General features: G+C 72.4%; 59 protein-coding genes (1 of these 59 running past the window's edge). 25 read left to right on the top strand and 34 right to left on the bottom strand.

What is annotated here, in order from left to right; translation table 11 throughout:
- Both Cco03nite_RS22300 and Cco03nite_RS22295 read left to right on the top strand, forming a co-directional pair.
- Positions 1–607, top strand: partial view of a DUF72 domain-containing protein gene (locus Cco03nite_RS22300; RefSeq protein ID WP_203694118.1) — the 3' portion only. 266 nt of this gene lie to the left of the window's left edge; the window shows 607 of its 873 coding nt (coding positions 267–873); its start codon lies off the left edge, out of view; the stop codon is at positions 605–607.
- Positions 608–699: 92 nt separating this feature from the next.
- On the top strand, positions 700–1515 hold the full coding sequence (locus Cco03nite_RS22295) for a glycosyltransferase family 8 protein (RefSeq protein ID WP_203694117.1): 816 nt from the start codon (positions 700–702) through the stop codon (positions 1513–1515).
- Between the two features lie 5 nt (positions 1516–1520).
- Here Cco03nite_RS22295 and Cco03nite_RS22290 read toward each other — a convergent pair whose 3' ends face one another.
- From Cco03nite_RS22290 to Cco03nite_RS22235, 12 genes are all read right to left on the bottom strand, one after another.
- Positions 1521–2195, bottom strand: a complete 675-nt coding sequence (locus tag Cco03nite_RS22290; RefSeq protein WP_203694116.1) for a GAP family protein — start codon at positions 2193–2195, stop codon at positions 1521–1523.
- 61 nt (positions 2196–2256) lie between these two features.
- Entirely contained in the window at positions 2257–2814 is a 558-nt protein-coding gene (locus tag Cco03nite_RS22285) for a hypothetical protein (protein WP_203694115.1), read from the bottom strand.
- Positions 2815–2824: 10 nt separating this feature from the next.
- Positions 2825–3307 (bottom strand): Rv1363c family protein, encoded by a 483-nt coding sequence (locus Cco03nite_RS22280; RefSeq protein WP_203694114.1) that lies wholly within the window; start codon positions 3305–3307, stop codon positions 2825–2827.
- A 22-nt stretch (positions 3308–3329) separates the two neighbouring features.
- Complete coding sequence (locus Cco03nite_RS22275) at positions 3330–4625, bottom strand: MCE family protein (protein ID WP_203694113.1); 1296 nt, start codon at positions 4623–4625, stop codon at positions 3330–3332.
- On the bottom strand, positions 4622–5980 hold the full coding sequence (locus tag Cco03nite_RS22270; protein WP_203694112.1) for an MCE family protein: 1359 nt from the start codon (positions 5978–5980) through the stop codon (positions 4622–4624). The genes Cco03nite_RS22275 and Cco03nite_RS22270 overlap by 4 nt, the downstream gene beginning before the upstream one ends.
- Complete coding sequence (locus tag Cco03nite_RS22265) at positions 5977–7083, bottom strand: MCE family protein (protein ID WP_203694111.1); 1107 nt, start codon at positions 7081–7083, stop codon at positions 5977–5979. The genes Cco03nite_RS22270 and Cco03nite_RS22265 overlap by 4 nt, the downstream gene beginning before the upstream one ends.
- Entirely contained in the window at positions 7083–8174 is a 1092-nt protein-coding gene (locus Cco03nite_RS22260; protein ID WP_239167567.1) for an MCE family protein, read from the bottom strand. The genes Cco03nite_RS22265 and Cco03nite_RS22260 overlap by 1 nt, the downstream gene beginning before the upstream one ends.
- Positions 8171–9199, bottom strand: a complete 1029-nt coding sequence (locus Cco03nite_RS22255) for an MCE family protein (protein WP_203694110.1) — start codon at positions 9197–9199, stop codon at positions 8171–8173. The genes Cco03nite_RS22260 and Cco03nite_RS22255 overlap by 4 nt, the downstream gene beginning before the upstream one ends.
- Positions 9196–10437, bottom strand: coding sequence for an MCE family protein (locus tag Cco03nite_RS22250; protein WP_203694109.1), 1242 nt, complete (start codon positions 10435–10437; stop codon positions 9196–9198). The genes Cco03nite_RS22255 and Cco03nite_RS22250 overlap by 4 nt, the downstream gene beginning before the upstream one ends.
- 108 nt (positions 10438–10545) lie before the next feature.
- The gene (locus Cco03nite_RS22245) at positions 10546–11343 is read right to left on the bottom strand and encodes an MlaE family ABC transporter permease (RefSeq protein WP_203694108.1); all 798 of its coding nucleotides are present in this window, start codon (positions 11341–11343) and stop codon (positions 10546–10548) included.
- Between the two features lies 1 nt (position 11344).
- Positions 11345–12103, bottom strand: coding sequence for an MlaE family ABC transporter permease (locus tag Cco03nite_RS22240; protein ID WP_203694107.1), 759 nt, complete (start codon positions 12101–12103; stop codon positions 11345–11347).
- A 58-nt stretch (positions 12104–12161) separates the two neighbouring features.
- Entirely contained in the window at positions 12162–13118 is a 957-nt protein-coding gene (locus tag Cco03nite_RS22235; RefSeq protein WP_203694106.1) for an ABC transporter ATP-binding protein, read from the bottom strand.
- A 175-nt stretch (positions 13119–13293) separates the two neighbouring features.
- On the opposite strand from Cco03nite_RS22235, the gene shbA reads away from it, so the two are divergent.
- Both shbA and Cco03nite_RS22225 read left to right on the top strand, forming a co-directional pair.
- Positions 13294–13911: an RNA polymerase sigma factor ShbA gene (gene shbA / locus Cco03nite_RS22230; protein ID WP_203694105.1), complete on the top strand. Its 618-nt coding sequence runs from the start codon at positions 13294–13296 to the stop codon at positions 13909–13911.
- Between the two features lie 123 nt (positions 13912–14034).
- The gene (locus tag Cco03nite_RS22225) at positions 14035–14871 is read left to right on the top strand and encodes a hypothetical protein (RefSeq protein WP_203694104.1); all 837 of its coding nucleotides are present in this window, start codon (positions 14035–14037) and stop codon (positions 14869–14871) included.
- A gap of 58 nt (positions 14872–14929) precedes the next feature.
- Here the strand turns inward: Cco03nite_RS22225 and Cco03nite_RS22220 are convergent, their stop codons facing one another.
- The 3 genes from Cco03nite_RS22220 to Cco03nite_RS22210 all read right to left on the bottom strand — a co-directional run bounded on the left by Cco03nite_RS22220 (position 14930) and on the right by Cco03nite_RS22210 (position 17299).
- Positions 14930–16264 (bottom strand): lamin tail domain-containing protein, encoded by a 1335-nt coding sequence (locus tag Cco03nite_RS22220; protein ID WP_203694103.1) that lies wholly within the window; start codon positions 16262–16264, stop codon positions 14930–14932.
- Positions 16265–16366: 102 nt separating this feature from the next.
- Positions 16367–16705, bottom strand: a complete 339-nt coding sequence (locus Cco03nite_RS22215; RefSeq protein ID WP_239167566.1) for a HEAT repeat domain-containing protein — start codon at positions 16703–16705, stop codon at positions 16367–16369.
- Between the two features lie 9 nt (positions 16706–16714).
- On the bottom strand, positions 16715–17299 hold the full coding sequence (locus Cco03nite_RS22210) for a DUF6939 family protein (RefSeq protein ID WP_203694102.1): 585 nt from the start codon (positions 17297–17299) through the stop codon (positions 16715–16717).
- Between the two features lie 353 nt (positions 17300–17652).
- On the opposite strand from Cco03nite_RS22210, the gene Cco03nite_RS22205 reads away from it, so the two are divergent.
- On the top strand, positions 17653–18894 hold the full coding sequence (locus tag Cco03nite_RS22205; protein ID WP_203694101.1) for a helix-turn-helix domain-containing protein: 1242 nt from the start codon (positions 17653–17655) through the stop codon (positions 18892–18894).
- 614 nt (positions 18895–19508) lie between these two features.
- Here the strand turns inward: Cco03nite_RS22205 and Cco03nite_RS22200 are convergent.
- The 3 genes from Cco03nite_RS22200 to Cco03nite_RS22190 all read right to left on the bottom strand — a co-directional run bounded on the left by Cco03nite_RS22200 (position 19509) and on the right by Cco03nite_RS22190 (position 23282).
- Positions 19509–20399: a carotenoid biosynthesis protein gene (locus tag Cco03nite_RS22200; protein WP_203694100.1), complete on the bottom strand. Its 891-nt coding sequence runs from the start codon at positions 20397–20399 to the stop codon at positions 19509–19511.
- A gap of 190 nt (positions 20400–20589) precedes the next feature.
- On the bottom strand, positions 20590–21309 hold the full coding sequence (locus Cco03nite_RS22195) for a GNAT family N-acetyltransferase (protein ID WP_239167564.1): 720 nt from the start codon (positions 21307–21309) through the stop codon (positions 20590–20592).
- Positions 21310–21353: 44 nt separating this feature from the next.
- Positions 21354–23282: a serine/threonine-protein kinase gene (locus tag Cco03nite_RS22190; protein ID WP_203694099.1), complete on the bottom strand. Its 1929-nt coding sequence runs from the start codon at positions 23280–23282 to the stop codon at positions 21354–21356.
- A gap of 220 nt (positions 23283–23502) precedes the next feature.
- Between Cco03nite_RS22190 and Cco03nite_RS22185 the strand changes: the two genes are divergently transcribed.
- On the top strand, positions 23503–23745 hold the full coding sequence (locus Cco03nite_RS22185; protein ID WP_203694098.1) for a DUF3311 domain-containing protein: 243 nt from the start codon (positions 23503–23505) through the stop codon (positions 23743–23745).
- 3 nt (positions 23746–23748) lie between these two features.
- Positions 23749–25392, top strand: a complete 1644-nt coding sequence (gene mctP, locus Cco03nite_RS22180; RefSeq protein ID WP_203694097.1) for a monocarboxylate uptake permease MctP — start codon at positions 23749–23751, stop codon at positions 25390–25392.
- 90 nt (positions 25393–25482) lie between these two features.
- Here the strand turns inward: mctP and Cco03nite_RS22175 are convergent, their stop codons facing one another.
- The 3 genes from Cco03nite_RS22175 to Cco03nite_RS22165 all read right to left on the bottom strand — a co-directional run bounded on the left by Cco03nite_RS22175 (position 25483) and on the right by Cco03nite_RS22165 (position 27026).
- Positions 25483–25728 carry a DUF2630 family protein gene (locus Cco03nite_RS22175; protein ID WP_203694096.1) on the bottom strand — a complete coding sequence of 82 codons (246 nt, stop codon included), beginning with the start codon at positions 25726–25728 and terminating at the stop codon, positions 25483–25485.
- 202 nt (positions 25729–25930) lie between these two features.
- Positions 25931–26350, bottom strand: coding sequence for a PPOX class F420-dependent oxidoreductase (locus Cco03nite_RS22170; RefSeq protein ID WP_203694095.1), 420 nt, complete (start codon positions 26348–26350; stop codon positions 25931–25933).
- 94 nt (positions 26351–26444) lie between these two features.
- Positions 26445–27026, bottom strand: a complete 582-nt coding sequence (locus tag Cco03nite_RS22165; RefSeq protein WP_203694094.1) for an NADPH-dependent FMN reductase — start codon at positions 27024–27026, stop codon at positions 26445–26447.
- A 56-nt stretch (positions 27027–27082) separates the two neighbouring features.
- Here Cco03nite_RS22165 and Cco03nite_RS22160 point away from each other — a divergent pair, with 56 nt between their 5' ends.
- Together Cco03nite_RS22160 and Cco03nite_RS22155 are read left to right on the top strand one after the other, a co-directional pair.
- Complete coding sequence (locus Cco03nite_RS22160) at positions 27083–27544, top strand: MarR family winged helix-turn-helix transcriptional regulator (RefSeq protein ID WP_203694093.1); 462 nt, start codon at positions 27083–27085, stop codon at positions 27542–27544.
- Positions 27545–27694: 150 nt separating this feature from the next.
- Positions 27695–28378 (top strand): SDR family NAD(P)-dependent oxidoreductase, encoded by a 684-nt coding sequence (locus tag Cco03nite_RS22155; RefSeq protein WP_203694092.1) that lies wholly within the window; start codon positions 27695–27697, stop codon positions 28376–28378.
- Between the two features lie 6 nt (positions 28379–28384).
- Here Cco03nite_RS22155 and Cco03nite_RS22150 read toward each other — a convergent pair whose 3' ends face one another.
- Together Cco03nite_RS22150 and Cco03nite_RS22145 are read right to left on the bottom strand one after the other, a co-directional pair.
- The gene (locus Cco03nite_RS22150; RefSeq protein ID WP_203694091.1) at positions 28385–28846 is read right to left on the bottom strand and encodes a tetratricopeptide repeat protein; all 462 of its coding nucleotides are present in this window, start codon (positions 28844–28846) and stop codon (positions 28385–28387) included.
- Positions 28847–29018: 172 nt separating this feature from the next.
- Positions 29019–29825 (bottom strand): GNAT family N-acetyltransferase, encoded by an 807-nt coding sequence (locus Cco03nite_RS22145; protein ID WP_203694090.1) that lies wholly within the window; start codon positions 29823–29825, stop codon positions 29019–29021.
- An 84-nt stretch (positions 29826–29909) separates the two neighbouring features.
- On the opposite strand from Cco03nite_RS22145, the gene Cco03nite_RS22140 reads away from it, so the two are divergent.
- The 3 genes from Cco03nite_RS22140 to Cco03nite_RS22130 are packed head-to-tail and all read left to right on the top strand — an operon-like array spanning position 29910 to position 32604.
- On the top strand, positions 29910–30446 hold the full coding sequence (locus tag Cco03nite_RS22140) for a PadR family transcriptional regulator (RefSeq protein ID WP_203694089.1): 537 nt from the start codon (positions 29910–29912) through the stop codon (positions 30444–30446).
- Positions 30443–31138, top strand: coding sequence for an ABC transporter ATP-binding protein (locus Cco03nite_RS22135; protein ID WP_203694088.1), 696 nt, complete (start codon positions 30443–30445; stop codon positions 31136–31138). Before Cco03nite_RS22140 ends, Cco03nite_RS22135 begins: the two co-directional genes overlap by 4 nt.
- Positions 31135–32604, top strand: a complete 1470-nt coding sequence (locus tag Cco03nite_RS22130) for an FtsX-like permease family protein (RefSeq protein WP_203694087.1) — start codon at positions 31135–31137, stop codon at positions 32602–32604. Before Cco03nite_RS22135 ends, Cco03nite_RS22130 begins: the two co-directional genes overlap by 4 nt.
- A 27-nt stretch (positions 32605–32631) precedes the next feature.
- Here the strand turns inward: Cco03nite_RS22130 and Cco03nite_RS22125 are convergent, their stop codons facing one another.
- Together Cco03nite_RS22125 and Cco03nite_RS22120 are read right to left on the bottom strand one after the other, a co-directional pair.
- On the bottom strand, positions 32632–33213 hold the full coding sequence (locus tag Cco03nite_RS22125) for a TetR/AcrR family transcriptional regulator (protein WP_203694144.1): 582 nt from the start codon (positions 33211–33213) through the stop codon (positions 32632–32634).
- A 32-nt stretch (positions 33214–33245) separates the two neighbouring features.
- A complete protein-coding gene (locus Cco03nite_RS22120) occupies positions 33246–34043 on the bottom strand; it encodes an alpha/beta hydrolase (RefSeq protein WP_203694086.1) in 798 nt (265 codons plus the stop codon).
- Between the two features lie 144 nt (positions 34044–34187).
- On the opposite strand from Cco03nite_RS22120, the gene Cco03nite_RS22115 reads away from it, so the two are divergent.
- Positions 34188–34658 (top strand): aminoacyl-tRNA deacylase, encoded by a 471-nt coding sequence (locus Cco03nite_RS22115; protein WP_203694085.1) that lies wholly within the window; start codon positions 34188–34190, stop codon positions 34656–34658.
- A 189-nt stretch (positions 34659–34847) separates the two neighbouring features.
- Here the strand turns inward: Cco03nite_RS22115 and Cco03nite_RS22110 are convergent, their stop codons facing one another.
- A complete protein-coding gene (locus Cco03nite_RS22110; protein WP_203694084.1) occupies positions 34848–36266 on the bottom strand; it encodes an aminotransferase-like domain-containing protein in 1419 nt (472 codons plus the stop codon).
- Here Cco03nite_RS22110 and Cco03nite_RS22105 point away from each other — a divergent pair.
- The 4 genes from Cco03nite_RS22105 to Cco03nite_RS22090 are packed head-to-tail and all read left to right on the top strand — an operon-like array spanning position 36265 to position 39543.
- Entirely contained in the window at positions 36265–37203 is a 939-nt protein-coding gene (locus Cco03nite_RS22105) for a DMT family transporter (RefSeq protein WP_203694083.1), read from the top strand. The two genes, Cco03nite_RS22110 and Cco03nite_RS22105, sit on opposite strands and share 2 nt — an antisense overlap.
- Positions 37204–37205: 2 nt before the next feature.
- On the top strand, positions 37206–37832 hold the full coding sequence (locus Cco03nite_RS22100; RefSeq protein WP_203694082.1) for an FMN-binding negative transcriptional regulator: 627 nt from the start codon (positions 37206–37208) through the stop codon (positions 37830–37832).
- A 43-nt stretch (positions 37833–37875) separates the two neighbouring features.
- Positions 37876–38994, top strand: coding sequence for an LCP family protein (locus tag Cco03nite_RS22095; RefSeq protein WP_203694081.1), 1119 nt, complete (start codon positions 37876–37878; stop codon positions 38992–38994).
- An 18-nt stretch (positions 38995–39012) separates the two neighbouring features.
- Positions 39013–39543, top strand: coding sequence for a GNAT family N-acetyltransferase (locus tag Cco03nite_RS22090; RefSeq protein WP_203694080.1), 531 nt, complete (start codon positions 39013–39015; stop codon positions 39541–39543).
- Here Cco03nite_RS22090 and Cco03nite_RS22085 read toward each other — a convergent pair.
- The 3 genes from Cco03nite_RS22085 to Cco03nite_RS22075 are packed head-to-tail and all read right to left on the bottom strand — an operon-like array spanning position 39540 to position 41674.
- Complete coding sequence (locus tag Cco03nite_RS22085) at positions 39540–40331, bottom strand: alpha/beta fold hydrolase (protein WP_203694079.1); 792 nt, start codon at positions 40329–40331, stop codon at positions 39540–39542. The two genes, Cco03nite_RS22090 and Cco03nite_RS22085, sit on opposite strands and share 4 nt — an antisense overlap.
- Positions 40332–40344: 13 nt before the next feature.
- Positions 40345–41076: an SRPBCC family protein gene (locus Cco03nite_RS22080; protein ID WP_203694078.1), complete on the bottom strand. Its 732-nt coding sequence runs from the start codon at positions 41074–41076 to the stop codon at positions 40345–40347.
- A 1-nt stretch (position 41077) separates the two neighbouring features.
- Positions 41078–41674: a winged helix-turn-helix domain-containing protein gene (locus Cco03nite_RS22075; RefSeq protein ID WP_203694077.1), complete on the bottom strand. Its 597-nt coding sequence runs from the start codon at positions 41672–41674 to the stop codon at positions 41078–41080.
- A 254-nt stretch (positions 41675–41928) separates the two neighbouring features.
- Here Cco03nite_RS22075 and Cco03nite_RS22070 point away from each other — a divergent pair, with 254 nt between their 5' ends.
- Positions 41929–42750, top strand: a complete 822-nt coding sequence (locus Cco03nite_RS22070) for a hypothetical protein (RefSeq protein ID WP_203694076.1) — start codon at positions 41929–41931, stop codon at positions 42748–42750.
- A 73-nt stretch (positions 42751–42823) separates the two neighbouring features.
- Here Cco03nite_RS22070 and Cco03nite_RS22065 read toward each other — a convergent pair whose 3' ends face one another.
- Both Cco03nite_RS22065 and Cco03nite_RS22060 read right to left on the bottom strand, forming a co-directional pair.
- Positions 42824–43291 (bottom strand): GNAT family N-acetyltransferase, encoded by a 468-nt coding sequence (locus Cco03nite_RS22065; RefSeq protein WP_203694075.1) that lies wholly within the window; start codon positions 43289–43291, stop codon positions 42824–42826.
- 2 nt (positions 43292–43293) lie between these two features.
- On the bottom strand, positions 43294–43875 hold the full coding sequence (locus Cco03nite_RS22060) for a TetR/AcrR family transcriptional regulator (RefSeq protein WP_203694074.1): 582 nt from the start codon (positions 43873–43875) through the stop codon (positions 43294–43296).
- 261 nt (positions 43876–44136) lie between these two features.
- Between Cco03nite_RS22060 and Cco03nite_RS22055 the strand changes: the two genes are divergently transcribed.
- From Cco03nite_RS22055 to Cco03nite_RS22045, 3 genes are all read left to right on the top strand, one after another.
- Complete coding sequence (locus tag Cco03nite_RS22055) at positions 44137–45264, top strand: BtrH N-terminal domain-containing protein (protein ID WP_203694073.1); 1128 nt, start codon at positions 44137–44139, stop codon at positions 45262–45264.
- A 78-nt stretch (positions 45265–45342) separates the two neighbouring features.
- Positions 45343–45861: a SigE family RNA polymerase sigma factor gene (locus Cco03nite_RS22050; protein WP_203694072.1), complete on the top strand. Its 519-nt coding sequence runs from the start codon at positions 45343–45345 to the stop codon at positions 45859–45861.
- 5 nt (positions 45862–45866) lie between these two features.
- Entirely contained in the window at positions 45867–46727 is an 861-nt protein-coding gene (locus tag Cco03nite_RS22045; protein ID WP_203694071.1) for a hypothetical protein, read from the top strand.
- Between the two features lie 113 nt (positions 46728–46840).
- Here Cco03nite_RS22045 and pip read toward each other — a convergent pair whose 3' ends face one another.
- Positions 46841–47791: a prolyl aminopeptidase gene (gene pip / locus Cco03nite_RS22040; protein ID WP_203694070.1), complete on the bottom strand. Its 951-nt coding sequence runs from the start codon at positions 47789–47791 to the stop codon at positions 46841–46843.
- Positions 47792–47833: 42 nt separating this feature from the next.
- Here pip and Cco03nite_RS22035 point away from each other — a divergent pair, with 42 nt between their 5' ends.
- Complete coding sequence (locus Cco03nite_RS22035; RefSeq protein WP_203694069.1) at positions 47834–48355, top strand: MarR family winged helix-turn-helix transcriptional regulator; 522 nt, start codon at positions 47834–47836, stop codon at positions 48353–48355.
- Between the two features lie 112 nt (positions 48356–48467).
- On the top strand, positions 48468–49106 hold the full coding sequence (locus Cco03nite_RS22030; RefSeq protein ID WP_239167569.1) for a DJ-1/PfpI family protein: 639 nt from the start codon (positions 48468–48470) through the stop codon (positions 49104–49106).
- Between the two features lie 48 nt (positions 49107–49154).
- Here the strand turns inward: Cco03nite_RS22030 and Cco03nite_RS22025 are convergent, their stop codons facing one another.
- On the bottom strand, positions 49155–50066 hold the full coding sequence (locus Cco03nite_RS22025; protein WP_275412069.1) for a bile acid:sodium symporter family protein: 912 nt from the start codon (positions 50064–50066) through the stop codon (positions 49155–49157).
- A 60-nt stretch (positions 50067–50126) separates the two neighbouring features.
- Positions 50127–50798 carry a FadR/GntR family transcriptional regulator gene (locus Cco03nite_RS22020; protein WP_203694066.1) on the bottom strand — a complete coding sequence of 224 codons (672 nt, stop codon included), beginning with the start codon at positions 50796–50798 and terminating at the stop codon, positions 50127–50129.
- Between the two features lie 431 nt (positions 50799–51229).
- Between Cco03nite_RS22020 and Cco03nite_RS22015 the strand changes: the two genes are divergently transcribed.
- Both Cco03nite_RS22015 and Cco03nite_RS22010 read left to right on the top strand, forming a co-directional pair.
- Positions 51230–52387, top strand: a complete 1158-nt coding sequence (locus Cco03nite_RS22015) for a phosphotransferase family protein (RefSeq protein ID WP_203694065.1) — start codon at positions 51230–51232, stop codon at positions 52385–52387.
- A gap of 187 nt (positions 52388–52574) precedes the next feature.
- Positions 52575–53855 carry an Ig-like domain-containing protein gene (locus Cco03nite_RS22010; protein WP_203694064.1) on the top strand — a complete coding sequence of 427 codons (1281 nt, stop codon included), beginning with the start codon at positions 52575–52577 and terminating at the stop codon, positions 53853–53855.
- The last annotated feature ends 30 nt before the right edge of the window (positions 53856–53885 follow it).

Here is a 53885-nt window from a genome sequence, read left to right as displayed (position 1 = left end):
ACCGAAGGACCTTCGGCCGGAGACCGACAAGCGCAACGTGTACCCGGACGGGCTGCAGCCACAGGCTTACGAGGAGGTGTGGACCCGGTTCCTGGCCGCGCTGGACCCGCTGGTCGAGGCCGGTAAGCTCGGCATGCTGCTGTTCCAGTTCCCGCCGTGGTTCACCATCCGCCGGGACAACAAGCAGTACCTGCTGGAGGTCGCCAAGCGCTGCGCGCCGCTGCGGGTGGGCATCGAGCTGCGCCACGAGTCCTGGTTCAAGGGCGACAACGCCGCCGAGACGCTGGACTTCCTGCGCGAGCACAAGCTGCCCTATGTCTGCGTCGACATGCCGCAAGGACACAAGAACTCGGTGCCGCCGGTGCTCGCCGCCACGGCCGACCTGGCCGCGGTGCGCTTCCACGGCCACAGCGACAAGTGGACCAGCAAGGACATCCACGAGAAGTTCGGCTACCTGTACTCCCCGCGCGAGCTGAAAGACTGGGCGCCGAAGCTGCGCGAGCTGGCCGGCGAGGCGGAGCAGACGCATGTGCTCATGAACAACTGCTACTCCGACTACGCCCAGCGCAACGCGTCCCAGCTCATCGACCTGCTCGGGGCGAAGTGAGCCGTTGCGGCAATGCAAGGAGTTGACGAATGTCGGTTAAGAACAGAATGTGCACGCTGTAAAATCCTTAGATCTATGATAGACAATGTCCCATGGACATTGCCTTCGCCTTCGACGAGGCATACGCCGGCCACGCCCAGGTCGCCGTCGAATCCGTGCTCGACTGCCACACCGGGCGCGACGACCTCACCTTCTGGCTGCTCACCACGGCCGACGTGGCCAAGGAGCGGGAGCCCGCGCTGCGCCGCCAGCTCGCCGGGCGCGGCAGGCTGCGGCTGCTCACCACCGGCGACGGCTTCCGCGACCTGCCCGTGGTCGACGAGGACTGGCTCGCCTACGTCAGCACCGGCATGTACCTGCGCCTGCTGCTGCCCGACCTGATCGGCGACCAGGCGCGGCGGCTGCTCTACCTCGACGCCGACGTGCACGTCTGCGGCGACCTGTCCCCGCTGTGGGAGATCGACCTCGGCGACGCCCCGCTGGCCGCCGTACGCGACGCGTTCACCGCCACGTTCGCCACGCACGGCGGGGTGCCCGGGTCGGGCCCGGAGCACGACCCGGACGCGCCCTACTTCAACTCCGGGGTGCTGCTGATGAACCTGCCCGTGTGGCGGCGCGAGCAGGTGTCCACGCGCTGCATGGACTACCTGGCCGCGCACGCCGGCCGGTTGCGCTTCCCGGACCAGGACGCGCTCAACCTCGTGGCGTACGGCCGCTGGCTGCGCCTGCCGCACCGCTGGAACAACATGCGCAGCTTCCTGCTGGAGCAGACGCCGCAGCCCGCCGAGCCGGACGTGCGCGTCATGCACTTCGCGGGCCCCCGCAAGCCGTGGACCGAGGGCTTCCGCCCCGGCTTCCGGCAGGAACGCCACCACGCGCTGGCCGCCCGGGTGGCCGGCTTCGCGTAGCGGGTTCAGTGGCCGAGGATGCCGCGTACGCCGTGGCTGATCAGCAGGACGCCGAAGACCACCAGCAGCCCGGCCATGACCAGCAGGTGGTGCTTGGACAGCCAGGTCTTGAGCCGTTCGAGCTGCCGTGCCGCCCGGTCGCCGCCCGCCAGGTAGAGAATCACCGGCACCGCCACCGGCAGGCAGGCGATCAGCGCGAAGACGCTCAGCGCCACCATCGCGACGACCGTCGACGACGCGGCCAGGCTCTTGGCGGCGGCCACGCACAGGGCGAAGTTCTTCGGGTCGACGCCGTACATCAGCAGCGCCAGGATCGCCGCTTTCACCGGTGACCAGCGGTCGGCGCTCGCCATCCACTTCGGCATGGCGTGCGTGCCGTTGGCCCGGCGATGCCGCACGACGTGCAGGTATGCGGCGAACAGCAGGACCAGTCCCAGCCCGATGCGCACGACCTGCGAGACGGTGCCGCCCTGGTGCTCGCCCTCCAGGTAGCCGTAGCCGGTGAGGATGTAGACGGCCGCACCCACCGCGATCACCCCGGCCAGGGCCCCGGCCAGGAAAGCGGGCCCGGCGATCCGGGCCCGGTCGGAGAACAGCACGAGGATCACCGCGATGATCGGCAGCGGGCTCGCCGCCACCCCCAGCGCGTACGGCACCACCCCCGCGACCGCCCCGCCCACACCACCATCCTGGAGGGACTCCGCCCTGGCCGCAGGCGGTTCCCCCGGACGATCTTGCAGGTCAGAGCGCCGAGACGGCGGTGACCTTCCAGGCGCCGCCGGTGCGGACGAGGGTCAGCACGACACGGTTCTGATCGACCTTCTCGCCGGTGATGTTCACGTTGCGGCGGTACTGGTTGACGAACAGCAGCAGTTCCACCCGGTCGGGTGCGGCGGTCACCACGCTGACTCCGGTGACCTGCGCGGTCACCACGGCCTGCTCCTTGACCGCGGCCTCCTTGAGCGAGGCGGTGGTGCGGGCGTACTCGTCGGCGAACGCGCCGGCCGCGAACGAGCGCCCGCTCGCCGCGCTCGCATCGAAGGTGCGGTAGTCGTAGGAGAACAGCGCCGTCGCGGCTGCCGGGGCCACGGCCGTGCACTCCCGCGCGGCCGCCTCGGCCTCACCCGCCCGCGCCCGGTCGAACCAGAGAAACCACCCGACCCCCACGACGACCGCGATCGCCAGGGACAGCGCGAGCACCGCCCGCCGCGGGCGGCGAGCCGGCCCGTCGCCGTCGCGCGGCTCGTCTTCCTGCACGTCGTCGACGTGCACGTCCGTCACGGCCATGTCCATGGTCACCGTCTCTCCCCTATCCCACGAACTGCAGCTTGGCGACCAGCCACGTGCCGCTGCCGGCGTCGCGGGCCAGCTCGAGCTGGATGCGGTAGTGGGCCACCCGGCCCTCGGGCGCCTTCACGTTCTTGACCGTCGCGTCGGCGGCGACCAGCACCACGGCCGAATCGGCGTCCGCGGACACCAGCCCCGCCCGCAGCGCCGAGCCGGTGGACTCGACCTTGTTCTCCAGCACCGCCGCGCGTACCGCGGGCATGCCCTGCTGGAACTGCTCACCGAACTCGCCGGTCGCGGCAACCGCCACCCGGGCCAGGTCCTGGTCGATGCTGGCGGCGCTGACCGACACGAAGTCCACGACGAACTGCCGGGCCGCGGCCACCGCCTGCTCGCGCGCCCGCTCCTGCTGCTGCGCCTCGTACCGGCGCCAGCCCAGCCAGCCGGCTGCGCCGAGCACCACCACCAGCACCGCCGCCAGCACGGTGGTCGACCTGTGTCTCATCGTCGTCTCCTCCATCGGCCCGTCAGGGCGCGAGCCCGTTGAGCAACAGCAACTTCCAGGACTGCCCGCCGGCCGTCGCGGCCTGCCCGCCGGTGCCGCCGAACTGCAACGGCAGCCCGTCCGGCCCGATCACCAACCCGGTCACCGGGTCGTACCCGGCGACGGTGGTGCCGGGCGCCGGCGCGACGGGGCTCGCGCCGGCGCCCGGGCCCGCGGGTGCCGCACCCGCGCCCAGGGGCGCGGGGGACGGAGGGGCACCACCCCGCGGGGCTCGAGTGGAGCTGCGTACGCCCGAACCGCGGCCCAGCTCGGCGTCGGTGCACCGCAGGGACTGCCCGGACTTCGTGTAGTTGCACGCCGGCGGGTCGCTGACGTTGAGCACCAGGCCCAGGTGCGCCGTGCCGTCGCCGGGCGCGACGGTGAACCCGCCCGCCACCACCAGCGGATACGTCACCAGGATCTGCTCGATGCCGTTCAGCCGCCGCACCGCGACGCCGTTGACCGTGATCAGGTTGCCCAGCAGCGGCCCCAGTGCCGGGTCCAGGTCGCGCAGCAGCGCCAGCAGCTCCGCCGAGGCGGGCGGGCCGTTGGCCAGCAATCGGCGCAGGTCGGGGTCGGCGGCCCGCACCGTCGCCGAGAGCTGCGCGAGCGCCTTGGCGAACCGTCTGATCTCGTCGGCGGACCGCGCCTGGGTCTCCAGCACGGTGGCCGAGTCGCGGATCAGCGCGATGGTCTGCGGCAGGTACGTGTTCGCCTCGGTGAGCAGGGCGTCGCCGGAGTCGAGCAGGGTACGCAGCGCGCGCTCGTTGCCCGCGAACGCCGTGCCCAGCTCGTCGACCAGCACCCCGAGCTGCTCGGGGTCGACCGAGGCGACCAGCGCGTCCAGGTTCGACAGCAGCGTCTCCACGGGCAGCGGCACCCCGGTCCGGTCGGCCGGGATGACGTCCCCGTCGGCCAGGTACGGCCCGGCGTCGGTGTTCGGGCGCAGGTCGACGTACTGCTCGCCGACGGCGGAGCGGTGCGCGACCACCGCGCGCAGGTCGGTAGGCACCCGCGTGCCGCCGTCCAGGCGCAGGTCGACCCGCACCCCGTCGCCGTGCAGCTGCACCGCGTCGACCCGGCCCACCGGCACCCCGCGGTAGGTGACCGAGGCGTTGGCGAAGATGCCACCGGCCACCGCGAAGTCGGCGTGCACGGTGTACTTGCCGGTCAGCCCGTCGCCGACGCCCACGTAGCGGACCGCGACGTAGCCGACGCCGAGCACCGCCACCAGCGCGAACACCAGCAGCTGCAGCCGTGCGAGCCGAGTAAGGATCATGCCTGGCCTCCACGGGTGGACGGCCGCGCCGGGCCGTCGGCCGTCGGGAACTCCCCGGCGGCGGTCAGCAGTTCGGTGAGGCCACCGCTCACCCGGACCACCTCGCCGGTCGCCGGGTCCCAGCGGCCGTCGCGGCTCGCGGCCAGGCCGCCCGGCAGCCCCGGCAGGCCCGGCAGGATGCCGCTGGGCAGGATCCCGCTGGGCAGCGGGAGCGGCAGCGACGGCAGCGGCAGTGCGGGCAGGCTGGGCAGCGGCAGGGGCAGCTCCGGCAGCGGCAGGCCGGGCGTCGTCGGCGTGCCCGGCGTGGACGAGCCCGCGGCCAGGGCGTTGGCCAGGATCGAGGCGGCGTCGAGGTCGAGCGTGGCGTGCAGGCGTACGAAGTCGCCCGCGATCGCCTTGCCGACATTCGGCGGGAACGGGTAGGACAGCGCGAAGTCCAGCCCGCGCGGCAGCGCGTCACCGGCCTTGACCAGCTGTTCCAGCAGCGGCTGCAGGGCACGCAGCGAGCGCAGCGTGTCGTCGCGGCTCTCCGCGATGACACGTTCCCCGACCGCGCCGAGGTCGCGCAGCGCGGTCAGCATCGCGGTGAGCTGCGGGCGCTGCTCGGCCAGCACGGTCAGGCCCGGCTCCAGCGCGTCCACGGCGTCGGCCAGCGTCCCGGTCTGCTCGGCCAGCCGCGCCGAGAAACGGTCGAGCGCCTCGATGGCCCGGACGATGTCGTCCTTCTGCGCGTCCAGCCCGGCGACGAACCGGTCCAGCTCCCGCAGCGCGCCCTTGGCGTCGCCCTCCCGGCCGGACAGCGCCTTGACGACCTCCGCGTTGATCGTCTTGAGCTGCCCGAGGCCGCCGCCGTTGAGCAGCAGGCCCAGCGCGCCGAGCACCTCCTCGACCTCGGCGCCGCGGCGGGTGCGGGCCAGCGGGATGGTGTCCCCGTCGGACAGCGTGCCCTGCGCCGCCTCGCCCTGCGGTGCGGCCAGCGCCACGAACTTCTCGCCGAGCAGGCTCGACTGCCGGATCGCCGCCGTCGCGTTGTCGGGCAGCACGACCGTGTCGGCCACGTCCAGCCGCACCACCGCCGTCCAGCCGCGCAGCTCGATGCCGCTGACGCTGCCGACCGTCACGTCGTTGACCTTCACCGCGGCCTGCGGCACCAGGTCGAGCACGTCCGCGAACTCGACGGTCACCCGGTAGGACGGCCCGTCCGGCCCGCCGCCCGGCAGGCCCACGTCGCAGCCCGCGAGCAGTGCCGACGCCAGGACCAGCGCGGGCAGGGCCCGGCGCGCTCCGCGCCGCGACACCGTGCCGACATCGGCGCCAGGCCTGCGCCGGGTGGACGCCGCCTCAGCCTGCCTCATTTCTTCACCACCGCCTTGAGCAGCTGCTGCAGCTCGGCGGTGAGCGGCAGCTTCGCCGTCTGCAGCGCCTTGGCCAGCTCCGTGCAGGCGGCGGGCACCTGCGCCACCGGGACGCTGCTGACCAGCAGCGAGCACACGAAGCTGGCCGGCTCGTACGGGCCGAGCGCGTTGTCGCGGGTGTCGATGGTGCCCGAGCGCGGGTTGTAGGCCAGGTTCAGGTTCGACAGAGCCAGCGGGGCGACGTCGAGCACCTGGGCCAGCGCCCGCTGCTGGCGGGCCAGCACCCCGGTCAGGTCGGCCAGCGCGGCGACGTTGGCCTTGAGCTCGGCGCGGTTGGCCTTCACGAACGCGGACACGTCGGCCAGCGCCAGCGACAGTGCCCGCACCGCCGCGGCGAGGTCCTCGCGCTCGGCGGCCAGCTGCTCGGACACGTCGGCCAGCCGGTCGTTGAACTGGCGCACCGTGGCGTCGCTCGCGGCCAGCATCGTGGTGAACCGCTGCAGGTCGGCGACGGAACCGAACAGGTCGTCGCGCCCGGCCGACAGCGTCGACATCGCCTGCGACAGCCCGGACAGCGTCTGGTGCAGCTCGTCGCCGTTGCCGCGCAGGTTGGCGGCACCGGTGCGGACCAGGTCGCGCAGCGCGCCGTCGGCGTTGGCGCCCTGCGGTCCGAGCGCGGTGCTCAGCTCGTCCAGCGAGCGGTAGACCTCGTCCAGCTCGATCGGCACCGAGGTGCGCTCGACGGGCAGCTCGGCCCCGTCCGCCAGCTTCGGTCCGCCGGTGTAGGCGGGTGCGAGCTGCACGTACCGGTCGCTGACCACGCTCGGCGGGACGATCAGCGCCGTGGCGTCGGCCGGCACCGGCCAGTCGCGGTCGTACCGCAGCTCGACGCGTACCCCCTTGCCCTGCGGGGTGACCGCGACGACCTCGCCGACCTCGACCCCCAGCACCCGCACCTCGGATCCGGCGTGGATGCCGACCGCGGCCGGAAAGTGCACGGTCAGCCGCAGCCGGTCCGGCTCCTGCCGCACCACCAGCGCCGCGGCCGCCACGGCCACCGCCAGCACGGCCGCGCCTGCCACCCGCCATCGCCTGCGGTCCATCAGCGACCTCCCGTCGTCGGGGTGAAGCCCTGCACGAGCCCGTCCACGTACGAGTCGAACCACCGGCCGTTGCCCGTCACGTTCGCGAACGCGGTGACGAACGGGGCGAGGCTGGTCAGCGTCGCCTCCAGCCGGGTCCGGTTGCGCTGCAGCACGCCGACGACGGTGCGCATGTTGCGCAGCGCGGGGCCGAGCGTGTCGCGGTTGTCGGCGACCAGCCCGGACAGCTGCTTCGACAGCTCTACGGTCGATTCCAGCAGGGTGTGGATGGCGTCGCGGCGGCGCTGCACCTCGGCCAGCAGCAGGTTCGCGTCGCCGAGCAGCTTGCGGAACTCCTCGTCGCGGCCGGCGAGCACCTTGGTGACCCCGCGGGTGTGCGACAGCAGCTCGCGCAGCTGCTGGTCGCGGGAGGCGACGGTCTGCGAGAGCCGGGACAGGCCGGTCAGCGACGCCTGCACGCTGGCGGGGGTGTCGGCGAACGTCTCCGACAGCACCGTGAACGCCTGCGCCAGCTGCCCGGTGTCGATCTGCTGCAGGGTGCCGGCCAGCCCCTCCACCGCCTGCATCACGTCGAACGGGGACGACGTGCGGGTCAGCGGGATCTCGGCGTCCTCGGCCAGCCGCCCCTCGCCCTGCGGCGCCAGCGCCAGGTACTTCTGCCCCAGCACCGTCTTGATCCGGATGGTCGCCCCGGTGTCGGCGCCGAGTTCGGCGTCGCGGACCCGGAAGGTGACCCGCACGTACGGCCCGGACTCGCCGCGGGCCAGCGCCACCTGCGTGACCTTGCCGACCTTGACCCCGGCGATGCGGACCTCGTTGCCCTCGGCCAGCCCGGACGCGTCGCGAAACGCGGCATGGTACGTGTCCCCGCCGCCGATCAGCGGCAGGTCGTCGATCCGGAACGCGGCCAGCAGCAGTCCCGCCGCGACGGCGATGCCGACCGCGCCGACCAGCGCGGGCCGGGGCTTGCGCGGCGGCCCGCTCGCCCGCCGGGTGCGCCGGTCGCCGCCGATCGCGCGAGCGGCGATCGCCCGCAGGCGGGTCACCGGCCGTCGGCCGCGAACCCGGAACAGCGTGCGCAGCCTGTTCACCGCCCACCTCCGGAGCACTTCGCCGACGTGCCGTTGAGCGTCGCCGGGTTGAGGGTCTGCCCGACGGCGACGACGCGGCCGTCGAAGTCGCACAGGTAGAAGTTGAACCAGGACCCGTACGAGGCGGTGCGGGTCAGCGCGTCGAGCCGGCCGGGCGCGGTGGCCAGGGTCTGCTCGATGACCGCGGTGTTGTCGATCAGCGTGCCGGCCAGCTTGTTCAGCGCGGCGATGTCGGCGGCGACGCTGGGCCGGGCGTCGCGCAGCAGCGACGAGGTCGCGTCGGCCAGGCCGCTGAGGTTGGTCAGCGCGTCGCCGACCGCCTTGCGGTCTCCGGCCAGCCCGGACACCAGCAGCTGCAGCTGCTTGACGGTCTCCGACAGCCGGGCGTCGCGCTCGTCGAGCGTGCCGAGCACCGTGTTCAGGTTGGTGATGACCCGGCCGAGGACCTCGTCGCGGTCGGCGAGCGTGCCGGTCAGCGACGCGGTGCGGCGCAGCAGGTCGGCCACGGTGCCGCCCTCGCCCTGCAGCATCTTGATGATCTCGTACGCGAAGCCGTTGACCTCGTCCGGCGACAGCCCGGCGAACAGCGGTCGAAAGCCGTTGAACACGACCGTCAGGTCCAGCGCGGGCGTGGTCTGCGCGAGCGGGATCAGCCCGTGCTCGGCCAGCGGGGCGGTGCCGCCGGGCCCCTCGGCCAGGGCCAGGTAGCGCTGGCCGACCAGGTCCCGGTAGCGGATCTTCGCGCGTACCCCTGCGGCCACCGTGACCTGCTCGTCCACGGTGAACTCCAGCTCCGCGACCGTGCGGTCGACCAGCCGGATCTCCGTCACCTCGCCGACCTTCACGCCCGCGATGCGCACGTCGTCGCCGACCAGCACCCCGGTCACGTCGGTGAACCGGGCGCGGTAGGTGTGCCCGCCGCCGAATCCGAACGAGCCCAGCGTCTGCGCCAGCGCGCCGGTCAGCACCAGCGTGACCGCGGCGAACGCCAGCAGTTTGAGCAGCGGACCCCGCACGCCCGTCATGACGCGTTCACCACCGTTCCACGCAGCAGCGGGCCCCACAGCAGGACCGCGACATCGGGGACCTGCTCGGGCGCGGACCCCTGGGCCAGCCCGAGCAGAGGCTTGAGCAGCGCCTGCTCCTGCGCGGTGCCGGCCGAGCCCATGTCGGCGTACGGCAGCGGCGAGCGCTTCGCGCCGTACTCGTAGCCGTCGTCGATGGCGTGCTGGGCGGCCGGGACCTTCGGGTCGGGCAGGCCGCGGCACTCGGGGCCGTCGTCGGCGCCGTAGACCGGCCGGTCGGCGGCGGTGTACTTGCCGTTGTCCCGGCCCACTTCGAGGGTGATGTGCATGCGCCCGGTGCTGAACACCTTCTCCACCCGGGGCTGCAGGGCGACCAGGCCGCGCAGCAGGCACGGATACTCCGGTGCGTACGCCGCCAGCAGCTCCAGCACCGGGCGGCTGACCTGCCCGACCTGGACGATGCGCGCATCGTGCCGGTCCAGGAACTCCCGCCCGCGCCCGGCCAGGTCGGTGGTGTCGGCGAGGAAGCGGCTCAGCTCCGCGCGCTGGTCGACGACGGTCCGCGCGGTGACGGTGACGTCGCGCAGCAGCGCCAGCAGATCCGGCAGCGCCCCGTGGTAGACGTCGAGCACCTGCGCCAGCCGCTTGACGTCGGTCGCGATGACCGGCATCTGCTCGTTGAGCGCGGCCAGGTACGCGTTGGCGGTGGTCAGGTTCCGGCCGAGCTGGTCCCCGCGGCCCTCCAGGGCGTACGCGAGCGCGCCGAGGGTCGCGGCGAGCTTGTCCGGTTTGATCGACTGGAGCACGGGCAGCGCCCGGTCGAGCACCTGCTCCAGCTCGACGGCGCTCGCCGACCGGTCCTCATCGATGACGGCCCCGGGGCGCAGCCGCGGCCCAGCGGGAGCCGCCGGGGGCACGAGTTCCACGTAGCGCTCGCCGAACAGCGTCTTGGGCAGCAGCCGGGCCGTGACATCGGCCGGGACGAGGCCGATCAGCGCCGGTTCCAGGGCCAGCCGCAGCGTGGCCGCGTCGCCGTCGGCGCTGACCTCGCGTACGTCGCCGATGACGACGCCGCGCAGTTTCACGTCCGCGCCCTCGGACAGCTGCATGCCGACGTGGCCGGTGCGCAGCGTCACCCACTCCACCGGCGTGAACGCCCGCTGGTACACCAGCACCGACAGCGCCAGCGCGCTCACCAGCCCCAACACGAACCCGGCCCCGAGTAACCGCTGTCTCATGCCCGCTCCTCGCTGCGCTCGTCGCAGGCATGTCCACGTGCTGCCATGCTCCACGACATTGCTCGCTCGCGAGACTCGCTCGCCTGCTCGCTGCGCTCGCTCATGCCGTCACCCCGCGATCCGCACGGTCGTGCCCGCGCCCCAGATGGCCAGCGACAGGAAGAAGTCGACGATGTTGACCGCGACGATGGCGGTGCGCACCGCGCGGCCGACCGCGATGCCGACGCCCGCCGGGCCGCCGCTCGCGGTGAACCCGTAGTAGCAGTGGATCAGCACCACCAGCACGCTGAACACCAGCACCTTGCCGAACGACCAGAGCACGTCGCCCGGCGGCAGGAACAGGTCGAAGTAGTAGTCGTAGGTGCCCGGGGACTGCCCGAAGTACACGGTGGCGATGCCGCGGGTGGCGATGTAGCTGGCCAGCAGGCCGAGCACGTACAGCGGGATCACCGCGACGAAACCGGCGATCATGCGGGTGGTGACCAGGAACGGCACCGACGGGATCGCCATCACCTCCAGCGCGTCGACCTCCTCGGAGATCCGCATCGCGCCGAGCTGCGCGGTGAACCCGCAGCCCACCGTCGCCGACAGGGCCAGCGCCGCGACCAGCGGCGAGATCTCCCGGGTGTTGAAGTAGGCGGAGATGAAGCCGGTGAAGGCACTGCTGCCGAGCTGGTTGAGCGCCTGGTAGCCCTGCAGCCCGACCTCGGTGCCGGTGAAGAAGGTCAGGAAGCAGATGACGCCGATGGTGCCGCCGACCACGGCCAGGCCGCCGGTCCCGAAGCTGATCTCCGCGAGCAGGCGGGCCACCTCGCGCTTGTACCGGCGCAGCGCGCGCGGCGTCCACGCCGCCGCCTTCAGGTAGAAGGCGAGCTGGCCGCCGAGGTCGTCCAACAGCCGCCACATGTCAGGACCCCTTCTGCGGGACGACCTGGAAGTACACCGCGGTCAGCACGAAGTTCAGCGCGAACAGCAGCATGAAGGTGATCACCACGGACTGGTTGACGGCATCGCCGACGCCCTTGGGCCCGCCCTTGGCGTTCATCCCCAGGTACGTCGCGACCAGCGCGGCGACCAGGCCGAAGACCAGCGCCTTCAGCTCCCCGGAGATCAGGTCGGGCAGCTGCCCGAGCGCCTGGAAGCTGGCCAGGTACGACCCCGGCGTGCCGCCCTGCATGATCACGTTGAAGAAGTAGCCGCCGGACACCCCGACGACGCTCACCACGCCGTTGAGCAGCACCGCGACCAGCATCGAGGCGAGCACCCGCGGCACGACGAGGCGGTGCACCGGGTCGATGCCCAGCACCCGCATCGCGTCCAGCTCCTCGCGGATCTTGCGAGCGCCCAGGTCGGCGCAGATCGCCGAACCGCCCGCCCCCGCGATGATCAGCGCGGTCACGATCGGGCCCGCCTCGCGCACCACCGCCAGCACCGAAGCCGCACCGGTGAACGACTGCGCGCCCAGCTGGCGCACCAGCGAGCCGAGCTGCAGCGCGACCACCGCGCCGAACGGGATCGACACCAGCGCCGCGGGCAGGATCGACACCGACGACAGGAACCACGCCTGCTGCACGAACTCGCGCACCTGCCACGGCCTGCGGAAAAGCGCCCGCAGGGCACTCCCGCAGAAGATCAGGAAGTCGCCGACGGCGACCAGCGCCCTCATGCCTCCGCCTCGCTGCGCCCGGCGGCGGCACGACTTCGGGCCGGCACCATCCGCGCGCTCATGCCCGGTCCTCGTACGTCGGCGGTTCGAACGAGCCCGGTGGCGGGGTCACCCCGTGGGCAGCGCACCACCGGCCCGGCGGGCGCTCGGCGCGGCGCGGGCCGCCGTCGGAGGGGCGCAGCTGCACCGGGATCGGCGGCAGCGCGGCCAGGCGGCGGCCGGAGGCGGCCTCGGCGGCCAGCTCGTCGGCATCCTTCTCCTCGGACATCCCGATCGGGCCGACCCGCTGCGCGTTGAGGAACTGCCGCACCACCGGCTCGGTGCTCGACAGCAGCATCTCTCGCGGCCCGAACATGGCCAGGTGCCCGTGGTAGATCAGCCCGATGTTGTCCGGCACCGTGCGGGCGGTGTTGATGTCGTGCGTGACGATCAGGAACGTCGCGTCGAGCTGCTGGTTCAGATCCACGATCAGCTGGTTCAGGTACGCGGTGCGCACCGGGTCGAGGCCCGAGTCGGGCTCGTCGAACAGCACGATCTGCGGGTCGAGCACCAGCGCGCGGGCCAGGCCCGCCCGTTTGCGCATACCGCCGGAGATCTCGCCGGGCAGCTTGCGCTCCGCGCCGGTCAGGCCGACCATCTCCAGCTTCTCGCCCACGATCACGCGGATCTGCGCCTCGGTCATCCGGGTGTGCTCGCGCAGCGGGAACGCCACGTTGTCGTAGATGTCCATCGAGCCGAACAGCGCGCCGTCCTGGAACAGCACCCCGAACAGCTTGCGCACCTCGTACAGCTCGCGTTCGGGCAGCGCGGGCAGATCCCGGCCCTCGATCCAGATCGAGCCGCGGTCCGGGCGCAGCAGCCCGACCAGCGTCTTCAGGAACACCGACTTGCCCGTCCCGGAGGGCCCGAGCAGCACCGAGATCTCACCCGCGGGCAGCGTCAAGGTCACGTCCGACCACACGGGCGTACGCCCGAACGACTTGGTCAGCCCTTCGACCCGCACCTCGACGCCCACCGCGCTCCCTCCGTAGTCCGCCCTCACATATCGCTGCGGGGGCGCGCGGTGTTACACGAGAATTTCGCGCGATCGGGTCGGCGCGGGTTTCAGTGCCCGGTCGCAGGCCGATAAGGTGCACGTACTCGTACGCGCGGCGCGGCGGTCGGGGACCCGGGGAGGAGGTGTCGTCGCCTTGACCTGGTCGGAGACCGAACTCGTGGCGCGCGCCACCCGTGGCGAGCCCGACGCCACCGCCACCCTGCTGGCGGACGTGCGCCCCGGCGTGATCCGCTACTGCCGGGCCCGGCTCGGGCCGGTCGGCGGCGCGTACACCACCGCCGACGACGTGGCCCAGGACGTCTGCATCGCGCTGCTGCAGGCGCTGCCCCGCTACCGGCAGCAGGGCGTGCCGTTCTCCGCCTTCGTGTACGGCATCTCCGCCCGCAAGGTCGCCGACGCGCAGCGCGCCGCGATGCGCCACCTGTCCGCCGCCGTGCCGTCCCCGCGCACCGAGGCCGACCCGCTCGACCAGCCCGACGACACCCCCGGACCGGAGCAGCAGGCCCTGGACAACGACCAGGCCCGCCGCCTGGCCCGCCTGCTCGACCTGCTCCCCGACCCGCAGCGGGAGATCATCGTGCTGCGGGTCGCCGTCGGCCTGACCGCCGACGAGGTCGGCGTCTCCCTCAACATGTCGGCCGGAGCCGTCCGCGTCGCCCAGTCCCGGGCCCTGGCCCGCCTGCGCGCCCTCGCCGACGACCTGCGCGAGGACGCCGCGCAGCAACCGGCCCTGGAGCGGAGGCCGGCATGAGCGAGCGAATCAGCAGGTTCGGCGATGCCGCCGACGAGCGAAGCGAGGAGGTGGCATGAGCGAGCGCAGCGAGCGAATCAGCAGGTTCGGCGATGCCGCCGACGAGCGAAGCGAGGAGGTGGCATGAGCACGCTGGATCGGGATGACGCGCTGCTGGACGGGCTTGGCCTCGGCGGGGCCGCCCACGCCGACGACCCGCTCGCCGGGATGCTGGCCGCCTGGCGGGCAGACCTCGCCGAGCCGCCGTTCGCACCCGCCCGCGACCTGGACATCGCCGAGCAGGCCGCTCTGGCCGACCCGATCGGCCTGGACTCCGACGACGAGCCGGCAGCCACCGTGCTCCGGCCCGCCGCCACGGGGCCGGCGGGTTCCTCGCGCCCGCCCGGTCGCCGTGGCGGCTTCGCCCGACCCGCGCGAGGCGGGCGCGTGCGCCCAGGCCGGATGCTGCTCGCCGCCGCGCTGCTCGCCGCAGCTCTCGGTGGCGGGGTCGTCCTCGGGGCCGGGGCAGGACAGCCGGGCACCCCGCTGTGGCCGGTCACGCAGCTCGTCTACGCCGAGCGCGCCGACTCCCGCGTCGCCGCGCGGGACACGGCAGAGCTGCTGGCACGGGCCGAACTCGCGTTGCGGGAGCAGCCGTACGGCGACGCCGAGACGCTGCTCCGCCAGGCCTGGGACCGGCTGGGCGGGGTACGCGAGAAGGCGGACCACGAGCGGCTGCGGGCCGAGCTGATGCGGCTGCTGGCCGCCTTCGCCGCGGGAACGTCGCCCACCGCCGCCCCGCTGCCGACGCCCGCACCCTCCGGCTCGCCGGCTCCGTCCGGTGCCACTGCGACGCCTGCCCCGGGCCGGACCGACCGGCCGGCGCCCAGCCCGACCGCGGGCTCGGGCGGCCTCCTGCCGGGCCTGCCGTCGCTGCCGCCGATCCTGCCGTCGCTGCTGCCGGACCTGCCGCTGTTGTGAAACGCCGCAGCTCCACCCGTGCGGGCACGGGCGGAGCTCCGGGTCATCGGGTGCCGGATCAGGGGCAGCTCAGCACCGCGTCGAGCGGGTCGGTGCTGCACAGGTCGAAGCCCGGACCGCCGTCGGCGTTGTCGTTGCCGGACACCCCGTCATCGATCTTGATGAAGTCGGTGCCCTCCTCGCCGTACACCATGTCGTCGCCCTTGCCGCCGCTGATCAGGTCGCGGCCCGGACCGCCGTAGATGACGTCGTTGCCGCCCCGGCCGTTGATGATGTCGTTGCCGCCGAGGCCGCAGATGACGTCGTCGCCGAGGGTGCCGTTGAGGATGTCGGTCCCCTCGGTGCCGGTGATGGTGCATCCCGGAGTGCTCGGGCCGACGGTGGTGAACTCGGTGTCGGCGTTGTTCGTGGTGTCCGGGTCCGGGGTGGCGCTGGTGATGCCGCCGCTGTTCCGGATCCGCCCGGTCGCGGTCAGCCCGACCTGCACGACCAGGGTGAACTCGGCGCTGTCGCCGGAGCTCAGGCTCGACCGGGTCGCCCGCACCTCACCGGTGCCGCCGACCGGCGGGGTGGCCAGCGCCCAGCCGGCCGCCGACGCCGCGAACGACACGAAGGTGGTGCCCGCCGGGATCCCGTCACGCAGCACGACCGACTCAGCCGTGCCGGGACCTTCGTTGCGCACGGCGATGGTGTACGTCAGGTTCGCGCCGGCGGTCACCGGGTCCGGCGCGTCGAACTTCGTGACGGCCAGGTCGGCCTCGGCGGCGGGCGGCGGGCTGTTGCGCGGGTCGGGCGGGCCGGCCGAGAAGTCGACGCTGTTGTCGTCGGTGTCGACCGCCCCGTCGTCGTCGCGCAGCGCGGCGGTGGTGTTGCTCAGCGTCGGCGCGGGGCTGCCCTCGGCGGAGGTCGCCGAGCTGCCGTACCCGACGAAGTCGCGCACCCCGGCGGCCGTGTCGCAACCGATGGCACACGCGAGCGGAGCCGAGGTGGTGACCAGGGCGACCTTGCCCGAGCTGAGGCTCATCGCGATGTCGCCGACGGCGTTCGGGGTCGGCAGCGGCGTCGTGCCGCCGGGACCCTGGGCCTCCTGGACGAGGTAGTACGCGCCGGGGAGGATCTCGCCGCTCAGGGCGGTGGTCTGCCACGTGCTGCCGGCCGCGCTCGCGTACTGGACCGTCCACCCGGTCACGTCGACCGTCATGGAGCCGCGGTTGTACAGCTCGATGAAGTCGTTGGTGTACGTCGCGCCGGTGTTGCCGCCGCCGCCGTACACCTGGCTGATCACGATGTCGGGCGAGACCGCCAGCGCGGGTGCGGGCAGGGACAGTCCAGCGACCCCCGCCGACAGGCTGACCGCGGCGGCCGACGCCGCCCTGCGAACCCACTGACGCATGCGTACCTCCTCGAGCCCCGGACCGGGGACCTGCTGCTCCTGTCCGATCAACTGGGGATGCCCGAGTTGGTTACTTAAAGCGACTATGTGACTACTTATTGCTCAGTCGATGCGGCCGTTGCAGCGCGCCTGCCACAGCTCGCGGCGCGAGTCCCGGGTGTCCAGCTTGCGCAGGCCGGAGACGGCCCAGAACCGCAGGGAGTCGTCGTCGCCGTACAGCTGCTCCCGGAACACCGCCAGTGCCGCCTCCGAGCGCGCCTCGCCGAGCAGCTCCAGCAGCCAGCACCGCAGGCCGCTGTCCGCCCGCTCCTGCTCGAAGGCCTCGATCAGCTCCGGCACGTACTCCGCCGCTCGCGGGGCCAGGCCGTGGAAGCCGTCCTCCATCTCCTGCGGGTCACGCGACCGCATCTGCCGCATGCAGTCCCGGAAGAACTTCGACACCGCCGCACGCTAACCCGCGGCGGCGGCGGGCTCCACGTGGATTTCCGACGGCCAGTCGCCGAGCAGGTGCCGGCGCAGCAGCGCCGCGTGCGACAGCGGGGTACGCAGGTCGGCCGGGTCGCCGTTGAGCGTGTAGTCCAGCAGCACGAGCGTGCCGCTGCCGGCCAGTTCACGCAGCCGCGCCACCTCGGCGGCGGCCGCGCCCTCCAGGACGTGCCGGTACGTCGGCAGGTAGATCTCGCGGCGGGCGTGCTCGTAGCCGAGCAGGATCGTCCCGTGCAGGCCGCGGCGGTGACCCAGCGGCGGGCCGTACGCGGCCGTCGTGCGTTTGAGGCCGCGCATCGCGGTGACGGCCAGCTTGCCCGGGTCCACATCGGCGTGCATGAAGACCTTCAGCGCCTGCCAGACGCCCTCGACGGACTGGCTGGTCACGCCGGGCGTGAACGGCACCGGGATGTCCCCGTGCGGGCAGAACGGGCTCAGCCGCACCCACGGCTGCGGGCCACGCGAGGTCACGTCGACGACCACGGCCCCTGGATACGCCGCCTCGATCGACGCGGCAGCTCGGCGCCTGCTCGCCAAGTGCACGTCCATGGTGTCCTCCCCCACGTGCAGACCGTCACCGCATGATGCGTCTCGGGTACGACACGACGACCGCCACGCCATGCCGCGCGATTAACGGTGACCTATGTTGGTGCTCGTGAAGGATCCTTCGGAGCGGTCGACCGCGTCGCCTACCCGCGAGGCGAGGTCCGGCACGCGCACGCCATCGTCTCCGTCAGCATGCCGACCGTAAGCGACAAGCCACCATGAATCCCCCTCAATGATCATCCGCTGGAAGTTCCACGAACGCTGATGGCTGCCTACATTGGTGATACTGGCCCGTTCGTCAGGATTGGGCGGTCGATCAGTAGGCAGTCGATGTCCGCGCTGGGGTGGGAGCCGTCATGACCGAGCACCATCTGGGTGAGCACATAAGGCGGGTACGCCGACGACGCGGGATTGCGCAGGCCGACCTTGCCGCGCAGGCGGGTGTGTCGGTCGACGTGATCCGTAAGTTGGAACGGGGCCGCAGGCACACAGCGCGGATGGACACGCTCATCCGAATCGCGGCGGCACTCGACCAAACCGTGGCGGACCTCGTGGGCAAGCCCAGAGGGCTCGTGGTCGGCGCCGAGGAGAGCGAGATGTACCGCCTACGCCGCGCCGTGCTCGACGTCATCCCCGCCGAGTCGGAGCCGCCGACGTCGGAGACGCTGCGCATCGAGCTGGGCGAGAACTGGGGGCTGTACTGGGCCGGACGCTACGCACCGCTAGCGCGGGCGCTGCCGTACGGGATCACCGCCGCGCGGGCCGGCGTACGGGCGGCGTGCTCCGGTGCGGAGACGGTTCGCGCCCAGGAGGTGCTGGCCGACTTCCTCCACCTGACCGCATCGCTGCTGGCCCATCTGGCCCACGACGACCTTGCCGCCCTGGCCATGCACCAGGCGCTGACCGCCGCGTACGCCAGTGACAATCCACTGGTGGCGGCGGGGCTGTCGGCGAGCAGGGTGTGGCTGCTCTCTCGGCAGGGCCTGACCGGTGAGGCCGAGAACCTCGCCATGGCCACCGCCCGCGAGGTCGAGCCGCGCATGGGCACCGCGAATGTCGATCAGGTCGCTATCTGGGGTGAGAACCTTCGTTACGGCTGCGTGGCGCTGGCGCGCGGCGGCCGCCACGCCGAGGCCCGCGAGCTGCTGCCACGGTTGGCCGGTGCCGCCGCCCGGATCGAGGCCGAACGCCCGTCCCGACCATGGCAGGCGCGAGTGGAGGACAAGAAAGGCACCGCGCCGCTGGCCGGGCTCGGCTTCGGCGCGACGCTGGCCGGCATAACCGCGGTCACGGTGGCCGCGGCCGACGACCGCTACCGGGAGGCCCTCCGCCTGGAGGCACAGGTCCCGGCCTTCGACTCGATCTCCCCCGCCATGCGATCGAGGCACCTGCTGACCGTCGCCTGGGCCCAGATGGCCGAGTTCCGTTCGGCGGATTCGGTGGGCACGCTACTGCGAGCCGAGAAGCTGGCCCCGGAGATGCTCGCCCACCAGACGATCGCCCGGACGATAGTCACCGAGTTGCTGCCCCGCCGCTCCCGCCAGCGCCTTCCCGGTCTGGCCTCGCTCGCCGCTCGTATGGGCGTACCAACGAGCTGATCAGGCCGGACAACGGCGGGTAGGGCCGGATGTCCTACCCGCCACACCACACCATCGTCTAAGTAGGACAAGCGGCCCTCCCTGCCACCGATCCGCCTGCCTAAGTTCAGCAGGCGGATGTCGGTCACCAGCAGCGAGGGAGGCGCGCATGTCACACCGCGCGGGGTCTCACCCCGGAGCACGAAGCGGTCGGGTACTGGATCGCGGCCAGTTCATCGCGTATGCCCGAAGCCGGATCGACACGGCGACAACCTTGCTGGCCGGGCACGGACCGGTGCCCGGCGGCTGCCGGTGCGGCAGGCCGTGGCCCTGCCCGCAGCAGGAGTCGCTGTCCGCTGTCGCCGAGCACTACGAAGGCAGGCTCGCTCTGCTGGATCTGACGGTCGCACTGCCCGTCGTCACCGCTCGCACCACACCGACCAGCACCGAACCCGTTCGCCGCACCCGGCAGGGGTTGCTGAGGCGGTTCTTCAGCCGGATGCGAACCGGCCGCGTCGAACCCAGCGGTCCGACAGCTCGGTGACCGTGAGCAGGCCGCCGCCTCAAGCACACCGGTCTGCGCGACGCTCGACGCCGGATCCGTGGCCTCATCAGCAAGGCCGGCAGCCGGCGGGCTACAGCGGCGTGCGGGTGTCACCGCGCGCGATCTTCGCCAGGGCGAGGAGGGCGACGGTGATGACGCTGAAGACGCCGATCGTCATCATCGTCTCGTTGATCGCGGTGCGGTCCCAGATGACTCCGGCAGCATCGACGACGGTGCCGGTCTCCGCGGCGAAGAACATCGAGACGGACGCCAGCCCGGTCGCCATGTAGAACAGCACAGGCTGCAGGAGCGACCCGGGTGTGACAGCGGCACCGGGCTTCTCGGCCCGGGTCTGGTGGCCGGCGAGCAGCAGCGCGAAGATCTGGAAGAAGATGTGGGTGACCAACCACCAGCCCAGGTAGTTGGTGTACGGGACACCGAATACACCGCCGCCGTCCTCCCAGATCCAGACATGGTTGACCGTGGAGGCCTGCGAGTCGACCGATACGTCGAACATGGTCATCACGGCGGCCGCGAGGGCGGGCAGCGCGAAGGTGTTGAACCGCCCGGTGCGTTCACGCCAGTTCAGTTGCTCGTCGGCACGGTCCAGCAGAGTGGAGGCGGTCAGCCAGCTGAGGTAGCCCAGGCCGAAGTAGATCGGGCCGATCTCGATCGGGACATGGAACAGCTTGACGCTACCGGTGTAGTGGTAGTCACCGAACGGGAACCCGGTCATGATGCTGAGGTTCTCGAAGAAGTTGCTGACCACGAAGCTTACGGCGAAGAAGGTCAGGAACCGCCGCCAGCCGTAGCGGCAGGTCCCGTGGATCGCCGCGAACGGGACCGCCAGCAGCAGCAGGCCGACCACGGGGGCGGCGCCCGATGTGGCGAGCGGCATCACCAGGGCCACCGTCAGGCCGGCGGCGACCAGCACCCACTGGGTGATGGCGACAGCGCGGCCGCGGCCGTCGGGTGGCGGCACGGGCGCTCCGTCAACCGGCGATGGAACCGACCGGGCTGACGCGCCTCCCGCACCATCCGCAACGACCTGGGTGTTCTCAGCCATGACCTCTCCTTCGTCGGCAAGGTTCGGCCTCAAGACACCGCGCATCCCGCGCCTGGTGACGTTCGGTGAGTCAGATCACTCGCCGGGCACCCGGCCGAAGACACCCTCAGACTTCGGTGACAGTCAGGACACGGGCATTCGGCGCGAGGTCGCCGATCTCGGCGCGCAGTTTGGCGCGGTCCGGGTCGGCCATGTAGTCGTCGAGTCCGGCCCGTGCGGAGAACGAGATCACGTGCACCTCGGCCTCCGGCCCGCGCAGCCGCTGCTCCAGCAGGCCGCCGTGGCGCGGCAGCAGCGCCAGCACGTCGTCCTCGTACCGCTGCACGGTCTCCTCGTGACCGGCCGGGTAGTCCACGACGGCCACCAGCCGCAGCCGCGGCGCGACCGTCGGCCCGTCGAGGCGCTTCCAGAAGTGCACGTCGGATACGTCCCCGGGGTAGCCCTCGGTGCGGCCGGTGGCGACGTATCCGTGGCGGCGGTAGAACTCGGGGGCCTGGAACGTGAACGACGAGACGCTGATCCGGTCGCAGCCGCGGGCACGGGCCTCGTCCTCGGCGGCGGCCAGCAGGCGGCCGCCCCAGCCGTCGCGGCGGTGGTCGGCGTGCACCCACACCATGGAGATCCCGGCGCTGGCACCCCAGGTCCAGCCGGTCAGCCCGGCGATCACCGCGCCGTCCGGGCCGGTCACCCGCACGGACAGGGACCGTTCCTCGTGCACGCCCACCGCGGCGTTGTTGAACGCGGTCAGCTCCCGGTCCAGCAGCGCGGTGAGTTCCTCGTCCTTGTCCCCCACCACCAGCAGCGCGGACGTGTATGCATCGGTCACCCGCGGAGTATCCCCATCTCGATCATCACCGGGCAACCCGGTTCTCACACCGGGTTGGGCTGGAAGCTGGCCGTGATCAGGGCGAACTCGTCGAGGTTGTCCTGCCACTGGGACTCCGGCGTGGACCAGTAGATGGCGTGCGCCTGCTTCGGCCCGGTGACGAACCCGCGGTTGATCACGTGGACCCGCCCGGAGGTGCCCTGGTAGGTGAACTCCCAGTCCGCGCAGGCGATGAAGTAGTCGACCTTGACGATGCGCACCCGGCGGTAGTCGTTCCAGTGGCCCGCGCGCACGCGGTTGCCTTCCTGTCGGGTCCAGTCGGCGACCGGGTCCTTCTTCGGGCTGTCGGACTGGTCGACGAGCAGCAGCCGGCCGCCGTCGGGCTCCTTGAACCGCACGATGGTGCGGTCGCGGGTGACCTTCCACGTGCGCGGCACGGCGACCGCGAAGCCGGTGCGGTCCTTGTACATGTACCAGCCCTCGGGCAGCACCAGCCCGCTCGGCGACGGCGAGGGCAATGCGCTCGGCGAGACCGCGGCGGACGGGCTCGCTGCCGCCGACGGTGACGTGCCGGTGGCGGCGTCGCCGCGCGGCTTGCCACCCAGGCGCGGCACGACCACGACCGCGATCACGGCCAGCACCACGGCCGCCGCCGCGGCGATCACCAGCAGGCGGCTCTTCTGCTGCCGCGCCACGAGCGCGCCCTCCGGCGGGCCCGGCACCTCGGCGGCGCCCACCGCACGATCGGCCGCGTTCGACCCAGCCCGCTGACCGGGCACGGCTGCCGCCGCGGCGGCAGTCTTCGGCTTCGACGCGGCCGGACCGGCCCCTGCTGCGGCGGCCACGGCAGGGGCGGCTCCGGACGCGGCAGGACCACCGGCGGCAGGCGCCTTCGGCCCGGCAGGCGGCTTGGACTTGGCAGATGCCTTGGACTCGGCGGGCACATCGAGCCCGGCAGGCACATCGGACTCGGCAGGCGTCTTCGGTTCGGCGGGCCGCTGCGGGTCGGGCAGCGTCCGGGCCGGTCGCTCGGCTTCGGGGGCGGCCGGCGTGGCGGCGGCCCGTGCGGGCAGCGCCAGGGGCGGAGCGGTCCGTCGCTGGCCGGGAACCGCGCCGGGCCGTACGCCGGAGAGGAAGCCCGCGCCGCCGCGGCGGCCGACGGCGACCCGCAGCAGCACCTGCTCGGCCTCGGCCGCGGTCATGCGCAGGCGCGGGTCCTTGCGCAGCAGGCCCGCCAGCAGCGGTTTGAGCGGCCCCGCCAGCCGTGGCGGGGCGGGCTCCTCGGTGGCGAGCGCGGCGAGCGTCGCCATCGCGTTCGGCCGGGCGTACGGGGACTGGCCCTCGACGGCGGCGTAGAGCGTCGCGCCCAGCGACCACAGGTCGGCGGCAGGCCCGACCGCGCCGCCTTCGACGCGTTCCGGGGAGATGTAGGACGGTGAGCCGAGGATGAGGCCGGTGCGGGTCACGGCAGGGTCGCCGGGCAGGGTGGCCAGGCCGAAGTCGGTGAGCACGACGCGGCCGTCGTCGCCGAGCATGACGTTGCCGGGCTTGACGTCGCGGTGCAGCATGCCCGCGCCGTGCGCGGCCCGCAGCGCGGCGAGCACGCCGAGGCCGATCTCGGCGACCTTGACCGGGGCCAGCCGGCCCTGCTCGCCCATCAGCGCGGCCAGGGACTTGCCCGACAGGTACTCCATGACGATCCAAGGACGACCGTCGACGGTGACGACGTCGAAGATGCGTACCACGTTGGGGTGGCTGAGCCGGGCGATGGCGCGGGCCTCGCGCAGCGAGCGGGCGTTCATCTCGGCGCGCTCGTCCTCGGTGAGGCCGGCCGGGGGGACGACCTCCTTGACCGCGACGTCGCGGTGCAGGGTCTCGTCGCGGGCCAGCCAGACCATGCCCATCCCGCCCTGGCCGAGAGGTTCGAGCAACCGGTACCGGTCTGCGAGGACACGAGGTGGCACAGCGGGCATTCGAGGACCCTACCCAACCGGGTGACGGTGTACACCACGCAGGGAACCCGAGTGTGATCCAGATCTGGTGAGACCTTCGGCCGTATGATGCCAACCGTTCGGCGCACCGCAGACACCGTTCGGCGCGTGTCAGGACGACGAACGGCAAGTCTGACGGCTTGGGCTGCATATCCTCCCTCGCACCGTTGATCCGTCCCCTTCGTGCGAGGAGGCACGTGCCATGGGTGAACCCGCACCCGACCGGCGACCCGGCGATCGCGATCACAGTCCGTGGAACTGGCTGCTGATCGTCCCGATCGTGCTGCCGCTGATCACGACCTTCTACAACGCGTCCAGTCCGGACCTGCTCGGCTTTCCGCGTTTCTACTGGCAGCAGCTGGCCTACATCCTTGTCGGCGTCAGCACCACGACCCTGGTGTACCGGATGACCAAGCTGGCCAAGCGCCGTGACGGGGAGGGCTGAGCCATGTGGCGTGACCATCTCACCGAGATCATCGTCTTCGCGGTGCTGTTCGTCGGCGTGAGCGTGCTGGGCTTCGTGGCCGCCAAGTGGCGGCGGCCGACCGACATGGAGCACCTCGACGAGTGGGGCCTGGGCGGGCGCAACTTCGGCTCGTGGATCACCTGGTTCCTGGTCGGCGGCGACCTCTACACCGCGTACACCTTCGTCGCCGTGCCCGCGCTGGTCTTCGGCGCCGGCGCGATGGGCTTCTTCGCGGTGCCGTACACCGTCATCATCTACCCGCTGTTCTTCCTGGTCCTGGTGCGGTTGTGGTCGGTGTCGCACCGGCACGGCATGGTCACCCCGGCCGACTTCGTCCGCGCCCGGTTCGGCTCGCCGACACTGGCGCTGCTCGTCGCGATCACCGGCATCGTCGCCACCATGCCGTACATCGCGCTGCAGCTCGTCGGCATCGAGGCGGTGCTCAAGACGATGGGCGTCACCGGCGAGTCCACCCTGGCCAGGCACGCGCCGATCATCATCGCGTTCGCCATCCTCGCCGCGTACACCTACCAGTCCGGCCTGCGCGCCCCCGCGCTGATCGCGTTCGTCAAGGACACGCTGATCTACATCGTCATCCTGGTCGCGGTGTTCTGGCTGCCGTCGCAGCTCGGCGGCTGGGGCGCGATCTTCGGCGCGGCGCAGGCCAAGTACGAGGCGAGTCCCGCCCCCGGTGACGGGCTGCTGCTCAACGCCAACAACCAGCTGCAGTACATCACCCTGGCGTTCGGCTCGGCGCTGGCGCTGTTCCTCTACCCGCACTCGGTCACCGGCGTGCTCGCCTCCCGCAACCGCGACGTGATCAAGCGCAACATGTCCGCGCTGCCCGCGTACTCGCTGCTGCTGGGTCTGCTCGCGATGCTCGGCTTCGCCGCGATCGCGGCCGGGGTCAAGCCGCTGCCCGGGGCGAACCCCGGCTCGGTCGACACCAACACGATCGTGCCGGTGCTGTTCGACAAGCAGTTCCCGGACTGGTTCGCGGGCGTCGCGTTCGCTGCGATCGGCATCGGCGCGCTGGTCCCCGCCGCGATCATGTCGATCGCCGCGGCGAACCTGTTCACCCGCAACATTTACAAGGAGTACCTCAACCGCGAGGCCAGCCCCGCCCAGGAGGCCAAGGTCAGCAAGGTCGCCTCGCTGGTGGTCAAGGTCGGCGCGCTGCTGTGCATCGTGCTGCTCGACCCGCAGTTCTCCATCGACCTGCAGCTCATCGGCGGCGTGATCATCCTGCAGACGCTGCCGTCGGTGGCGCTGGGCCTGTTCACCCGCTGGTTCCACAAGGGCGCGCTGATCACCGGCTGGGTCGCGGGCATGGGCCTGGGCATGTGGATGCTGTACCAGATCGCCAACCCGGCGACCGGGCGCATGCACTTCGCCGGCTCGGCGTTCCCGCTGGAGAAGTTCGGCTTCGACACCAAGGCGACTATCTACGTCGGTTTCGTCGCGGTGCTGGTCAACATCATTTTCGCGGTACTGGCGACGCTGGTGCTGCGGGCCGGGAAGGTGACCGACGGGCCCGACGCCACCGAGCACGACGACTACTTCGTCGACGAGGACTCGCCCCGGCGCGGCATCGACTCCGAAGGGGAGCCGGTGGCCGTCGCGTGAGCCGTGCTGGCCGCCGCGGGCATCGTACGCGGCGGCGCGCACGGCCAAGGGTGGGCGCGGAGGTCCCCCGCGCCCACCCTTTTTCCATCGCTACTGCAGGTAGCCCTCGACCTGCTTGACGTCGCCGGCCTTCGCGTCGTCCGGGTTCTCCCCCGCGTCCCTGAGCGCGCGGCGGCGGCGCAGCAGGTCCCAGCACTGGTCGAGGGTCTCCTCCAGCGACCGGAGCCGGGCGGACTCGGTCTCGGGGTCGATCGCGCCGTGCACCCGCTTGGTCCGCAGGTCGTGCTCCTCGGCGACCAGCGAGTCGATCCGCTCGAAGATCTGCTTCTCGTCCATGCCTCCAGCCTCGCACGCCCCGCCCCACCCCGCCCGCCGATCCGGCGGCCTCCCCGACGCGTTTTGCATCGACGTTGGCCTATCACATCGACTGGGGCGGCGAAATTCTCGACGTGATAGGCCGACGTCTATCGAGAGCGGGGCTGGGCGGCGGGCGGGTGCGGCGCGACGCGGCGCGACGCGGGGCGACCAGGGCGCGGGGTCAGCCGAGCCAGCCGTAGAGGCGGTCGACGTGGATGCGGACGGCCAGGCGGCCGTCGGCGACCATCGCGGCCCGGTACTCGGCCCAGTCGGGGTGCTCGCCGCGGATCTCCCGATACAGCTCCACCAGCTCCTCCACGGCCGCGTCGAACGGCTCCGCGGCGATGGCGGACAGCTCGGCGAGCCCCTCCGCGACGGCGTACGTCCCGCCGCCCGGAGTCGTCACGTAGAAGCTGGCGCGAGGGTCACGGCGCAGGTTGCGCACCTTGGCCCGGTCGGCCGTGCTGGAGAACCGGATCACGCCGTCCCCGGCCAGGTAGTCGACGTTGGACAGCTGCGGCCGCCCGTCGCGCTTGATCGTGGCCAGCACGCCCCGGCCGGTACGCCCGATGACCTGCCACAGCCGGTCCTGCCCGCTCATGCCTTCTCCTCACTGCGCTCGTCGGCGGCATGTGCAAGCCTGCTGACTCGCTCGCGCTGCTCGCTCAAGCCCGCACCCCGTCCCGCCGTCGCCGTCACGCCGCGACCCGGGCGGCCGCCATCAGCTCGGCCATCAGCCGCAACTCGTCCAGCATGCCCCGCGCCGAAGCCTCCATGGCGGGGTTCGGCACGAGCGCGCCGTCGGCGTCGACGGCCTGGCGCAGGTGAATGTTGACCGATTCGGCCAGCGGGACCATGCGCAGCGCGCCGAGCACCGGCTTGAGCTGCTCGACCGCCCGCATGCCGGCCGAGGACATGCCGTAGCTGACGAAGCCCGCGGGCTTGTGGTGCCACTCGCGGTAGAGGTAGTCCAGGGCGTTCTTCAGGGGCGCGCTGTAGCCGCGGTTGTACTCCGGCATCACGAACACGAACGCGTCGGCGGCGTCGGTGGTCTCGCTCCAGCGCCGGGTGTGCTCGTGGGCGTACGGCCCGCCGTCGACGGGCTGGCCGGGCTCGTCGTGGAACGGCAGATCCAGCTCGGCGAGATCGACGACGCGCACGTCGAACCCGCCGTGGGCGGCGGCGACCCCGGCGAACCAGGCGCCGATGACGTGGCCGACCCGTCCGGGCCGGGTCGAGGCGACGACGACGTTGAGGCGAGGAAGCTCTGTTGACATGTCACCAACCTAGCGGCGCGGTTGGTGACATGTCAACAAGGGGGTATGGTGACCCGGTGACCGAACCCCGCTGGCTCGACGAGAAGCAGGCCCGCGCCTGGCGCGGTTACCGGCGCATGCGCGCCCTGCTCGACCTGCAGATCACCCGCGACCTGGCCGCCGACAGCGGGCTGTCCGACGCCGACTACGACGTGCTGTCCAACCTGTCGGAGACCTCGCCGCACCGGCTGCGGCTCACCGAGCTGGCCACCACCATGCTCTGGTCCAAGAGCCGCCTGTCGCACCACCTCACCCGGATGCAGCAGCGCGGCCTGGTCGACCGGGAGGAGTGCGCGGGAGACGCGCGCGGCTCGATCATCGTGCTGACCGAGGCCGGCCTCCGCGCCATCGAGGAGGCGGCCCCCCACCACGTCGCCTCGGTCCGCCGCCACCTGATCGATCTGCTCACCGAAGACGAGATCGCCGCCCTCGACTCCCTCACCCACCGCGTCATCACCCGCCTCACCACGCCCACCTGACCCCGCCACCGCCAAACCCCCAGCCCACCCGCTCCGCGAGGATGGCAAGGTGCCCTTCCGCTACGAATAGCGACAAGAAGGTGCCCTTCCTTCGTTTCGGGTCGTCTAACCTGGACCGCGGGTTCGGGATGAAGCGGCGAGGGGACGGGTATGGGCGGGACGGCGCTGGTCACCGGGGGTACGGGCGGGCTCGGGGCGGCGGTGACGGCGACGTTGCTGGAGCGGGGCTGGCGGGTGGTGGTGCCGTGGTACGCGGAGTCGGAGCTGGCGCGGGTGCCCGCGGGCGCGGACGGGCTCGTGCTGGTGCAGGCGGACCTGACCGACGCCGCCTCGGTGGGCGTGTGCGCGGCGCGGGCCGCCGCCGACCCCGACCGGCCGCTGCGGGCCGTGGTGAACCTCGTCGGCGGGTTCGCGATGGGCGGGCGGGTGCACGAGACCCCGGTCGAGCAGTTCGAGGCGCAGCTGCGGCTGAACCTGCGCCCGGCGTACCTGGTCTGCCAGGCGACGCTGCCGCACCTGGTCGGGGCGGGCGGCGGGGCGATGGTGCTGGTGTCGAGCCAGGCGGTGCGCAAGCCGTTCAGCGGCGCGGCCGGTTACCTGACCGCGAAGACCGCCGTGCTGGGACTGGCCGGCGCGCTGCATGCCGAGTACGGCAAGGACGGCGTACGGGTCAACACGATCCTGCCCGGCGTCATCGACACCCCGGCCAACCGCGCGGACATGCCCGACGCCGACCGCAAGGGCTGGACCGCCCCGGCCGACATCGCCGACACGGTCGCCTACCTGTGCTCCGACGCCTCCCGGGCCGTGCGCAACGCCCAGCTCAACGTCTGAGCGCCGTCAGGACCTGCCGTCGCGGTTGTAGAGGCCGCCCTCGACGAACATCATCCTGGCCACCGGGTGGCCGGCCTCCGAGGCCATCCGGAACCACTGCTCGGCGGCTTCGAGCCCGCTGCGCTGGTCGGCCAGGCGGCCCATGTCGAACATCGCCTCGCGGTCGCCGGCCCAGGCCGACCTGCTCAGCCAGTGCTCGGCCCCGTCCCAGTCGCCGGACACCTTGAGCATGCTGCCCAGCGCCCGCATCGCGACCGGGTCGCCCTTCTCCGCGGCCGCCCGCATGAGGTCCATGTCCCGCAGCATGCGCCGGGTCATGATCGCGCGCATGCCGAACCGGCCCGCCGAGCGCATCCAGATCACGATGACGCCGAGGGCCCAGGCGATCCAGCCCACCGTGGTCAGCGTGCCGTTGTCGATCGACAGGCCCCAGACGACGAGCACGGTGCCGAACACCAGGAACAGCATGATTTCCTCCCCAGGACCAGCTGTAACGTTCCCAACACGATGAGTCAGTGTCAAGTGGACGGTGCGCGACGGGGTAAGCATCGCATCAGCCACCGACCAAAAAGAGCGCCTGGTACAGGCGTGGCCGGGCACCTCGGCGGAAGTCCCCGCCCCGGGCCGGTCCGGAGCCTGCTCAGCCGAGGTCGGGGTGTGGCAGGTAGCGGTCCAGGGCCACCGGGTCACCGTCACCGGACAGGAACTGATCCAGGTCGGCGATGGTGAACCGGGCCGCCAGCAGCAGTGGCAGCAGCGGGTTCGGGCCGAACACGCACAGTCTGGCGGCGCCTGCCGCGCGATGCCGGGCCAGCACCGCCAGCACCGCGTCCGCGCAGGCCTGGGTGGTACGCCCCCCGGCGGGTCCGACGAGCAGCACCCCGCCCGACTCGCGCGCCATCGCGTAGCCGTCACCGAGCCGGTAGGCGCTCACCCCGGGCAGCCCGGCGTACCAGGCGAGGTCGGCGGCGCGGCGGCCGCCTGAGACGTCCGCGTCGAGGCCGGCGATCTCCGTCGGGGTCACGGCAGCCGGACGCGACCCGTGGCCGGGTAGGGCGTCGAGCGGGCCGCGCAGGTACAGCAGTGGACTGACCGGGCGCATGCCCTGCCGTACGTAGAGCGCGAGCGCCCGCGGGTCCGACGAGGCGAAGGTGACCCGGGGCGCGTCGCGGGGCAGCAGCGACTCCAGCAGGGACCGGCCCAGGCCCGAGGACTGGTGTTCCGGCAGCACGAACAGGTCGGCCAGGTGCAGCAGGCCGCCGCGGGCGAAGGTCGCCCCGAAGCCGGCCACGGCGTCCCCGGCGAACCCGGCATGCAGGCGGCCGTTGGCCATTTCACGGTCCAGGTAGTCGGGGCGCTGCGGCCAGCCGCTCAGGTTGCCGAAGCGGTTCGCGACGGCGCGCACGCCGGCCAGGTCGGCCGCGCTCGCCTGCCGCACGGAGTACACATGAGCAGCCTAGACGGCGGATCCGGGCACCGGCGGCAGCGCGGCCCTTGACGCAGACTATTCACTCGATGAATAGTGGTCGGCATGTCAGCGTCCTATGTGTTGCTGGGGCTGCTGGCGCGGGGGCCGATGCACGGTTACGAGCTGAAACATGCTTACGACCAGCGGTTGCCCCGCGCCAAGCCACTCGCGTTCGGACAGGTCTACAGCACCCTCGGCCGGCTCGAACGCGACGGCCTCGTCACCCAGGCCGGGCAGGACCAGGCCGGCGGACCGGAGCGTACGACCTTCGCCATCACCGGCGAGGGCCGCGCCGCGCTCGAAGCCTGGCTGAGCGACGTCGAGGCGCCCGCCCCGTACGTCACCAGCGCCCTGCTCAGCAAGGTCGTCGTCGCGCTGCTCGTCGCCGACCCCGCCCGCGCCACCGAGTACCTGAGCGCCCAGCAGCAGGCGCACACCACCCGCATGCGCGAGCTCACCCGGCTCAAGTCCGACCAGGACCTCACCGTGGGCGACCACATCGCCGTGGACTACGCCCTCACCCACCTCGACGCGGACCTGCGCTGGCTGCAGAGCGCGCTGCACCGCGTCGCCGACCTGCACCGGGAGGTGCGATCATGAGCCCGATCCTGACCGCCCGCGACGTGACCAAGACCTTCGGCGTCCAGCCCGCGCTGCGCGGCGTGGACCTCGACCTGCACGAGGGCGAGATCGTCGCGGTACGCGGCCGCAGCGGCTGCGGCAAGTCCACGCTGCTGCACTGCTTGAGCGGCATCATCCGGCCCGACGGCGGGCAGGTGCACTTCCGGGGCGAACGCCTCGACGACACCGGCGAGGCCCACCGCAGCGAGCTGCGCCGCACCCGGTTCGGCGTGCTGCTGCAGCACGGCCACCTGGTCGCGGAACTCACCGCGGCGGAGAACGTGGCGCTGCCGCTGCTGCTCGGCGGCGGTTCGCGCCGGGCCGCGCTGGCCGCGGCGGCCACCTGGCTGGGACGGCTCGGCGTGGCGGAGGCCGCCGAGCAGATCCCGGGCCGGCTGTCCGGCGGGCAGTCGCAGCGGGTCGCGCTGGCCCGCGCCATGGTGACCCAGCCCGAGGTGCTGTTCGCCGACGAACCCACCGGGGCGCTGGACTCCCTGGCCGGCGAGCTGGTGATGCAGCTGCTCACCCGGGTCGCCCGGGAGCAGGGCACGGCCGTCGTGGTGGTCACCCACGACGCGACGATCGCCGCGTACGCCGAGCGGGAGCTGGTGCTGCGCGACGGCGCGGTGGACCCGACCGGGCTGGGCGTCGCCGTCGGGACGGGCGCGTGAGGCCCGGGGTGCTGGTGCGGCTGGCCGTGGCGGGCACGCGCACCGACCGGGTGCGGGTGGCGCTGACCATCGCCACGGCGACCCTGGCGACCGTGATGTTGCTGGTCGCGGCGACCGTGCTGGCCGTCGACGTGCCGGAGCCGCGATACCAGGTGGTCCTGCTGAACCACTTCGACCTGCGGCAGACCGTCGCGGCGACGCTGCTGCTGGTGAGCCTGCCGGTGCTCGCGCTGGCCGCGCAGGCGGGCCGCATCGGCGCACCGGCCCGGCAGCGCCGCCTCGCCGCGCTGCGGCTGGCCGGGGCGACCCCGCGCCAGGTCGTCACGATCGCGGCGGCCGAGACCGGCGTCGCCGCCGCGCTCGGCACCGGGCTGGGGCTGGCCGCCTGCCTCGCCGGGCGGGTGCTGCTGCACCAGCGCAACCCGGACGGCCGGCTCTGGCTGCCGACCGACGTGTCGCCGTGGCCCTGGCTGCTCGTGCTGATCCTGGTGGGGCTGCCCGTGGCCGCCGCCTCCGTGGCCGCGCTGCTGCTGCGGCACATGCAGCACTCACCGCTCGGCGTGGCCCGGGCCGCCGAGACGCCGGTGCCGAAGCCGTGGCCGCTGCTGTTCGTGCCACTCGGTTTCGCGGTCTTCGCGGTGGTCGAGACCCGCGACGGCATGAGCGGTTCGGTGGTACTGCGGCTGTTCTTCGGTGGCGCGGTGACCGCGGCCGGGCTGGTGCTCGGCATGGCCTGGCTGAGTCACCAGGCCGGCCGGCTGCTGCACCGGGTAGGCCGCGGACCCGCGACGCTGCTGGCCGCCCGCCGGCTGACCGCAGACCCGTGGAGCGGCAGCCGCACCGTCGGCGTCCTGCTGGTGTGCGGGCTGGTCGCGGGCGGCGGCCTCGGTATGCGCGACCACTACGCGGCGCAGCTGCGGATCTGGTTGCGCCATGAGCCGCCGCCGGAGCTGATGGAGCGGGTGCGGCAGGGCGAGCCGATCGACCCCTTCTTCGCCAGTGGGCTCAAGGGGATCAGCCTGGCGGTCGGTGTCGCCGCCGCGATCGCCGCGATCGGCGTGCTGACGGCGCTGCTGGAGGCCGTCGCGGCGCGGCGGCGGGCCTTCGCGACGCTCACCGCCGCCGGGGTACGCCGACGCGTGCTGGCACAGGCACTGCTCTGGCAGGCGGTGCTGCCGGTCGCGCTGATGATGCCCGCCGCCGTCCTACTCGGCGCGGGCATGGTCCAGCAGATCCTGCCCGAGATGTACGACACCGTGTTCACGGAGGTCCCGGACCCCGCCTGCACGGGCGGAGCCTGCCGGAGCGAGATGCGCATCGAGTACCGGTACGAGACGTGGTTCGTCGACTGGACCGAGGTCGCCCTGGTCAGCGCAGCGGGCATCGGGTTGGTGGCACTGATCGCGGGCCTGGCCGCGGCGACCCTGCGCACCCGCACCGATCTCCAGGACCTGCGGACCGCCTGAGCCACGGCCCGTTCCCGGATCATGCCGTCACGGGGCGGCGTGACCCGGGACCGGGCCGATCAGATCGCCGACCGCGGCGCGCAGGTTGTCGCGGGCCGCCTCGGGCGCGCCGAGGTAACCCGCGACCATCGCCCCGTCGCGCAGCATGACCAGGGTGTCCGCGCCCAGCGGCGGGTCTGCGTACCCCATGGTGGTCAGCAGGTCGACCAGGGCCGCACGGAACCACCCGCGGTGGGCCAGCACCGCCTGGTGCACGGGGTGGGCCGGGTCCGGGAACTCGGCGGCGGCGTTGATGAACGGGCAGCCCCGGAACCCGGGCGCGCAGATGTCCGCGCCGATGCCGTCGACGAGCAGACCCAACAGCTCCCACGGATCCCGGACGTGCCCGACGGCCGCGTCCAGGCGGGCCCGGATCGCCGCGTCGGCGTGCTCGACGTACGCGCGGACCAGGTCGTCCTTGCCGGGAAAGTGGCGGTAGAAGGTGGCGCGGGTGACCTGCGCCTGCTCGATCACCCGGTCCACGCCGACCGCGTGGACGCCCTCGGCGTAGAAGACCTGCGCCGCGGCCGCGAGCAGGCGCTCGCGGGCAGCGGAAGGCCGAACGATCATCTCGGTCACCTGACCAGGGTAGGGACCCGGGCTCAGCGCGCGTTGCGCACGGCCCAGGCCAGGGCGTGATCGGCCACTTCCTGCCAGCCGTCCTGCCCGACGGTGTAGTGGCTGCGGCCGGGGTACTCGCGGTATTCGGTGAGCGCGGACGAGTGCCGGTAGAGGCGGTGGTTGGCCCGGTTCACCGAGGCGGGCACGATGTTGTCGGCTCCACCCGCGACGAACAGCAGCGGCGCGCGGTCGTCGCGGCGTACGTCGACCCTCAGCGGCGAGTTCGGGTCCAGGTTGGCGAAGGCCCCCTGGAACAGGGCACGGGCGGCGGCGGGGACGTGGTAGCGGTCGTACACCTGCCGCGACTGCTCGGCGGTGAGCGTGTTGGTGAACGCGTAATGGAACTGCTCGGGCGTGAACGGCACCGCCCGGCCCCGGTTGGCCGGGTTGCCGAGCACCGGCGACGCGGCCTTGAGCTGGGTGAGCGGGAGCCGGTGGACGCCGCGCACCTGGCCGGAGTTGATCGCGACGCCGGCCGCGCCGAGGCCCCGGCCGAGCAGGATCTGCGTGAGCGCGCCGCCGAACGAGTGGCCCATGATGATCGGCTGCGTGCCCAGGTCGGCGATGATCCGCTCGTAGTGGTCGGCGACCTCGCCGACGCCCAGGCCGGCCAGCGGCGACGGGTCCCGGCGCAGCGCGTCGACGCCGCCCTCCAGGCCGGGCCAGGACGGGGCGAGCACCCGGTAGCCCGCCTCGGTGTAGCGGTCGATCCAGTGCTCCCAGCTCAGCGGAGTCATCCACAGGCCGTGGATCAGCACGATCGTGTCGGGGGCGGTCATGGCCGGTCATCTCCTCGTCTAGTAGACAGAACGGTCTGTCTAGTCTTGAGACTACTCCCGGCCGCAGTCGGCTTTCAAGAGTGGGGAGAACGGTCGTTCTATGAGCTAGGTCATTGCGGTGGGGTACGGGATAGGGTGCGAGTCATGACCGGTTCGGCGCTCGACGCGCTCGTCTCCGCAGGCCTCGACCATCGCGTCATCCGGCACGGGCCGGTGCGCAGCCTCGCCGAGGCGGCGGCCGCCCGGGGCGTGGAGATACCCGACGTGGTGAAGACGATCGTGGTGCGGCGGGGGGACGACGACTTCCTGTTCGTGCTGGTCCCCGGTGACCGGGTGATCTCGTGGCCGAAGCTGCGGGCGCTGCTCGGGGTGTCGCGGCTGTCCATGCCGGACGCGGGCGAGGCCAAGGCCGCCACGGGGTACGAGCGCGGGACGATCACGCCGTACGGGTCGCTCAAGCCGTGGCCGGTGATCGCCGACGAGCGGCTGCGCGGGCGGGAGATCACGCTGGGCGCGGGCGAGCACGGGGTGGCCGTCGCGGTCGACGCCGACGCGGCGATGAGCGGGCTCGACGGCACGTACGCCGACGTCACCGACCCCGAACCGGCGAAGTGAGCCTCCGCCCGACCGACCCGCCTTTCCATCGACGTTGGCCTATTACATCGAATTTGATCTACGTTGGGTCGATGTCATAGGCCAACGTCTACGCGTTCGCATGACGCGCCGGGCAGCTGGCGCCGCCGGCCGCGGCCCAGGCCGACTCCGCAGCTCAGGCTCACGTCGCGTTAAGAAGGTGCCCTTCCTCTACGCGGAGCGATGGGAAGGTGCCCTTCCTTTCTTGAGGGCGTGGGCTAGGCGGGTGATGGCTTCGTCGTGGTGGGCGGGTGGGGCGGCGGCGTAGGTGAGGCGCAGGTGGGGGGCCGGGGGTTCGGCGGCGTACCAGGGGCGGCCGGGGAAGACGATGACGCCCTCGGTGGCGGCGGCGGTGGCGAGGGCCACGTCGTCGGTGCCGTCGGGGAGCGGGGTCCAGAGGTGCAGGCCGCCGCGGGGGACGGCCGGCGGGATCAGGTCGGGCAGGTGGCGGCGTAGCGCGGACAGCAGGGCGTCGCGGCGGTCGCGGAGGGCTGTGCGCAGGGTGCGGCGGTGGCGGGCCCAGGCCGGGGAGGCGACGAACTCCAGGGCGGCCTGCTGGAGTGGGCCGGCCACGTAGAAGTCGTCGAGGAGGCGAGCCGCCCGCAGGCGCGCGCCGGCCGGGCCGCGGGCGCCGATCGCCGCGACGCGCAGGCCGGGAGCGGTCGCCTTGGTGAGCGAGCGCAGGTAGACGACGTGGCCGTCGGGGTCGTCGGCGGCCAGCGGCGGCGGTGCCTCCCCGTCGATGGTGAGGTCGCGGGCGTAGTCGTCCTCGATGAGGAACGCCCCGGCGGTGCGGACGGCCGCGTACACCTCGGCGCGGCGGTGCCCGGCCAGGGTCGCGCCGTGCGGGTTGGCGTACAGCGGCTGGCAGTAGAACAGGCGGGCTCCGGTGCGGGCGAACGCGGCGGCGAGCTGGTCGGGGCGTACGCCGTCGGCATCGGCCGGGACCGGCACCACCCGCAGCCCCGCGGCCCGCGCCGCGGCCAGCGCGCCGAGGTAGGTCGGCGACTCGACGAGCACCGTGTCGCCGGGGGCGGTGAGCGCGCGCAGCGCGGTGGACAGCCCGGCCTGGCCGCCGGCGCAGATCACCATGTCGTCGGCGCGCAGCCCGGCCCCGGCCTCGCGGGCGAACCAGGCCCGCAGGTCTTCACGCCCCTCGACGGGTCCGCGCTGCCACGAGGCGGGCTGGCGGGCGGCGCGGGTCAGCGCCGCGCCCAGTGCGGCGGCGGGCTGCAGGTCCGCGTCGAGGTAGCCGCCGACCAGCGGGATCGCCCCGGCGGGCGGTAACGCCAGTAACGCCTGCAGCTCCTCGTCGCCCGGCGGGCGTACGCCGAGCGCGACGGTCTGCCAGGACAGGTCGGGCACGCCGGGGTCGGCGGGCGGGGCGGCCACGAAGGTGCCCTTGCCGGGCCGTGCCTCGATCACGTTCTGTGCCACCAGCTGCCGGATCGCCTCGGCGACGGTGACCGGGGAGGCCTGGTGGCGGGCGGTCAGCTCGCGTACCGACGGCAGCCGCGCCCCAGGGCCCGCGACGGCGGCGAGCCCGCGCAGATCTTGGATAACGCGGGTCACTGCGTTACCGTTACTCATGACGGACAAGAGTAGCGCTACTGTGCCCTCGACGGTAACAGCGGACCGGGTCGCCGGACTGGCCCTGGGCGCGGTCGGGGTGCTGGCGTTCAGCATGTCGCTGCCGATGACCCGGATCGCCGTGCAGCAGCTCGACCCCTGGTTCGTCGCCTTCGGCCGGGCGGTCGGCGCGGCCCTGCTGGCCCTGGCCTACCTCCGGTTCACCGGCGCGCCCCGCCCCAGCCGCGACCAGTGGCGGCGGCTGGCCGTCGTCGCCCTCGGCGTCGTGGTCGGCTTCCCGCTGTTCACGTCGCTGGCGCTGACCACGCAGACGTCCGCGCACGGGGCCGTCGTGAACACCGTGCTGCCCGCCATGACCGCGATCTTCGCGGTCCTGCGGGCCGGCGAGCGCCCGCCGCCCGCGTTCTGGGCCGCCGGCACGGTGGGCCTGCTGGCGGTGCTGGGCTTTTTGGTCACCAGCGGCGCGGTGCGCGGCGCGCTGACCGTCGCCGACCTGTTCCTGCTGGCCGCGGTCGTGCTGTGCGGGCTCGGGTACGCCGAGGGCGGCGCGCTGTCGCGCGAGCTGGGTGGAGCGCGCACCATCTGCTGGGCGCTGCTGGTGGCGCTGCCGGTCACCGTGCCGGTGACGATCGCCGCCGCGGTGGCCCGTCCCCCGCACGCCGACACCACGGGCTGGACCGCATTCGGCTACCTCACCGCGATCTCCATGTTCCTCGGCTTCTTCGCCTGGTACGCGGGCCTGGCCCGGGGCGGCATCGCCCAGGTCGGCCAGATCCAGCTCGCCCAGCCCGTGCTGACCCTGGGCTGGTCGGCGCTGCTGCTCGGTGAGACGGTTACTCCCGCCTCGATCGGGGCGGCGCTGGTGGTGCTCGCCTGCGTCGTGCTCATCCAGCGCACCCGGGCGAGCACGCCCGCGCCCGCCGTCGGAAAGGTCTGACCATGTACACACCCGCCCACTTCGCCGCCGGCGCGGCCGCCGTCCGCGAGCTGCTGACCGAGCACGGTGCCGCCGACCTGGTCACCGCGACCGCGGACGGCCTGGTCGCGACCACGCTGCCGTTCGTGTACGACCCGGACACCGGCCCGCACGGCGCGCTGCTCGGCCACCTGGCCCGCAACAACGACCAGTGGCGCCGCCCCGTGCTCGGCGAGGCGCTGGCCATCGTGCGCGGCCCGGACGCCTATGTCTCGCCGACCTGGTACGCGGCCAAGGCCGAGCACGGCCGGGTCGTGCCGACCTGGAACTACGCCGTCGTGCACGCGTACGGCGAGCTGGTCGTGCACGACGACCCGGCCTGGACCAGGGCGCTGGTGCGGCGGCTGAGCGACAAGCACGAGGGCCGCCGCCCGGCCCCGTGGTCGGTCGACGACGCCCCGGCCGCGTACGTCACCGGCCAGCTGCGCGCGATCGTCGGGATCGAGCTGCGCATCAACCGCATCGAGGCCAAGTGGAAACTGAGCCAGAACCGCTCGGCGGCCGATGTGGACGGTGTCGTCGCCGGTCTCCGCGCCGACGGCGAGCACGCCGCCGCGGACGCCGTGGACCGGGCCCGGCCCACGGACTAGAGTTCGAGGCCCCCGACAGCGCCACACCCCCGGAGCGCACCCCATGACGCGGTCAACTCGGCTGTTCATCGTCCTCGGCCTGGCGCTGGCGCTGGTGGGCGGCGCGGCCTACGCCGCGGTCCAGGTCACCAGGGACCGGGTGGACGAGGCCATCCCGCAGGTCGACCTGTTCGGTCCGAGCGAGGAGCCGTCGCCGTCGCCGAGCCCGAGCGCCAGCCCCACTCCCCCGGCCGGGGCGGACATCAAGGGCCCGCTGAACATGCTCATCCTCGGCCGGGACACGCGCGAGGAGCAGAAGGGCTCGCCCGCGCACGGCGACGTGGTAATGATCCTGCACATCGACAAGGACCTGACCGGTGCGTACCTCACCTCGCTGCCGCGGGACCTGGTCGTCGACATCCCGGCGTTCGCGCCGTCGCGCTTCCGCGGCGAGCGCAGCAAGCTCACCCACGCCCTGACCTACGGCGCGCGGGTGCCCGGCAACGGGTCGAAGTGGAACATCGCCCAGGGTTTCCAGCTGCTGGCCAAGACGGTCAGCAAGTACACCGGGATCGCCCGGTTCGACGCTGGCGCGGTCATCTCGTTCGGCGGCTACGTCCGGCTGATCAACGCCATCGGCGGCGTCGACATCTACGTCGACCAGAAGGTCGTCTCGATCCACCGCCGCCCCGACGGCGTGCACCGCGCGACCTGCGGCGGCTGCGCGCACGGCTACTCCGGGCCGCGGATGACCTACAACGTCGGCACCCGGCACATGAACGGCTGGATGGCCCTGGACTACGCGCGGCAGCGTTACATCACCGGCAGCGACTACGCCCGCCAGCGCCACCAGCGCCAGCTCATGAAGGCGATGCTGACCAAGGTCCTCAGCGGCGACCTGCTCACCGACCCCACTAAGCTGGACGAGGTGCTCGGCGCGCTCGGCGAGACGTTCACCTTCGACGGCCGCGGCCGCAAACCCAGCGAGTTCGCGTACGCACTGCGCAACATCCGCCCCGCGAACCTGACCCTGGTCGGCCTGCCCGGCAGCGGCGTCTACAGCGGCGGCGCCTACCGCGGCGAACGCCTCGACCCCGTCCAGGCCACCTACTTCACCGCCCTCCGCGCCGACAAGCTCGACGCCTGGACCAAATCCCACCCCAAACTCGTCAACCTCCGCTGACGCTGCAAGGATCGAGGCATGGTGGAGCAGGCGTTGGCCGTGCGCGCGGCGCTCGCGCAGGATGTGCCGGCGATCGTGGCGCTGGTGGAGTCGGCGTACCGCGGGGACAGCAGCCGGGCCGGGTGGACCACCGAGGCCGACATCCTGCAGGGCCAGCGCACCGACGCCGAGGCCGTGGCCGCGCACGTCGCCGACCCGGACAGCGTGGTGCTGCTGGCCGAGCGCGGCGGGGACCTGCTGGCCTGCTGCCACCTGGAACGCCACGACGGCTACGCCTACTTCGGCATGTTCGCGGTGCGCCCGCTGCTGCAGGGCGGCGGCCTGGGCAAGACCGTGATCGCCGAAGCGGAGCGCTTCGCCGCCGACGAGTGGGGCGTGCCCGAGCTGCACATGACCGTCATCTCGGTCCGCGAGGAGCTCATCGCCTGGTACGAACGCCGTGGTTACACGCGCACCGGGCAGACGAGCCCCTTCCCGTACGGCGACGAGCGCTTCGGCCTGCCGCAGCGCGACGACCTCGAATTCGAGCTGCTCGTCAAGAAGATCTAGACGAAGAACTCCTTGAGCACCGGCGCGACCGCCTCCGGCTTGAGCAGGTGCGTCTGCCCCGGCAGGGTCCGGTAGTCGGCACTGGGCAGCGCCCGGGACAGGGCCTCGGCCCCGTTGCGCATGTACTCCGGGCTCTTGCCGCCGTCCATGACCAGCGCCGGAAGCTGCGCACCCGCCCAGCGGGACGCGTCCAGCGGCTTGCCGCGGCCGGTGTCGCCGAGCACCCGGAAGTCGTACGGCAGCGTGTGCGCCACCGCCTTGAGCTTCTTGAAGTTCGGCGTCAGCTTCATGATCGCGACCACGATCCCGGGCACCCCGACCGTCTTCATGAACGTGGTGACCGCGTCGCCGCGGCGGTCCTGCGCGATCATCGCGTCCATCTTGTCCAGGTAGTCGTCGGGCCGGGCCTCGTGCGTGCCGTCGACGATGACCGGCGGCTCGTACACGGCGAGCTTGCGGACGCCGCCCAGCCGCGCGGCGGCGTCGCAGGCCAACACCGCGCCGGAGGAGATGCCGTACACGAAGGCACTGCCCCCGGCCTCCTTGATCAGCGCGTCGAGGTCCTCGACCTCCCGCTCGACCGAGTACGGCGCGGTGTCGCCGCTGCCACCCCGGCCGCGCCGGTCGTAGGTGTAGACGGTGTAGCTGTCGGCCAGCAGCTTCGCCAGCGGCTCGGCCGGGCCCATGGCGCGGTGGCACATGGCTCCGTCGACCAGGATCACCGCCGGGCCTTGTCCGACCCTGCTGTAAGCGATCGCGGTGCCGTCCGCGGAGTCGACGGTGTTCATGGGGTGCTCCTTCTCAGGCATACAACTCGTCCAGCCAGGACTGCCAGGCGGCGGACTCGTCGGTGGGGGTGAAGACGTGGTGCATGGCGACCATCGAGCCGGTGAAGCCGCGCACGAACCGGTACATCGCGTCCGGGGTGCGCACGGCCAGGGTCTGGGCGCTGACGTGGTAGACGGTCGCGGTGCGCGAGACGCCCGCGACGGTGAACGCCGCCTCGTCGCCGGGTTTCGGCGTGTCGGACAGGCCCAGCGCGCCGTGCAGCAGCCGCCAGGCGTGCGGCCAGTCGTCGACCGGCGGGCCGAACACGGTGACCGGGACGGCGGTGCGGCCGAGGAACCAGGTGAGGTATTCGACGAGGGTGCGGTGGAACAGCGCCCCGCCCAGGCCCATCGCCTCGAACTCGTCGGCCCAGTCGTCGCCGGGCAGGAAGCCGCTGGTCACCGTACGCACCACGGCACTGCCGCCGGCCCGGCCCTCGATCAGGAACTCGTACGCCACGAAGCGGCCGTCGGGATCGGGGGCCTCGCCGTACGCCAGGCGGTGTCCGGGCTCCCACGCGGTGATCGGCAGCGTCGGGGTGTACGCCCCGAACGCCGTACTCACCGCGCCGCCGGGACCGGGCGCCACCTCGTTGCGGCCCATGAACCACGAGTCGATGCCCGGACCGGTCGCGATGGCGGCCCAGACCTGCTCCGGGGTCGCGTCGACCGGCAGCTCCTCGACGATCTCGAAATCCTTGCCCATCTCAGTCCTCCTCGGCCGGGCGGGACACGCTCGGGTGCACCGCCACGATGATCCGGTGCTCGCGCCCACCCTCGGCCTGCTCGTCGTGGTACTTGCTCACCAGCGCCGCCACCGCGCCCGCCAGCTCCTCGGCGAACGCGGACCGCTGCGCCGGGCTCGCGAACCGCACCGTGCCGTCCATGGCGAACGTGGCCAGCCGCTTGTTCGCCTTCGCCGCACCGGTCAGCAGCTCGCCGATGTCGCGCACCAGCCGCGCGGCCAGCGCCAGCAGCCAGCGGGCGGACAGCCGGTCGGGCGCGCGGCCCGGGTCGGGCTGCACCGCCGACAGCGCGATCGGTGAGATCACATAGGACGCGGCGGTCGCCTGCAGCACGCGCTCGGTGACGTTGCCCTTGCGCCGCTCCTCGACCAGCTCGACCAGCCCGTGCCGCTCCAGCTCGCGCAGGTGGTAGTTGACCTTCTGCCGGGGCTGGCCGACCTTGGCCGCCAGCGAGGTCGCCGAGCCCGGCTCGACCAGCGCGGCCAGCAGCCGTGCCCGGATCGGATCCAGCGACGCCTCGGCCGCAGCCGGATCGTCGATAACCGCAACATCAAACACCCTCACACCCTCCCACCGACAAATTTTTTTGTCAAGGCACGACCTGCCCGCCCACCCCCTGCCGCAACTTTTAAAGAGTCGCGGCGTCGAGCCTTGCCGGAAGCCGCGAGTTTTTAAGAGTTGCGGCAGGAGGGCGGGGGCGAACCGGGCAGACGTGACCTTCGGCGGGGATGGGAACCTGGCGAAAGTCAGAAATGCCACAGAAGATCACCAGTTCGTAGAGGTATCAGCTACACAGCGTTAGCGTCGAGGGCATGACGAACCCGATCGCCGATATCAGCGTGCCTGAGCTCAGCCGGCAGATCGCGCTGCTGGAGCGTCAGGAGATCGCCCGGGGCGCGCTGGACGTCTGCACCCTCACCATGGACCTGCGCCACAAGTACCGCCGCGCCCTCGTCGCCCGCGACCAGGCCGCGCTGTCCCTCGTTCGGCACGAGAACTGGACCGCCGCCGACGTCGCCGAGGTCATCTGCGGCCATCGCGCCTGCGGTCCGCGCGCCGCGGTCATTCTGGAATGGACCGGGCTGACCACCGACGGCGGCACCGCCCGCGACCTGGCCGAACGCCAGCAGGTCGCGGCGCAGCTGCGCGAGCTGCTGTCCCTGGCCTACGACAAGGCGCTGCGCCTGCTCCCGGCGGCCCCGGTGGACGTGAACCTGCCCGACGACCCCACCGAGCGGCTCGCGTACTGCGCGCACTGGCTGCGTTTCGTGGACGGCTACCGGGCCGCCAACGAGGCCTCGCGCATCCTGTTCGCCGCGATCCTGGCCCACCACCACGGCTGGCCGCTGGCCGACGTCGCCGAGCTGGGCGGGGTGACCACGGACGAGGTCGCCTCGGCGCTGGCGGCGGCGGAGGCGAGCCCGCCGTCCGATGCCGACAGCGGCCTGCTGGCCCAGCTGACCCTGCTCGACCGGGTCCTGGAGCACAACACCGAACGGCTGCTGGCCGTGCGCGAACGCGCGCTGGCCGACAGCCTCGCCGACGGCGTCCCGAAACGCGTCGTCGCCGCCCACATCGGTCTGCCCGAGCAGGAACGCTCCGCCGGCCACGACCTCGAACCCTGCCCCGCCTAAGGCAGAAGGAAGGGCACCTTCACATCGCTCCGCGTTGTAGAAGGTGCCCTTGTCAACGCCTGACGACCGCTGATCAGGGCAGGAGCGGCTTGGCGTAGCAGACGCTCAGCTCCCAGCGGTCGTACGGCGGGTAGTTGGGGATGCGGGTGAAGCCGGCCCGTTCGTAGACGGCGATCGCCTCGGGCTGGCGTACGCCGGTCTCCAGCTTGAAGCGGTGCGCGCCGGTGCGGACCGCGAGCGCCTCGGCCTCGGGCATCAGCCGCCGGGCGATGCCGCGACCGCGCCAGGCGGGGGCGACGTACATGCGCTTGAGCTCCGCCTCGCCGCCGTCGAGCGGCTGCACCGCGCAGCAGCCGATCGCCACACCGTCGGCGAGCACCAGCAGGAAGCGGGCCGCCTCCTTGACCGTCGGGTGCTCGAAGTCGATCTCCTCGGGGTAGAGCGCGTCCAGTTCGGCGCGCATCGCGCCGACCAGCGGTCGCAGCCGCGCATCGTCCGGCGGCACCTCGATGATCTCCATGGTGGCGGTCTCCGTGCTCATCGTTACGCTCCCAGCAGCAGGTCGAGGTGGTTGTCGACGGCCCTGACCAGCAGGTCGGGCGGGTAGAGATCGGGCGTGGCCACCCCGCACAGCGCCAGCCCCTCCAGCAGCGCGACCAGGTTGCGCGCCCGAAGTTCCAGATCATCCGGGGGTACGGCGTACGCGTCGCGCAGCAGCCCGGTCAGCCGCCGGATCCACGACTCGTGCCGGACCACGTGCTCGGCCAGCAGCACCGGATCGGTGCGCGCGGCCATCAGGAAGTAGGCCCAGATGGTCGAGTTCAGCCGCCGCTCCTCGTCGAGCGGCACCCCCTCCTGCAACACGGCGCGCAGCCGATCGCGGGGGCTGTCGAAGTCGCCGAGGGCGTCGATGCGCGCGGCCATGCGCCGGTGCATGACGTCGCGGGCGTGGGTGAGCAGCGCGTTCTTGTCGCGGAAGTAGTGCGCCACGCGGCCCGTGGTGCAGCCGGCGGCGTCGCCGACCGCCCGCAGCGTCAGCCCGTCGAGCCCGTGCTCGCTGACCACGTGCCACACGGCGGCGGACAGCTGCTCGCGGCGCTCGTCGTGATCCACCTGTCGCGGCACGTCCACCCCGTTTCATCACGGCCGTTACGTAACAGCCGTTACGCTACCGACCTCGCCTCCGGCCTGTCCAGGGGTTACGATGCGCACGGCGTGCCCGTACGCCATACCTCCTGACCGGCGCCCCACGCGCGCCGGCGACGCGGGGGCGAAGGTGACCATCTCATCGCGGGCGGGACCGCCTGTGCAGCTGGAAACCCTCATTCAGCGACGGACGCGTCGCCGGCGTGGGAGGGGCGCAGCGCCGTCGCGGAGGACACCGTCATGACTGCACGCAGGAACTTCAAGAAGCTCGTCCGCGAGCGCATGGAGCGCACCGGCGAGAGCTACACCACCGCCGCCCGCCGGCTGGCCGGTCCCGTCGTCACCGCCGCCGGGCAGCACCGCGAATCCGTGCTGGTCGGGCACCTGCTCGCCGCCACCGGGCGGCCGCTGTCCGAGGCCATGGTGTGCGGGCTGGGCGGCGGCATCGGCTTCATGTACGCCGTCTTCGAGTACGACAGCGTGCCCCACCCGCTGCTCACGATCGTCGCCCAGCACCACCCGCAGCCCTGGGCGCCCGCCGTGCTCGACCGGCTCGGCGTGGCGTACCGGCAGACCAACGGGACCTCGGCGAAAGCGGCCGTGGAGCGGCTGCGGGCCGCGCTCGACACCGGGCAGCCCGCGTCGTGCCTGGTCGACCGGGGCCGGCTGCCGTGGCAGCAGCCCGCGCCGTTCAGCGCGGCCGAGCCGTACACCGTCGCGGTCACCGCGCTCACCGGCGACACCGTCACCGTGCTCGACCCGCCCCACGGCACACGGGACCTGTCCCTCGCGGACTTCGCCGCCGCCTGGACGTCCCACCGCCAGGGCCGCCACCAGCTCCTCACGCTCGCGGACGAGCCTGGCCGCGGCGTCGCCGAACCGTCCGACCTGCGGCCGGCCGTACACGACGCGCTGCGCACCACGGTCGCGCACCTCACCGGGCCGGTGCTGGGCAACAGCTTCGACGTCAACTTCGGGTTCTCCGGCATGGCCAAACTCGCCGCCGAGCAACGCGACACCCGTACCCGCAAGGGCTGGGCCAGGCGCTTCGGCGACCCGGCCGGGCACGGGCACGCCATGCGGCGGCTGGCCGACTGCCTGGAGCGGGAGTACACGGCTCCAGGCGCGACCCGGCCGCTGTACGCCGACTTCCTCGACGAGGCTGCGGCGCTGCTCGCCGCACCGGCGCCCGCCGCCGCCGCGCCGCTGTTCCGCGAATCCGGGCAGACCTGGTCGGCGCTCGCCGCCCACGCGGCGGGCGCGGCGTCCGATGACGACCTGCGCGCCTGGTGCGACCACGCCGCCGACCTCGTCGACGCCGCGCTGACCGCCGAACAGGCCGCGATCGGCCACCTCACCGGCGTCTGACGACCCGGCTCCTGCCCGGTCGCCGAGAAACCGGCGCAGACCGGGCAACCGGGCAGGAGTCCGAACCGTGGAAGGACCGTGACCGAACGAACCAAGGCCCTCAGCGAGGGCGACCAGGCGTTTGCGGCCTTCGTCGAGCTCGCCTGGCAACGGCACCTTCGGCTGGCCCTCCTGCTGACCGGTGACCAGTGGCAGGCGGAGGAACTCCTCCAGGACAGCCTGGTCAGGATCTACGAACGCTGGCGCCGGCTGTCGCGAACCGACGACCTGCACGCGTACCTGCGCAAGGTGGTGGTGAACAACCACACCTCGGTGTGGCGCCGCCGGCGCCGGGAGAGCCTCGTCTCCGACGTCCCCGACCGGCCCGGGCCCGTCGGGGAGGTCAGCACGCAGGCTCTGGTGGTACGCGAGGCCCTGCGGGCGCTGCCACCCAGGCAGCGCGCGGTCGTGGTGCTGCGGCACTACGAGGACCTGCCCGAACGTGAGATCGCCCGGGTGCTCGGCTGCTCGCCGGGCACCGTCAAGAGCCAGCACGCCAAGGCCTTGGCCAAGCTCAGGCACTCGATGTCCGAACCGGCAATCCCGAGCATGAGGTGAGGCAGATGAACGATCTCGACGGGCTCTCCGGGAGCCTGCACGAACTGGCCGGCCAGGCCGCCTCGGCACCGCCGACGCAGCGGCTGCTGAACCGTGGCCGGCGCGCCCGCCACCGGCGTACCGCGCTCACCGGCGCGTCGCTGGCCGTCCTGGTGGTGGGCGCGGTGGCCGGGGTCGCCGCCGTGAACCAGCCCCCCGGCGGGGGCCTGACGGCCGAAAACCCACCGGCCTCGGTGGCCGCGGCCGACCCGGGCACGCGACTGGTGGCGGCGATCACGGCGAGCCAGAGCACCAGCTACCGGTTGAAGATCACGACCAGCTCGACCACGACGCCGGGCGCCGACGTCCTGGTCTCCACCGGGGCGTTCGACCCGGCGGCCCGGACCGGTTACCTGCGGACCCCCTTCGGCGGTGACGGGCCCGGTGTGGGTGAGGAGCGCCTGGTCGACGGCGTCCAGTACGCCGGAGAGAGCGGGGAGGACGGGATCATGCACTGGATCCGCCGGCCGGGCATACACGACAGTCTGGGCGGCAGGCCGACGCTGGACGGCCCGCTGGGCGGCACCGCCGACCCCGCGGAGCTGCTCGCGACGCTGGCCCAGGCGGGCGCGGTCGTCACCCAAACCGGGCCGAACCTGCTGCACTTCGAGTACACCGCCCAGGAACTCCAGTCCTACCAGGTCAGCGAGACCGTCACCGGGGACGTGACGCTCGACGCCGAGGGCCGCATCTCGGGCGTCGTCTACGACCGCAACGCCGTCTGGCAGAAGCCCGGCGGCGAACCGGGGCCCGCAGGCACCCACGTGGTCGTCGAGTTCAGCGCCTACGGCACCCCCGTGACCGTGGCCGCGCCCACGGTCGGCTGACCCACTCCACGATCATCGGACTTGCCTGGCACCTGGGCGTATCTTGAGCACGCTCTCGCCCACGTGCCAGGCAAGTCCGTCGATCTTGCGGGCCGCGCCGGCGGCGGGCGCGGTCAGCGGCGGGTCGCGAAGCGGGCCACGGCGGCGAGCACGACGTCGCCGATGCCGCCGCGGGAGCCGTGCCCGGCCCGGTCGACCAGGGTCAGTTCGGCGCCGGGCCAGGCCTGGGCGAGGTTCCAGGCGATGTCGGCCGGGCCGCTGATGTCCAGCCGCCCGTGCACGAGCACCCCCGGGATCCCGGCCAGCCTGCCCGCGTTGGCCTGCAGCTCGCCGTCCTCCAGGAACGCCGCGTTGGCCCAGTAGTGGGTGACCAGCCGGGCGAAGGTCATCCGGAACTCGGGGTCCTCGAATCGCGGGTCGGCCTCGAAGCCGGTGGCGATGGCCACGTGCTGGTCCTCCCAGGTGCACCAGTCCCGTGACGCCTTGTCGCGTACGGCAGGGTCGGGGTCGGCCAGCAGCCGGGCGTAGGCCGCCGCGAGGTCGCCGTCGCGGTCGGCCGCGGGCACGCCGTCGCGGAACCGGGCCCACTCCTCCGGCAGGATGCGCCCCATCTGCCGGGTCACCCAGTCCACCTCCCGGTGGGTGGTGTTGGTGAGGCTGAACAGCACCAGCTCGGAGATCGACGACGGGTGGCGCTGCGCGTAGGCCAGCGCCAGGGTGCAGCCCCAGGACGCACCGAGCACCAGCCAGCGCTCGATGCCCAGGTGGGCGCGCAGCTGTTCGAGGTCGCGGATCAGGTGGTGGGTGGTGTTGACGCTCAGGTCGGTGGCCGGGTCGCCGGCGCTGGGCGTGCTGCGGCCGCAGCCGCGCTGGTCGACGAGCACCACCCGGTAGGCAGCCGGGTCGAAGTAGCGCAGCCAGCCCGGGGTCGCCCCGGAACCGGGTCCGCCGTGCAGCACGACGGCCGGTTTGCCGTCGGGGTTGCCGCAGACCTCCCAGTGCACGAGGTTGCCGTCGCCGACGTCGAGCAGGCCGCTGTCGTACGGCTCGGACTGCGGGTGCATGGCCACCTCCAGGAAATACAACAGTACTGTTATGTTTTTAGCATGACGGCTCTCCCGGACCGCGAAGCGGTCGGCACGCTGCTGCGGCACGTGCTGGAACTGCTCGACGGCGACGTGGCGAAGGTCTACGCCGAACGCGATCTGGCCGACTATCGCCCGCGCTACTCCCCCGTGGTCCGCGCGCTGCTGGCGCAGGGCCCGATGCCGATCCGCGACCTCGCCCGGACCGTCGGCGTCACCCACTCCGCGGCCAGCCAGACCGTGGCCCAGATGAACCGCGCCGGCCTGGTCGACCTGACCCCCGGCCCCGACGCCCGCCAACGCCTGGTCAACCTCACCACCAAGGCACACGACCTGCTCCCGCTGATCACCGCCGAGTGGTCGGCGACCACCACAGCAATGCGCACATTGGACACAGAACTCTCGATCCCCCTGGTCGACCTCCTCACCGAACTCACCACCGCCCTCACCCACCGCCCCTTCCGCCAACGCATCGCCGACGCCGGCCTCCCCACCCCACCCCCACCACCCCCACCACCCCAAGATCAAGACGATCTTGCGTGAACTGTTGCCCAGATGACCGGAACGGGCGTGTCGCACCCACGGTTCACGCAAGATCGTCGGGGTGAAGTCGAGGCGGGTGCTAGGTGGGGCGGGTGATAGTGGGGAGGTGACGATGGTGGCGGTGTTGCTGTATCCGGGGTTTACGGCGCTGGATGCGGTGGGGCCGTATGAGGTGCTGGCGCGGTTGCCGGACACCAGGGTGGTGTTCGTGGGGCGGCAGGCGGGGCCGGTGGTCGCTGATACCGGGGCGTTGACCATGGTTGCCGAGCAGGCGATGGACGAGGTGCCTGAGCCGGATGTGGTCGTGATTCCGGGCGGGTTGCAGGGGTCCTTCGCGGCGGCCGCCGATGCGGGGTATGTCGAGTGGGTGCATACCGCGCATGTGACTTCGAGTTGGACCACCTCGGTGTGCACGGGGGCGCTGATGCTCGGGGCGGCGGGGATTCTGCGCGGGCAGACCGCGACGACGCATTGGGCGGCCAAGGATTACCTGGCTCGGTACGGGGCGACGTACGTGGCGGAGCGGGTGGTGGAGAACGATCGTGTGATCACGGCGGCGGGGGTGTCGGCGGGGATCGACATGGGGTTGCGGCTGGCGGCGCATCTGGCCGGTCCGGCGGTGGCGGAGGCGGTGCAGCTGGCGATCGAGTACGACCCGCAGCCGCCGTACCGCGCGGGATCGCTGCGCACGGCGTCGCCGGAGGCCGTGCAGCTCGCCGTTGATCTGATGCGGGCCGAGACGCTGCCCTGACGGCCGCCGGCGTCCCTTGCCCGGGGCAGGGACGCCGGCGGGAGGTCGTCAGCTCTCCAGGGCCGGTTCGGCTGCCACCCGGGCGGGCCGGACCAGGTAGCCGAAGGCCGCGGCGGTGAAGAACATGATGATGCTGTACACGGCGGCCGGCACCGCCAGGGCCGTGCTCGCGAGCAGCGTCGTGGCGATGAAGATGGCCAGCGTGCCGTTGTGGATGCCGATCTCCATCGCGGCGGCGACCGAGTCGGCGCGGTCGAGCCCGGCCAGGCGCGGCAGGAAGTAGCCGACGCCCAGGCTGATGACGTTGAACAGCAGCGCGACCAGGCCCGCGTCGGCGAAGTAGTCGGCGATGTTGTCCCGCTCCGACACCAGCGTGCCGATGATGACGAGCACCAGCACCACCACGGACAGGATGCGTACCGGGCGGTGCATCCGGTCGGCGAAGTCGACCGAGCGGCTGCGGATGAACATGCCGATCGCCACCGGGATCAGCACGATCGCGAACACCTGCAGCGACTTGCCGAACTGCAGCCCGATCTGGTCGGTGCCGGACAGGAAGTGGTTCAGCGCGAAGTTCACCACCAGCGGCAGCGTGAAGATCGCCAGTACCGAGTTCACCGCGGTCAGCGTGACGTTGAGCGCCACGTTGCCGCCGAACAGGTGGCTGTACAGGTTGGCGGTGGTGCCGCCGGGCGACGCGGCCAGCAGCATCATGCCCGCCGCCAGGGTCGGATCCAGGTCCAGGAGCAGGACCAGCCCGAAACACACCGCGGGCAGCAGCAGCACCTGGCACACCAGCGCCACCAGCACCGCTTTCGGGAACACCACGATCCGCTTGAAGTCGGCGACGGTGAGCCCGAGGCCGAGGCCGAGCATCACGATGCCGAGGGCGACGGGCAGGAACACCTGGGTCAGCACTGAATCCATAGCCGAGGATTCTTCATGGCCTGTGACCGGCACCACATCAGCCGGACAGCCGACCTCCCCCGCCCACCCCCGCAGGGGCGGGCGGGGAGAGGGTCAGAGGGCTCGGCGGAGCCATTCTTCGACACCGGCGACGTGGATGAGGGCCCAGGACTGGGCCAGTTCCGGGCGGCGAGCGGTGATCGCGTCGAGGATGGCCAGGTGCTGCTCGCGGGTGCGTTCGACGGCCTTGTCCTGGGTGAGGCCGCGCCAGATGCGGGCGCGGGTGGTCGGGCCGGACATGCCGTCGATCAGCGAGCACAGCACCGCGTTGCCGGTGCCCGCCGCGATCAGCCGGTGGAACTCCAGGTCGTTGGCAACCAGCTCCTCCATGGACGCGTCGGGACCGATCTCCTCGACGATCGCGGCGAGCTTGGCGATGTCCTCCTCGGTCATCCGCTGCGCGGCCAGCGCCGCGGCGGCCGGTTCGAGGATGCGGCGCATCTCCAGGAACTGCAGCACCGTGTCGTCGCGGTGGAAGTCGACGACGAACGTCAGCGCCTCCAGCAGCAGCCCGGGTTCGAGGCTGGTCACGTACGTGCCGTCGCCCTGGCGGACGTCGAGGACCCGGATCAGGGACAGGGCGCGTACGGCCTCGCGCAGCGAGTTGCGGGACAGGCCCAGCCGTTCGGCGAGGTCGGCCTCCTTGGGCAGCTTGTCGCCGGGGCGCAGCGCGCCCGACAGGATCATCTCTTTGATCTTCTCGATGGCCTCGTCGGTCAGTGCCATGGTGTGCTCCCTGGTGCGCTGAGCGGGGCGGTGGGGAGTTTCTCGCGGACTCCGAGCCCGAAGCCGTTCGGGTCAAGGGCGAACCGGTACGCCTGCACCACGAAACCAGCCCGGCGGCTCGAACCTCTTCACGCCCCGCCGACCTCAGACACACCGACCCGCCCACCGCACGAAGATCGCCCAACGCAGGCAGGCAGCAGGCGAAACCACATACCGACAATACATGTCGCTACATGACCGCATTCAGCGGCCGAACCCGCAGCGGTCACCAACCCCACTTCGACCTCAGGCAGGCATCACATGCGACGACGGCGTACTGCCGCAGTACCGCCGCGACCAGCCGGGCCGCCCCGGCTTCGCAAGCCTGCGACCTGGGGATGTGCGGTGAAAACCCGGCGACGGGGTGGACGGGCGGCGGTAGGGTCCGCGGCGTGGGACGAATCGTGACGCTGGTGCTGGTGGACCCGGCCGGGACCGTGCTGGGGGCGCTGCCGCCGTACGACGTGGAAGTGCCCTGGTGGCAGGAGGTCGCCGAGGTCGTCGCCGGGGCACGTCAGCACCACGGCGTCGACGTGACCGTGTTGCGCCTGCTCCACGCCGAGCTGGCCGCCCCGCCCGGCGGCAAGGTCACCTACCTGGCCGAGGTCGCCGGTGACCCCGGCCCGGTCCGCCCGGCCGCCGCCGCCCTCGTGCCGCACCCGCGCCGCGCCCCGTACGCCGAGATCGGCGGCCCCGCCGCCAGCCTCGCCTGGGCCGCCGACGCCCTGGCCGCCCAAGGTCGGACCGTCACCGCCGCCGCGCAGCAGCGCACCTGGAACCTGTCCACGATCTGGCGGCTGGAGACCGACACCACGCCGGTGTGGCTCAAGCAGGTCCCTGATTTCTTCGCGCACGAGCCCGCCGTGCTGCGCTGGCTGGACGAGCACTGCCCCGGCATCGCGCCCGCCCCGCTCGCCGCCGACGGCGGCCGGATGCTGCTCGACGACCTGCCCGGCACCGACCGCTACAGCGCGGCCGCCGACGAGCGGCTCCGTATGCTGCCCCTCCTGCACACCGTCCAGGTCACCGCGGCGGAACGGGTCGGCGACCTGCTCGCCCTGGGCGTGCCCGACCAGCGGCCGCCGCGACTGGCCGAACGCCTGCGTGCCGTCGCCACCCGCGACGCCGCGCCCGGCGAGCGGCTGGCGGCCCTGCTCGACGGGCTGGACGAGCGGCTGGACCGGCTCACCGCCTGCGGGCTGCCGGACACCCTCGTGCACGGGGACTTCCACCCCGGCAACGTGCGCGGCACCGCCGAGCGGCTGCACGTCATCGACTGGGGCGACGCCGTGCTCGGGCACCCGGCGATCGACCTGCTGCGGATGACCGAGCGGCTCGCCGACCCGGAGCCGCTGCGGCAGGCGTGGAGCCGCGGCTGGCGGGCGGCCGTGCCCGGGTGCGAGCCCGAGCGGTCGCTGGAGCTGATCGAGCCGCTGGTCGCGTTGCGCAACGCCGCCGCGTACGCCGGCTTCCTCGAAGCCATCGAACCGTCCGAGTGGCCGTACCACGCCGACGACGTGCCGTACTGGCTGGCCCAGGCCGCCGCCTGAGCGCCGCCGAACCCGCCGCGCCCGCCCCGCGCCGGTGCCATGATCCGAGGTGGTGGGCGATCTCTACCCCATCCGGCTGGTCCCGAAGGAACCGAACAGTGCTCACGGAACGTTTGGGCGATGCGGCAGGATGTTCCGCGATGTGTGGATCTGGGGAGCGGGGTAGGCGGCGATGAGCCTGAGCACGATGGCGCGCAGGAGCGCGATGGCACTGGTGCTGGCGGTGGTCGCACCGCTGGCGCTGACCGCGTGTTCGAAGGACGGCGACGAGTCGCCCTCTTTCGTGACGCCCACGCAGTCGGCCCCGGTGCCCGCGCCGGCGAGCACGGAACCGCTGGCGCTGGCGGTCACGCCCGCCGAGGCGGCGAAGAACCAGCCGGTGAGCGCCGAGATCGGCACCAAGGTCAGCGGCGGCGAGGTGAAGTCGGTGACGATGACCGACTCGGCCGGCGGCAAGGTCGCGGGCAGCATGCGCGCCGACGGCTCGTCGTGGGTGCCGGCCAAGCCGCTCAAGTACGGCAAGAAGTACTCGGCGACGGTCGTCGCGGTCGGCCCGGACGGCACGACCATGGAGAAGAAGACGTCGTTCACGACGATGGGCAAGCCGGGCAAGACGACCGGCGCGGGCCTGTACCTGTTCTCCGACCGCACGTACGGCGTGGCGATGCCGGTGGTCATCGAGTTCACCAAGCCGGTGCCGGTGTCGGCGCGGGCCGCCGTGGAGCGCCGTCTGTTCGTCAAGGTGGAGCCGCCGCAGCCGGGGATCTGGCACTGGTCGAGCTCGCTGCAGGTGATGTACCGCGGCCCGCAGTACTGGCAGACCGGCACGAAGATCACCGTGCGGGCGGCGCTGGAGGGCGTGCCGATGGGCGACGGCCGCTACGGCGACGCCGACCGCTCGGGCGTCGGCAACATCGCCAAGGAGAAGATCGAGCTGATCGTCGACAACGCGAACAAGCGCATGCAGGTGTTCAAGAACGACACGGTGGTCAAGACGATTCCGGTCAGCCTGGGCAAGACGAAGACCCCGTCGTCGTCCGGAACCATGGTGATCATGGACAAGCAGCGCAAGACGGTCTTCGACACCACCGACGACCCGGGCAACGTCGACCGCTACGTCGTCAACATCGAGTACGCCCAGCGCCTGACCTGGGGTGGCGAGTACATCCACGCCGCGCCGTGGTCGGTGCAGCACCAGGGCGTACGCAACGTGTCGCACGGCTGCGTGAACGTGTCCACGGCCAACGCCGTGTACCTGTTCAACCTGACCAGTATCGGCACGCCGGTCACCGTGAAGGGCACCGAGCGCAAGATCAAGCCCGCCAACGGCTGGACAGCCTGGTCCGTGGGCTGGGAGGACTACATGAAGGGCAGCGCCCTGCCGATCCCGCCGGAGCTGGCCGCGCTCGGCTCGCCCGACCCGTCCGCGTCGGCGCAGCCGTCGCCGAGCGTCTCCCCGACGGCGTGACCCGGGCCACCTGACTTTCGTCATACGCAG

The sequence above is a fragment of the Catellatospora coxensis genome (assembly GCF_016862635.1).
GTDB lineage: Bacteria > Actinomycetota > Actinomycetes > Mycobacteriales > Micromonosporaceae > Catellatospora > Catellatospora coxensis.
The sequence above is the reverse complement of the archived record's forward strand: the minus strand, read 5'-3'. Positions and strand labels throughout refer to the sequence as shown.

Bases quoted from the DNA above. Each gene is read 5' to 3' on its own strand.
- Cco03nite_RS22295 (WP_203694117.1), top strand. From the start codon at position 700: ATGGACATTGCCTTCGCCTTCGACGAGGCATACGCCGGCCACGCCCAG.
- Cco03nite_RS22280 (WP_203694114.1), bottom strand. From the start codon at position 3,307: ATGAGACACAGGTCGACCACCGTGCTGGCGGCGGTGCTGGTGGTGGTG.
- Cco03nite_RS22275 (WP_203694113.1), bottom strand. From the start codon at position 4,625: ATGATCCTTACTCGGCTCGCACGGCTGCAGCTGCTGGTGTTCGCGCTG.
- Cco03nite_RS22270 (WP_203694112.1), bottom strand. From the start codon at position 5,980: ATGAGGCAGGCTGAGGCGGCGTCCACCCGGCGCAGGCCTGGCGCCGAT.
- Cco03nite_RS22265 (WP_203694111.1), bottom strand. From the start codon at position 7,083: ATGGACCGCAGGCGATGGCGGGTGGCAGGCGCGGCCGTGCTGGCGGTG.
- Cco03nite_RS22255 (WP_203694110.1), bottom strand. From the start codon at position 9,199: ATGACGGGCGTGCGGGGTCCGCTGCTCAAACTGCTGGCGTTCGCCGCG.
- Cco03nite_RS22250 (WP_203694109.1), bottom strand. From the start codon at position 10,437: ATGAGACAGCGGTTACTCGGGGCCGGGTTCGTGTTGGGGCTGGTGAGC.
- Cco03nite_RS22245 (WP_203694108.1), bottom strand. From the start codon at position 11,343: ATGTGGCGGCTGTTGGACGACCTCGGCGGCCAGCTCGCCTTCTACCTG.
- Cco03nite_RS22240 (WP_203694107.1), bottom strand. From the start codon at position 12,103: ATGAGGGCGCTGGTCGCCGTCGGCGACTTCCTGATCTTCTGCGGGAGT.
- Cco03nite_RS22225 (WP_203694104.1), top strand. From the start codon at position 14,035: ATGAGCACGCTGGATCGGGATGACGCGCTGCTGGACGGGCTTGGCCTC.
- Cco03nite_RS22220 (WP_203694103.1), bottom strand. From the start codon at position 16,264: ATGCGTCAGTGGGTTCGCAGGGCGGCGTCGGCCGCCGCGGTCAGCCTG.
- Cco03nite_RS22210 (WP_203694102.1), bottom strand. From the start codon at position 17,299: ATGGACGTGCACTTGGCGAGCAGGCGCCGAGCTGCCGCGTCGATCGAG.
- Cco03nite_RS22205 (WP_203694101.1), top strand. From the start codon at position 17,653: ATGACCGAGCACCATCTGGGTGAGCACATAAGGCGGGTACGCCGACGA.
- Cco03nite_RS22190 (WP_203694099.1), bottom strand. From the start codon at position 23,282: ATGCCCGCTGTGCCACCTCGTGTCCTCGCAGACCGGTACCGGTTGCTC.
- Cco03nite_RS22185 (WP_203694098.1), top strand. From the start codon at position 23,503: ATGGGTGAACCCGCACCCGACCGGCGACCCGGCGATCGCGATCACAGT.
- mctP (WP_203694097.1), top strand. From the start codon at position 23,749: ATGTGGCGTGACCATCTCACCGAGATCATCGTCTTCGCGGTGCTGTTC.
- Cco03nite_RS22175 (WP_203694096.1), bottom strand. From the start codon at position 25,728: ATGGACGAGAAGCAGATCTTCGAGCGGATCGACTCGCTGGTCGCCGAG.
- Cco03nite_RS22170 (WP_203694095.1), bottom strand. From the start codon at position 26,350: ATGAGCGGGCAGGACCGGCTGTGGCAGGTCATCGGGCGTACCGGCCGG.
- Cco03nite_RS22165 (WP_203694094.1), bottom strand. From the start codon at position 27,026: ATGTCAACAGAGCTTCCTCGCCTCAACGTCGTCGTCGCCTCGACCCGG.
- Cco03nite_RS22155 (WP_203694092.1), top strand. From the start codon at position 27,695: ATGGGCGGGACGGCGCTGGTCACCGGGGGTACGGGCGGGCTCGGGGCG.
- Cco03nite_RS22150 (WP_203694091.1), bottom strand. From the start codon at position 28,846: ATGCTGTTCCTGGTGTTCGGCACCGTGCTCGTCGTCTGGGGCCTGTCG.
- Cco03nite_RS22140 (WP_203694089.1), top strand. From the start codon at position 29,910: ATGTCAGCGTCCTATGTGTTGCTGGGGCTGCTGGCGCGGGGGCCGATG.
- Cco03nite_RS22135 (WP_203694088.1), top strand. From the start codon at position 30,443: ATGAGCCCGATCCTGACCGCCCGCGACGTGACCAAGACCTTCGGCGTC.
- Cco03nite_RS22125 (WP_203694144.1), bottom strand. From the start codon at position 33,213: ATGATCGTTCGGCCTTCCGCTGCCCGCGAGCGCCTGCTCGCGGCCGCG.
- Cco03nite_RS22120 (WP_203694086.1), bottom strand. From the start codon at position 34,043: ATGACCGCCCCCGACACGATCGTGCTGATCCACGGCCTGTGGATGACT.
- Cco03nite_RS22115 (WP_203694085.1), top strand. From the start codon at position 34,188: ATGACCGGTTCGGCGCTCGACGCGCTCGTCTCCGCAGGCCTCGACCAT.
- Cco03nite_RS22105 (WP_203694083.1), top strand. From the start codon at position 36,265: ATGACGGACAAGAGTAGCGCTACTGTGCCCTCGACGGTAACAGCGGAC.
- Cco03nite_RS22110 (WP_203694084.1), bottom strand. From the start codon at position 36,266: ATGAGTAACGGTAACGCAGTGACCCGCGTTATCCAAGATCTGCGCGGG.
- Cco03nite_RS22100 (WP_203694082.1), top strand. From the start codon at position 37,206: ATGTACACACCCGCCCACTTCGCCGCCGGCGCGGCCGCCGTCCGCGAG.
- Cco03nite_RS22095 (WP_203694081.1), top strand. From the start codon at position 37,876: ATGACGCGGTCAACTCGGCTGTTCATCGTCCTCGGCCTGGCGCTGGCG.
- Cco03nite_RS22090 (WP_203694080.1), top strand. From the start codon at position 39,013: ATGGTGGAGCAGGCGTTGGCCGTGCGCGCGGCGCTCGCGCAGGATGTG.
- Cco03nite_RS22085 (WP_203694079.1), bottom strand. From the start codon at position 40,331: ATGAACACCGTCGACTCCGCGGACGGCACCGCGATCGCTTACAGCAGG.
- Cco03nite_RS22080 (WP_203694078.1), bottom strand. From the start codon at position 41,076: ATGGGCAAGGATTTCGAGATCGTCGAGGAGCTGCCGGTCGACGCGACC.
- Cco03nite_RS22070 (WP_203694076.1), top strand. From the start codon at position 41,929: ATGACGAACCCGATCGCCGATATCAGCGTGCCTGAGCTCAGCCGGCAG.
- Cco03nite_RS22065 (WP_203694075.1), bottom strand. From the start codon at position 43,291: ATGAGCACGGAGACCGCCACCATGGAGATCATCGAGGTGCCGCCGGAC.
- Cco03nite_RS22055 (WP_203694073.1), top strand. From the start codon at position 44,137: ATGACTGCACGCAGGAACTTCAAGAAGCTCGTCCGCGAGCGCATGGAG.
- Cco03nite_RS22045 (WP_203694071.1), top strand. From the start codon at position 45,867: ATGAACGATCTCGACGGGCTCTCCGGGAGCCTGCACGAACTGGCCGGC.
- pip (WP_203694070.1), bottom strand. From the start codon at position 47,791: ATGCACCCGCAGTCCGAGCCGTACGACAGCGGCCTGCTCGACGTCGGC.
- Cco03nite_RS22035 (WP_203694069.1), top strand. From the start codon at position 47,834: ATGACGGCTCTCCCGGACCGCGAAGCGGTCGGCACGCTGCTGCGGCAC.
- Cco03nite_RS22030 (WP_239167569.1), top strand. From the start codon at position 48,468: ATGGTGGCGGTGTTGCTGTATCCGGGGTTTACGGCGCTGGATGCGGTG.
- Cco03nite_RS22020 (WP_203694066.1), bottom strand. From the start codon at position 50,798: ATGGCACTGACCGACGAGGCCATCGAGAAGATCAAAGAGATGATCCTG.
- Cco03nite_RS22010 (WP_203694064.1), top strand. From the start codon at position 52,575: ATGGCGCGCAGGAGCGCGATGGCACTGGTGCTGGCGGTGGTCGCACCG.